Here is a 57671-nt window from a genome sequence, read left to right on the forward strand (position 1 = left end):
GGTAGGCAAGGGGACCTTCACGGCATCGAGTCGATCACGCCACGTTTGCCTTACCTCTCAATAGAAATCCCATAGCTCCGCTGCACAGCCAAGCTCAGCGAGTAGCCGGACATCATGAGCGTCCCCGAAGTCCCTGTCGAGCCTCGATCGACCGAGCCGAGGTCGTCGCCCTACGGGACGCGACGACCGGCAGCACCAAGGCGTCGAGTTCCACCCCGCGAGAGTGAGCCGCCGCGAAGACCGACCATCGCCCCGGGATCTCGGCGTGCTCCGGGCCCAGGACCAAGACCTGCGCGCCCGCGGCGCCACCCCAGTGGACCGTGGCCACACGGGCGATCGATGCCATCCGCGGCTCATCGACGCACCACGCTTCGTGGTCGATCGCCACCGGCTATCCGCTTTCAGTCGATGTCGGAGCAATAAAACGCTTCAGCCGGAAAATCTCCAACAATCACCCTTCGTGTTGCCGGTCGACGTGCACAGTGAACACACAGCCCCCTCACAGGAACCAGCATTTCACCCTTTAGAGTGACTCATCCTTGCCGGTTAGACAGCCGGTGACATTTCTGGGGGTCCAGTGATGATGACTCACGAGCAGTATCTTGCGACGAAGAGATTTCCGGCCCTCGACGGGTTGCGCGCGATCGCCGCGCTCCTCGTGGTGGTGTTCCACTACGGAGGACCGTCGTGGGCCATGGCCAACGGGTGGATCGGTGTCCACCTGTTCTTCGTCCTCTCCGGCTTTTTGATCACCACCCTGGCCCTCCGCGAAGAGGACCGAAACGGCAGGATCTCGCTCGCCGACTTCTATATCCGTCGCGCTTTCCGCATTCTGCCTGTGTATTTCGCAGTTCTGGGCATCATCGTGGTGTTCACGTATCTGCGCGGCCAGTACACCTCCAGCGGGCTCTCCGGAGCGATGCCGTACTTCCTGACCTTCACGAACGAGTTCGCCCACAACGCGCCCTTCGGTCAGTCGTGGACCTTGGGGGTCGAGCAGAAGTTCTACCTCGTCTGGCCGTTCCTGGCCTTCGGCATCGCCGCGTTGAGCTTCCCGAAACGCCTGGGCCTGGCGATCGGCCTGATCGCGCTGATGATCGCGCTGATCCCGGTGATGCCGTACGCCGGTGCCTACTCACCCATCATCATCGGCTGCGCGCTGGCCATCGGCCTGCACTACCGGAAGGGCTTCGCCGTCCTTCGCGTCTTCACTCACCCCTTCGCCAGCTTCGTCCTGCTCGCTGCCCTCGTCGTGCTCCAGACCCACGTGACCGATATCGAAGCCTTCTTCCAGGACGGCGGCACGGTCGGCGGCACGACGTACGCGGTGCTGGTGGCGCTGTTCATCACCTCGCTGATCCCGCGAGGCCCGATCGCCTGGCTCTTCTCGACGCCTCCGATGCGCTTCATCGGCGAACGCTCGTACTCGGTGTACCTCCTGCAAGGGGTGGCCGCGACGGTGGTCGGGTTGTCGATCCCGCAGCTGGGCGCGCACCGGACGCTGACCGCGGTCGCCGTGACCGTCGTCGCCCTCATCGTTTCCGACGTCCTCTACCGCTGGGTGGAGGTACCGATGATCGACCTCGGCCGCAAGGTGGTCGGCCGGCGCAAAGCCCGATCGGACGCACGAAGCAATCCCACCCCGCCCGATCCCACGATTCGGGAAGCCGAACCCGCTCTGGCCAGGGGCTGAGTAATTCCGGCGAAGCGCCCTTGTGTGGGTCCGGTAAGCTCGTCCGCAAGGTCGAGAGGCGCTGCAACGGACCACGGGTCCGCCACGCTCGGCCCCGGACTTCATCGCAAGGGCGCCTCCCACCACATGGGAGGAGCGCTGGATGGAAACGACCGCCCTGCGAAAGCTGCTGGATGAGCGCATCGTCGTGCTCGACGGCGCGTGGGGGTCGATGCTCCAGAACGCCGGTCTCAAACCCGAGGATTACCGCACCGAGCGGTTCCAGGATCACCCCCGCGACATCACCGGCGACCCCGACCTGCTGAACATCACCCGGCCGGACGTCGTCCTCGACATCCACCGCCAGTATCTCGAGGCCGGCGCGGACATCACGACCACGAACACGTTCACCGCCACCACGATCGGCCAGGCGGATTACGGGCTCGAGGATCTCGCGTACGAGATGAACCTCCGCGGCGCCCAGATCGCGCGCCAGGCGGCGGACGCGGCGGGCGGGAAGTTCGTCGCCGGGTCGGTCGGGCCGCTGAACGTCACGTTGTCGCTGTCGCCCAAGGTCGAGGACCCGGCGTTCCGCGCGGTGACCTTCGACGAGGTGTACGCCGCGTATGCCGACCAGATCAAGGCGCTCGCCGAGGGCGGCGTCGATCTGCTGCTGATCGAGACGATCTTCGACACCCTCAACTGCAAGGCCGCGATCTCCGCCGCGCGCGACGTCGCGCCGCATCTGCCGCTGTGGATCTCGGTCACGATCGTTGACCTGAGCGGCCGGACGCTGTCCGGGCAGACGGTCGAGGCGTTCTGGAGTTCCATCGAGCACGCGGATCCGTTGCTGGTCGGCGTCAACTGTTCGCTGGGCGCCGAGGAGATGCGCCCGCACATCGCCGAACTCTCGCGCCTCGCGGGCACCTACACCGCTTGCCACCCCAACGCGGGCCTGCCGAACGCCTTCGGTGGCTACGACCAGACGCCCGAGGAGACCGGCGGACTGCTGGGAGACTTCGCCACGGCCGGGATGGTCAACGTCGTCGGCGGCTGCTGCGGCACGACTCCCGCGCACATCAAGGAGATCGCCGACGCGGTGCGCGGGATGGCGCCGCGGGTGGTCCCCGAGCCGCGGGCGAACACCCGGTTCAGCGGGCTCGAACCGTTCGAGATCGGCAAGGACACCGGGTTCGTCATGATCGGCGAGCGGACCAACGTCACCGGGTCCGCCAAGTTCCGCAAGCTGATCGAGGCCGACGACCATCAGGCCGCCGTCGACGTCGCGCTGGAGCAGGTCCGCGGCGGGGCGAACCTGCTGGACGTCAACATGGACGCCGACCTGCTCGACAGCGAACAGGCGATGACCACGTTCCTCAACCTCATCGCCACCGAACCCGAGGTCGCCCGGCTGCCGATCATGATCGACAGCTCGCGCTGGACGGTGCTCGAGGCCGGGCTGAAATGCGTGCAGGGCAAGGGCGTCGTCAACTCCATCAGCCTCAAGGAAGGCGAGGAGCAGTTCCTCCAGCAGGCCCGGCGTATCCGCGACTACGGCGCGGGCGTGGTCGTGATGGCCTTCGATGAGCAGGGCCAGGCCGACACGGCCGACCGCAAGGTCGAGATCTGCGGGCGTGCCTACGACCTTCTGACACAGAAGGCCGGTTTCGCCGCCGAGGACATCATCTTCGACCCGAACGTGCTCGCGGTCGCGACCGGGATCTCCGAGCACAACGGGTACGCCAAGGCGTTCATCGACGCGCTGCCCCGGATCAAGGAACGCTGCCCCGGGGTGCACATCAGCGGCGGTATCTCGAACCTGTCGTTCTCCTTCCGCGGCAACAACGTCGTGCGCGAGGCGATGCACTCGGCCTTCCTCCTGCACGCGGTGCGGGCCGGGCTGGACATGGGCATCGTCAACGCCGGGCAGCTCGCGGTCTACGAAGACATCCCCAAGGATCTGCTGGAGCTGGTCGAGGACGTGCTCTTCGACCGCCGCGAGGACGCCACCGACAGGCTGGTCACGTTCGCGGAAACGGTCAACGGCAAGGGAACCCAGCGCGTCGTCGACCTGTCCTGGCGCGACAAACCGGTCGCGGAACGGCTCAGCCACGCGCTGGTGCACGGCATCGTCGACTTCATCGAGGAGGACACCGAGGAGGCGCGGCAACTGCTGCCGAAGCCGCTCGAGGTCATCGAAGGTCCCTTGATGGACGGCATGAAGATCGTCGGTGACCTGTTCGGCTCCGGCAAGATGTTCCTGCCGCAGGTGGTCAAGAGCGCGCGCGTGATGAAGCGGTCGGTGGCCTACCTCGAACCGTTCATGGAGGCCGAGAAGGAGAAGGCGCGTCTCGAAGGCCGGGTCGAAACCCGCCAGGGCAACGGAAAGGTCGTCCTGGCGACGGTCAAGGGCGACGTGCACGACATCGGCAAGAACATCGTCGGCGTGGTGCTGGGCTGCAACAACTACGAGGTGATCGACCTCGGCGTGATGGTCCAGGCTTCGGTCATCCTCGACACCGCCGTCTCCGAGGGCGCCGACGCCATCGGTCTTTCCGGCCTGATCACGCCCTCGCTCGACGAGATGGTCAACGTCGCCACCGAAATGCAGCGGCGCGGCCTGAAACTGCCGCTGCTGATCGGCGGCGCGACCACGTCACGCCAGCACACCGCGGTCCGTATCGCGCCCGCGTACGAAAGCACGACGGTGCACGTCCTGGACGCCTCGCGCGTCGTGGGCGTGGTCGGTGACCTGCTCGACGCGGATCGCGCCGAGATCCTCGACAAGGCGAACCGCGAGGACCAGGAGAAGCTGCGTGAGCAGCACGCGAACAAGCAGCGGACGCCGCTGCTGACGGTCGAGCAGGCGAGGGCAAACCCGGAGAAGGTCTCGTTCGACGAGATCCCGACACCCGCGTTCACCGGTGTCCGGTACGTCTCGCCGACCCTCACCGAACTGCGCGAGATGGTCGACTGGACCTTCCTGTTCCTGGCGTGGGAGCTGAAGGGCAAGTACCCGGCGATCCTCGAGAACCCGGTGGCGCGGGAACTGTTCGACGACGCGAACACCCTGATGGACCAGATCATCGCCGAGGAGCGGTTCCAGGCCAAGGGCGCGTACGCGTTCTGGCCGGCGCATTCCGAGGGCGACGACATCATCCTGGAGTCGGGCGTCAAGTTCCCGATGCTGCGCCAGCAGACGAAGAAGCCGCTGTCCCGGCCGAACCGGTGTCTGGCGGACTACATCGCCCCGGCGGGCGCGGGCGACCACCTCGGTGGCTTCGCGGTCACCATCCTCGGCGCCGAGGACTTCGCCGCCGAGTTCGAGGCGAAGCAGGACGACTACCGCGCGATCATGGTGAAGGCGCTCGCGGACAGGCTCGCCGAAGCGTTCGCCGAGCACATCCACCTCCAGGCGCGGCGGGACTGGTTCGAGCCGGACGCCCAGCCGAAGCTGGAGGACCTGCACGCCGAGAAGTTCCGCGGCATCCGTCCCGCGCTCGGCTATCCGGCGAGCCCGGACCACAGCGAGAAGCAGGAGCTGTTCGACCTGCTCGACTCCGACCGTCTCGGGATGTCGCTGACCGAGTCCTTCGCGATGACGCCGGCGGCGAGCGTCAGCGGCTTGATCTTCGCCCACCCCGATTCGCGGTACTTCACCGTCGGACGGCTGGGCAAGGACCAGGTCGAGGACTACGCCGCCCGACGAGGTCTCGAACTGTCCACTATGGAGCAATGGCTGCGGCCGAACCTCGCCTACGACCCCGAGTGACACAATGATCAGGTGACTGCCGAGGGCTCGGACTTCCTGCAGCTGGACATCGGGGACGCACCACCGGGGCGCCGGTCGGACTGGCTGGCGTCGCGGTTGCGGCACGCCATCTCCGACGGCCGCCTGCCGGTCGGCAGCAGGCTGCCCGCGACCAGGGCGCTGGCCGCCGACCTGCGGGTCTCGCGCGGCGTGGTCACCGAGGCCTACCAGCGGCTGGTCGAAGACGGCCACGTCGCCGGACGCGGCCGGGCGGGCACGGTGGTCGTCGCCGCGCCGGCGAGGACGAAGGAACAGACGGCACCGGGGCCACCGTCCGCGGGCACGATCTTCCAGCCCGCCCCCGGGATCGGCGTCTTCGACTCGCTGCGGTCGACCCCGGCGAGGATCGACCTGTCCCCCGGCGTGCCGGATCTGACGGCGTTCCCGAGGACGGCTTGGCTGCGCGCGGAACGCACCGTGCTCAACGACCTGTCAGCGGCGGCGTTCGGTTACGGCGATCCGCGCGGCGCGCCCGCGTTGCGGCTGGCCATCGCGCACTGGATCGCGCGCACCCGGGGCATCACGGCGGACGCCGACGACGTCCTCATCGTCGCCGGGGTCGCGCAGGGCCTCGGGTTGCTGGCCCAGGTGCTGTGCGACAACGGGATCTCCGAGATCGCCGTCGAGGATCCGAGTTCGCTGGGCGCGCGGCAGCATCTGCACGACCGGCGGCTGGCGACGCCGCCGATCCGCGTCGACGAGGAAGGCATCGACGTCGCCGAACTCGTCCGCAGCGGCGCGCCCGCCGTGCTGCTGACGCCCGCGCACCAGTTCCCGACCGGCGTCGTGCTCGGTGGGGAACGCCGCCGGGAACTCATGCGCTGGGCCGCGGACGGCGGGCTGATCATCGAGGACGACTACGACGCCGAGCACCGCTACGACCGCCCGCCGGTTCCCGCGCTCCGCTCGATGCTCGCCGAGCAGGTCTGTTACGCGGGGAGCGTGTCGAAGTGGCTCGCGCCCGCGCTCCGGGTGGGCTGGATGCTGGTGCCGCCGCGGTACCGGGACGAGGTGGTCGCGGCCAAACGGTTCGCCGACCTGGGCAACGCCGTCCTCCCCCAGCTGGTGCTCGCGCATCTGATGGAGTCCGGCGAGATGGAGCGGCAGCTGCGGTTCGTGCGCAAGCGGCATCGGCGGCGGCGGGACGCCATGATCGACGCGCTCCGGACGCATCTCCCGGACGCCGTCGTGCACGGCGCGGCGGCCGGGCTGCATCTGACGATCACCTTCGAGGCCGAGTTCTCCGACCTCGACTTCGCCGCCGCCGCGCTGGAGGAGGGCGTGAAGGTGCAGCCGCTGTCGTGGCACTGCCAGCGGCCGATGAATCCGGGACTCGTCCTCGGCTACGGGGCGAGCCCGGCGAGTGACATCGCCGAAGGCATCGCCGTCCTCGGCCGGATCCGGCGCTAGTCACCTCGCGTTTCGTCCTCTGGATGCGGTCGTTCGTGTCGCCAACTACCGCGTTTCGTCCTCTGGATGCGGTGGTTCGACGGCGAACTACCGCATTCAGAGGACGAAATGCCGGGGGAAGGGCAGGAGCGCGGACGGGTCTTCGACGTGCGCGTTGTGGCCGAGTCCCCGGAGTACGACGGAGTCCGGGCTCAGGGCGCGAAGCTGGTCAGGGCGGCTCATCGGGTCGTGCTCCCCGGCGGCGAGGACGACCGGGCAGCGCGCCGCGCCGAGCAGTCCGCGCATGTCGGGGGCGCCGACGGCGAACGCGCGCGGGTCGAGCGCCAGCCGCCAGCCGCCGTCGGTTTCGGTCACGCCGTCGGGATCCGCGTCCGCGAGGCCGACCAGTCCGGCGATCTTGAGGAAGGCACGTTCGGCGTCCTCGCGGGCCGGGAACACCCGCGGCGGTTTGGCCGCCATGGCGGCGGCCCTCGCGAGGTCGTCTTCGCTCCATTCGACCTTGACGCCGACCGCGAGCAGTCCGGCGACCTTGACGCCGAACCAGCCACTGGCCAGCGCGAGCCCGACCACCCCGCCCAGGGAATGGCCGACCACCAGCACCGGACCGCGTTCCGGGAGCGCGTCGGCGACCGCCGCCGCCAAACCGCCGAACGAGTAGTGCGGCAACCGCGCCGATCCTCCGTGACCGGGCAGATCGGGCGCCAGCCAGCGATAGCCCGGCTGGGCCATGAGGCCGTCCCAGACCGCGCCCGTCGCGCCGAGGCCGTGCAACAGCAGCACGGCGGGTCCGTCGGTTCCGGCGGTGCGCATCTTCAGCGTTTCCACCGGACGGATCTTTCCGCAGTCCCCGGCTCGCGGGCTAGCCCGTCTCCTGCGCGGCTGTTCGACGGGCTAGTGTCGGAGCCGTGATCACCGATCCGGACGTATACACCCGGGGCGTGCCGTACGAGCACCTCGCGGCGCTGCGCCGGGAGTCGCCGGTCGTGCGGGTGGACGATTTCTGGGCCGTACTGCGGCATGCGGACGTCAAGTACGTGCTGCGGAACCCGCGACTGTTCTCCTCGTATCTCGGCGGAACGCAGATCCGGGATCCGGCGACCGAACAGGACCTCGGGTATGTCCGCCGGATGATGCTCAACATGGATCCGCCCGAGCACGCCCGGCTGCGGGGCCTGCTCACCAAGGCGTTCACGCCGCGCGCGGTCGGCAGGCTGACGGAACGGATCCACGGCTGGGCGAGGGAGCTGATCGGGAGCGTCGCCGCGGACGGTCACTGCGATTTCGCCGCCGTGGCGGCCGATCTCCCGCTCCTGACGCTCGCCGAGGTCTTCGGGATCCCCGAACAGGACCGGCGGCTGATGTACGACTGGAGCAATCGCGTGATCGGCTACCAGGACGCCGACTACGCGGTGAGCGCGACCGTCGACGCGGCCGAGGTCACCGATCTCGCGCGGGCGGCGCTGGCCGTGCGGCCGGTTCCGGGGCCGGACGGCGCGATGCCCGATCCCCGCACCCGCGCCGGGATGCCGGATCTCTACGCGTACGCCACCGCGCTCGGCGAGTACAAACGGCGCAATCCCGGCGACGACGCGATGAGCAACCTGATGGGTCACGTCGGTGAAGACCGGGTTTCGCTCGCCGAGTTCGAGAATCTGTTCTGGCTGTTCTCCGTGGCGGGCAACGAAACCCTGCGCAACGGCATCCCCGGCGGGATGCTGGCCCTGCTGTCGCATCCGGAGCAGTACCGGCGGCTGCTGGCCGACCGTTCACTGCTTCCCGGTGCGGTGGAAGAGATGTTGCGCTGGTGGACACCGGTCATGCACTTCCGCCGGACCGCGACCGAAGACGTCCGGCTGTCCGATGTGGACATCAGCGCGGGCGACAAGGTCGTCGTCTGGTTCTCCGCCGCGAACCGTGACGAGTCCGTCTTCGAGGACCCGGACCGCTTCGACGTCGGCCGCACGCCCAACGACCACCTGACGTTCGGGCACGGCCCGCATTTCTGCCTCGGCGCCCAGCTCGCCAGGGTGCAGCTGCGCGCGATGTTCGAAGCGGTACTGGACCTGCTCGGCGAGGTCGAACTCGCCGGTGATCCGGTGCGGTTGCGGTCGAACTTCCAGAACGGGCTCAAATCCCTGCCGATCCGCTGGTGAACGCGCGTGAAGGCCCCCTTCCCTCGGCTGGTCACTCAAAACCATGGCCGAGAGAAGGGGGCCTTCACGCAGGCGTCGGCGCGGGGATCACTCGGCCGCGGCGAACTCCGGTTCGGCGACGGCGGAGCGGGCTTCGGCCTTGCGCAGGCCGATGACCCCGGACAGCGCCACCAGGACACTGATCACGGCGATGCCGGTGACGACCGTCAGCGCGGGCGCCAGACCGTTGAGGAGCGCGGCCGGACCGGTGGCGCCTCCCGCGTTCCCGGTGAGGACCGCGGTCACCACGGCGAGGCCGATCGCGCCGCCGACCTGGATCGAGGTGTTCAGCAGACCGCCGGCGAGACCCTGCTCGTCGTCGGAGATCCCGTTGGTCGCCTGGATGTTCAGCGAGGAGAACGCCAGCATGAAGCCGACGCCCAGCAGGATCATGCTCGGCAGCACCGAACCGGCGTAGCTGGAACTCTCGTCGATCCGCAGGAACAGCGCGTAGCCGATGACGTGGGCGACGACGCCGGCGAGGATCGTGCGCGGGGTGCCGAGGCGGTCGATCAGCGGCTCGATCCTGGGTGAACCGAAGGCCACGATCAGCGCGGCAGGCAGGAATCCGAGCGCGGTCTGCAGCGCGGACCAGCCCAGCACGGTCTGCAGGTACAGCATGACCACGAACTGGAAACCGATGTAGGCGCCGAAGAACGTCGCGCCGCCGAGGTTGGCGCGGGCCAGCGGGCCCGAGCGCAGGATGCCGAGGCGGAGCAGCGGGTGCTTGCTGCGCTTCTCGATGAACACGAAGGTGACCAGCAGCGCGAGCGCGAGGGCGAACGAGATCAGCGTCCGCGGCGCGGCCCAGCCGATCTCCGGTGCCTCGACCACGGCGAAGACCAGCAGGAGCGAACCGGCCGCTCCGGTGATCGCGCCGGGGAAGTCGTAGCCACCGGCGGTCTCCGGCCGGTAGGACGGGATCAGCTTGACCGCGGCGGCGAACGCGGCGAGCGCGATCGGCACCGGCAGCAAGAACGTCCAGCGCCAGCCGACTTCGGTCAGCAGGCCGGAGAAGACGAGGCCCGCGGAGTACCCGCTGGCACCGAACACGGCGAAGATGCTGATCGCCCGGTTGCGGGCGGGGCCTTCCTGGAAGGTCGTGGTGATGATGGACAACGCGGCAGGCGCGGTGAACGCGGCGGCGAGACCCTTGATGAACCGGGTGGCGATCAGCAGCGCGCCGTCGTCGACGATGCCGCCGAGCAGCGAAGCGAGCGCGAAGACCGCGACGGCGACGAGGAAGACCCGGCGCCTGCCGAGCAGATCGGCGGTGCGACCGCCGAGGAGCAGAAGACCGCCGTAGCCGAGGACATAGCCGCTGACGATCCATTGCAGGGCGCTGGTGGAGAGGCCGAGTTCGGCCTGGATGGACGGGAGGGCGACGCCGACCATCGACACGTCGAGCGCGTCGAGTCCGACGACGGTGGACACGGTGAGCAGGACACCCCAGAGGCGCGCGTCCCACCTTGTCGAGCTGGTGGACAGCTGCACGGAAGAACTCATGATCCGTACACTACATGCACACGCATCTAATGCAAGTGCATTTAATGTCTTTGCATAAAATTCACGCGCATGCTATATTGGGCCGCGTGAGCGACGTCGCCGAGCAAGACCTGCTGCAGGAGTGGCACACCCTGTCCGCACGGCATGCGGCGGTCTTCGGCCTGCTCGAGTGCCGCCTCCAAGAGCGCCATGGCCTCGGCGTCACCGAGTTCGAAGCGCTGGAACGACTGGTGAACTGCGTCGTCGGCAAGTGCCGGGCGGCCGATCTGACCGAAGTCGTCCACCTGAGCCAGAGCGCCACGTCGCGCCTGGTCGCCCGCCTCGAACGGGAAGGGCTCGTCCAGCGCGCGCTGTGCGAGTCGGACCGGCGCGGCATCTTCGTCGTCGTGACCGATGAAGGCCGCCGTCGCTATGAAGAGGCGAAGCCGACCCATCGATCGACCCTCGAAGAGACCCTCGCCGGAGCCTGACGAAGCGCGTGAAGGCCCCCTTCCCTCGGCTGAGCCGAGGGAAGGGGGCCTTCACGCGCCACTGATCGCCGATACCGAACCCCGCACGCGCCAGCAATGATGCGACTTCGCCGGAGCACCGATGTAAAGCATGTTTGACATGGTGTTCAAAATTCTTTACTTTGGTTCTCGTGGCACTGGAAGAGAAACGCGCTTGGATCGTGGCGGTGGTCACGCTCTGCGCCTACGCGGTCTACCTGTTCGTCGTCCTCGGCCGGGCGGGCTCCGGCCCCCTCGTCGATGTCCCTTACGTGGCACCGTTGCTGTGGACGGTCGGGGCGGCCATCGTGGCCTCGATCGTGCTGCACATCGCCGCGGCGCCCGCCTCGCCGCGGGACGCGGGCCGCAAGGACCAGCGAGACCGCGAGATCGGCCGGTTCGGCGAACATGCCGGGCAGTCGTTCGTCGTGATCGGCGGCATCGCGGCGCTCGTCATGGCGATGGCCGAACTGGACCACTTCTGGATCGCCAACACCGTGTACTTCGCCTTCGTCCTGTCGTCCCTGCTCGGCTCGCTCGCGAAGATCTCCGCGTACCGCCAGGGTTTCCAGGCATGGTGAAACCGACCAAGGTCACGAACTCCATCCGCACCCTTCGGTTCGCCAGTGGCGAGATGACGCAGGCCGAACTCGCGGACCGGATCGGCGTCACGCGCCAGACGGTCATCGCCATCGAACAGGGGCGCTATTCGCCGTCCCTGGAGATGGCCTTCCAGATCGCCAGGGTGTTCGGCGTCGGGCTCGACGACGTTTTCCAGTACCCAGACTAGGAAAGAGGCCGCCATGAAGGCGATCGTCCAGAATGAGTACGGCACCACGGACATCCTCCGGCTGACCGATCTGCCGGAACCCGAAGCGGGGCCGGACGGCGTGGTCGTCCGGATCCGCGCGGCAGGCGTCGATCCCGGTACCTGGCACCTCATGGAAGGGACGCCCTATCTCGTACGGTTGATGGGATTCGGCTTCCGCAGACCGAAGGCCCGCGTCCGCGGGCTGGACTTCGCCGGCGTCGTGCACGCGGTCGGCGGGAACGTGACGGAGTTCCGGGCCGGTGACGAGGTTTTCGGTACCTGCCAAGGATCCTTCGCCGAGTACGCACTGACCACAGTGGACAAGATCGCGCGGAAACCCGAACGGCTCGGTTTCGCGGAGGCCGCGGCGGTCCCGATTTCCGCGTTCACCGCCCTGCACGCGGTTCGGGACCGGGGCGGGGTCGCGCCCCGGCAGAAGGTCCTCGTCATCGGGGCGGGCGGCGGCGTGGGCACCTACGCGGTGCAGATCGCCAAGGCGTTCGGCGCGAAGGTCGACGGCGTGTGCGGCACCGGCAAGGTGGAGTTCGTCCGGTCGCTCGGCGCGGAAACGGTGTTCGACTACACACGTGAGGAGTTCGGCGGCGGTTACGACCTCATCATCGACACCGCGGGGAACCGGCCGCTGAACCTGTTGCGTAAATCCCTTACCCCGCAAGGCACTCTGGTGATCGTCGGGGGCGAAAGCGGGGGAAAATGGCTCGGGCCGGTCGGCCGTAACCTGCGGGCGCTGCTCCTCGGCCCGTTCGTGAAACACCGGCTCCGCGGCCTGTTCTCCACGGAGAACCGGGACGATCTCGAGACGCTGCGCGCGCTCATCGAGGCGGGGAAGCTGAACCCGGTCGTCGACCGGACCTACTCCCTGGCCGAGGTGCCGGACGCGATCCGTCACGTGAGCGAGGGACACACCCGCGGCAAGGTCGTCATCACGGTCTGACAAGAGTTCTCCCGGGCGTTCACCTCCGGCCATCTTGGCCGTGTTCGGTGTCGGAGAGCGATCCGCCGACCCCGAGGAGACCACCGATGTCCGTCAACCGCCGGGATCTGTTGCGAGGCGCCGCCACCGCCGGCGCGCTGGGACTGGCCTGGCCGTTGAGTTCACGGATGACCGTCGCGCAGGCGGAGGAGGCCGCGGCACAGCTGGGCGCGACCTGGGACGAGGCGCCGTTCACCCTCGGGGTCGCGTCCGGTGACCCGGTCCCGCACGGGGTCGCGCTCTGGACGCGGCTCGCGCCGAAACCGATGGAGTTCGAGCAGCCGCTGGCCGACACCGTCGAGGTCGGCTGGGAGGTCGCCACCGACCGCGCCTTCCGCCGCCGCGTGGCGCGCGGGACCGTGGCGGCCACCGCCGGGCTCGGGCACAGCGTGCACGTCCCGGTGTCCGGGCTGGAACCGGGCGCGCAGTATTACTACCGCTTCCAGGCGCTCGGCAAGGTCAGCCGGATCGGCCGCACCCGCACCGCCCCGGTCGGCCCGGTCCGGCGGGTGCGGTTCGCTTCGGCGAACTGCCAGGCGTTCCACGACGGGTTCTACGCGGCGCACGCCGGGATCGCGCGGGAGGAGCTGGATTTCGTCGTCCACCTCGGCGACTACGTCTACGAACACGGTCAGGTCGGCGGGAACCCGCTGCGCGACCACGAGGGACCCGAGGTGCTGACCCTGCCGTCGTACCGGCGGCGGCACGCGCTCTACAAGTCCGACCCCTCGCTGCGCGACGCCCACGCGGCCCATCCGTGGTTCATCACCTGGGACGATCACGAGGTCGTCAACGACTACAGCGGTACCACTCCCGCGCTGCGGGCGCGGCGGTCGGCGGCGTACCAGGCGTGGTTCGAGCATATGCCGGTGCGGCCGGACCACCCCACGTCGCCGAGGATCCACCGGCGGCGGAGCTGGGGCGACCTGCTTGATCTGTCCATTTTGGACCTTCGGCAGTACCGGTCGGCGCAGAACCTGCCCGACGGCACGATCCTCGGCGCGGATCAGAAGACATGGCTCAAGGATCAGGTGACCGGGGCCGGCGAGGCGTGGCACTGCTGGGTGAACTCGATCATGCTGAGCCAGCTGGCGAAACCGGGCGGCGACGGGTACATGTTCACCGATCAGTGGGACGGCTTCCTCGCCGAACGGAAGGAGGTGCTGACCCACGTCGCCCAGAGCGGCCTCGAAGACTTCGTGGTGATCACCGGCGACTGGCATTCCGCGTTCGTCGACGACATCCGCCCGGACTTCGACGATCCGGCGACCCCGGTGATCGGGACCGAGTTCACCGCGCACTCGGTCTCCTCCGGCGCCTACTCCCCCGAATGGAACGCCACGAACGGGCCGAAGCTGGGCGCGGCGAACCCGCACCTCAAGTACTTCGAGGGCAACCGGTACGGCTACGACGTCTACGAGGTCACCCCGCGCCGCTGGAGCACGCAGATGCGGGTGATCGGCGACCGGCGCGACCCGCGTTCGCCGGTGAGCACCCTGACCACGTTCCACGTCGACCGCGGCAGGCCGGGGTCCTATGAGGACCGGGGCACGATCACCTCCCCGGCGCAATACCGGCGGCACTAGGCCAAAAGGGGAACGGGCGAACTCAGAAGGGGGGCGGGGGACGCTCTTATGGAGCAGTGTGGTTCACCGCACGCGTTCTCTTTTCACCTGCCCGATGAATTCACGACAATTCTTCCGTGCGGCTAATCTGAGCTTTCCATTGGGAACGATCCCCGGGAGAAAGCAATGAAGAAGAAAATCGCCGCTTTAGTCATGGCCGCCTTTTCGGCGGCCGGTATCCTGGCCGGCTCACCGGCCTCCGCGGCGACGGACAGCCAGTTCCCGCCCTACGGCTGCGACAGCGGCCGCTATGGGCTCCTCTTCGGCGAGGGCATCTCCTTGACCTGCTTTTCCCTGCCCCATCCGTCACAGACCTACCGGGTGGTCGCCCACTGCTCGTCGGGATCGTCCTATTGGTACACCGTCGGCCATTGGGTCCCGCTCGGATTCGGGCCGTCGAGCGCGGAATGTCACGGTGCACTGCTTTCGAACGCCTACGTCGCCGGATATCACGTAGACGATTTCTAATATTTCAAGGAAACGATGTCGATCTTCAACCGGCGTTTCGGCGTCCGCTCCCGCCGGGTCCCCACCGGCCCACTTCCACGGTGAGCCAGCGATGGAGGGAGAAAGCCAGTTCGACCGGCGCGTCGTACTGGATCAGGTGCCCGGCGCCCGGGATGACGTCCAGCAGGGCGCCCGGAATCGCGTTCGCGAGCCGTTCCGCCCGGTCCACCGGGATCCACGTGTCGTCCGCACCCCAGATCACTTTCACCGGCAGCGCGAGTTCGGGATAGCGGTCCTGGATCTCGTCGGTGTACCGCACGTCCGCTTCGGCGATCTGCCGGTAGAAGGCCTGTTGCCCGGCGCTGTCCAGCCAAGGACCGGTCAGCGTGGCCAGTTGCGCGCCGGTGAGACCACGATGGGAGGCCGTCCCGATATAGGACTCCAGCGCCCCGCGGTGCACCGCCGGCGGCTGCGCCTGGAACACCTCGGCGTTCTCCGCGACGAGCCGGAAGAACTCCGAGCCCCACGGCCGCAGCGCGACGACGTCCACCAGCGCGAGTGAGGCGTATTCGGCGCCGTGCAACAGCTTCGCGCGCAGGGAAACGGCCCCGCCGTAATCGTGGGAGATCACGTGCGGGGCCGTCAGTCCCCAATGTCCGAGCAGATCGGCGAAAAGCTCGCCCTGCGTCCCGAGATCGACGGCGTGACCGGGTTCTTTCGACGACCGGCCGTACCCCGGCATGTCCCAGACGTGGACGGCGAACTCCTTGCTGAGCGCCCGCGCGAAGGGCCCCCACAGTTGCGCCGACCACGGTGTCCCGTGGCACAGCACCACCGGGGCGCCCTCGCCGAGGCGTTCCCACGCCACCGAACGGCCCCGCCACCGGTACGTCCGCGACAACTCCAGCTCGTCGGATCCCATGATCACGATCGTAGTGGCGCCTGATCGCTCAGTCGGGCAGGTGCAGTTCCGTATGCCGCTTGGACAGCATCTCCGCCAGCTCCCGGAGTTTGACGTTCATGTTCTGCGACGTGTGCCGCAGCACTTCGAACGCCTCCGCGGCGTCGATCCCGCGCCGCGCCATCAGGATGCCCTTGGCCTGCCCGATCGCGTCCCTGCTGTCCAGCGCCTGCTGGAGCTGCTCCTCCTGGAGCTGGCCGCGGGTGACCGCGTGGGTGGTCGCCAGGGCCAGCGACGCGTGCGTCGCCAGCAGCAACAGCACGTCCCGGTCCTCCCGCGCGATGCCGTGCGGGCTTCGCGAGTAGACGTTCAGCGCCCCCGAAAGCTGCGAACTCGACGCGTCCGGCAGCAAAGCCGTCGACACCAGGGAGTGGAAACCGAGCGTCGCGGCGGCCGGTCCGAACCGCGGCCAGCGGGCGTCTTCGGCGAGGTTGTCGCTGAAGGCCGCCGCCGGTCCCGAAACGCGTGCGGCTTCGACGCAGGCACCCTCTCCGTACTGATACTGCAATTGGTCTAATTCACCGGCGATCTCGTCGGTCCCCACCGGCGTGTGGAACGCGCCGTCGGGATCGAGGAGGGTGACACTCACCAGATCGGCGCCCGGTACCAGGTCACGGGTCGCGAAGACCACTCGCTCGAGGACCGCCGCGACCGAGCCGGAATCCAGCAACGCCCTGGTCAGCGCCACGAACTGGTTCACGAGTGGCCCGGCGGTGGGCCGGGCACCGTTTTCGGAGGTCACTGGCAGTTCGCCGTCGCCGACATCCTCGACGAATCGGTTCTTGTCCTGCTGCCAGTCGATTTCATCGGCCAAAGCCCGCCTCTCCCACTTCTGCACATCGGCGTGATGCACCACGGGAGTCACCGGCGGGAACCGGCGCCGAGCGCGCACCATCAACCGCCGCAACCAACCCGGTTACCGGCGGATCGGCGCTAACTTCTCAACGCTCAGAACCGCTTTCGGGAGCCGACTTTAGCCGAATGCGATCGCCGCGCCTACCGCGACCCACGTTCCGGGCGTCGCGGCTTCGCCTGCCTGGCACGGAGCGGGCTCGGACCGTCCCGAAGCGCATACCCATTCGAGGCACCCGTTCATGTTTCGCTCCCGCCGCAGGTTGGTACCCGGAGCCATGTCGTCGATACCCCGGGGGTGATCATCGTGACCTCACTTCCGGCGGATGAGCAGCGCCGGATCGTCGCGGCGTGTTTCGCCCGGACCGGGCTCACCGTGGAAGAGCTGTGGCTGCGGTATTTCGCACTGGGCGGCGACGTCAGCGAACTCGAACTGGACGCGTTCCTGCGGGGACTGGCGGACCTGCCGAGGATCCAGCGGGACATGGTCGCCCACGCGGTCAACGAACGGCTCGACGAGGTCACCGAGGGACGCCGGGCGCCCTACAGCGGCGGTACCGATGGGGACACCCGGCCACGCGGTCCCCTGGCCGCGCTGGTGGGGCTCCTCCACGGGGCTCACCGGGCGTCGCCGGAGCGGCTGCCCGCGATCATCGCCGCGGCGGGCCAGGCGCTGGACCTCGAGATCGCCGTCTACCTCGCCGACCACGGCCAGCGGCAGCTCATCCCCGTTTCGGGCGGCTCGGGGGCGGGCCGGGTCCCGCTCGCCATCGAGACCAGTACGGCGGGCCACGTCTATCAGCACGCCGACTCGATGGTGACCGACGAGCCGGCGGGACCGCGGCTGTGGGCCACGCTGCTGGACGGCGACGAGCGCATGGGCGTCCTCGAAGTCGCGGCAAGCGGGGACGCCGACCTCCATGACCCTGCGCTGCGGACCCAGTGTCGGTGGCTCGCGTCGCTGTCGGGCCACCTCATCGCCGCCGCGATGAGGTACGGCGACGGTCTCGACGTGCTGAGGCGGCAGCGACGGCGCGGTCCCGCCGCGGAGTTGCTCTGGCACAACCTGCCCCCGCTGACCGCGGCGACGGACACCGTCGTGGTGGCCGGCGGTGTCGAGCCCGCCTACGACGTCCGCGGCGTCACCTTCGACTACGCCCTCTCCGAAACGACGGCGTCGCTGGCGATCTTCGACGCCGGGCGCGACACCGCGTCCGGCGGTCTGGTGGTCTCCGCGGCGCTGGCGGCCTACCGATCCGCTCGCCGCGAGGGGCTGGATCTGCGCGGCCAGGAATCCGCTGTCGACAAAGCGCTTTCGGCGCAGTTCGGTGACGTGGCGGTCCGCGGCACGCTGGCGGAACTGGACCTCGCCGACGGCGGTCTCCGCTACCTCGGCGCGGGACGGGAAGCGCCGCTCGTGCTCGGCGGGCAGGGACAGACCACTTTGGACGGTGGCCGCCGTCCGCCGTTCGGCACCGGGCCGCCCGGTGAGATCGCGACCGCCCGGCTGCGGCCCGGCGATCTCCTGGTCCTGCACACCGACGGCCTTTCCGCCGCACGGACCGGCGACGGCGAACGATTCGCGTTCGCCGACTGCCTGGACGACAACGCCGGAAACGTCCCGGCCGAAATCACCCGGCGCGTGCTTCAGGCGGCGAAATCCCACCGCGGCGCCGAATTCACCGAGGACGCGGGGCTGCTGGTCGCGCGCTGGTCCGGCCCCTCGTGAGTGGTAATGACGGTTCTAACCGTCATTACCACTCACGAGGCCGCCCTCACACGAACGCCGACAGCCCGTCCAGCAACCTGTCGACGTCCTCGGCGCTGGTGTAGGGCGCGAGCCCGACCCGGAGCGCCGGATCCTCCAGGTTCAGGGCCGCGAAGACCTCGTAGGCGTAGAAGGATCCCGCCGGGGCGACGACCTTCCGTTCGGCGAGATGCCGTTGTGCCTCGCGTTCGCGGCCACCGAGGCTCATCAGCAGGGTCGGGGTCCGGTCGTCCGCCTTGCAGTGGACGGTGATCGCGCCGTCCAGTTCCTTCTCCAGCCTGGTCCGCAGCGAGGTTTCGTGGTCGTGCAGGGAGCCGAGCGAATTCGTCAGCCGTTCCCGCCGTGTCCCGCCCGCGCCGGGATCCATCCCGGCGAGGAAGTCCACCGCGGCCGTCGCGCCGGCGAGGATCTCGTAAGGGAGGGTGCCGAATTCGAACCGTTCGGGCACGGTGTCGGGCGACGGCGTGAGCTTGTCCGGTTCGACGGCCTCCAGCAGGGCGGGCGAGGCGCCGAGCACTCCGCAGTGCGGGCCGAGGAACTTGTACGGCGAGCAGACGAAGAAGTCCGCCCCGAGCGCGGGGACGTCCACCAGCTCGTGCGCGGCGTAGTGGACGCCGTCGACGAACACCAGCGCCCCGGCGTCGTGGGCGAGATCGGCGATCCGGCGGATCGGCGGTTTGGTACCGAGGACGTTGGACGCCGCCGTGACCGCGACCAGCCGCGTCCGTTCGGTGAGCACCAGGGAATCGAGGTCGAGTTCGGTGGTTCCGGGGTCGATGTCGAGCCAGCGGACGGTCGTCCCGGCTCGCGCGGCGGCCTGGACCCAGGGCCGGACGTTGGCGTCGTGGTCGAGGCGGCTGACGACGATCTCATCGCCCTCGCGCCAGCCTTTGGCCAGGTGGCGGGAAAAGTCGTAGGTCAGCTGGGTGGCGCTGCGGCCGTGGACGACGCCTTCGGCCGGAACGCCGAGGAAATCGGCGTACGCGGCCCGGAAGCCCGCGACGGCGTTCTCGGCGTTGAGTTCGGACGGGCTGACCTTGCCCCGGTTCGACAGCGGGCCGGTCAGCGTCCCGGCGATGGCGTCGCCGACCTGCCGGGGTGTCTGGGTACCCGCGGGTCCGTCGAAGAAGGCGGTTCCGTGGGCGAGGGACGGGAAGTGGGCCCGGAGGGCCGCGACGTCGATGGCCATGACCTCGACTCTGACATCCGGCGGTGGACCGAGTAAACGCTTCGTGGCCGGAACTTTCCCCGGCCACGAAGCGCCTCGGCTCAGTACAGCGTCAGGCGGTAGGCGCCGGACTGCGCGGTGCCGGCGAACAGGTACCGGCCGTCCGAACTGGTCGTCAGGGAGAGCACCCTGGCGTCGGGAAGGGCGCCGGGTATCGGCGACCAGGTGCGGCCGAAGTCCGTGCTGCGCAGCACTCCTCCCCCGGTCGAGCTGCCCGCGAACCAGACCCTGAAATCGAACGGATGCGGCAGGATCCGGCTGATCTCGCGCGGATCCTCCCCGTCACGGACCCGGCGGAACGTCCGGCCGTTGTCCTCGCTGAGCAGCAGACCCGCCCCACCGACGAGAACTCGGCCGCCGCCCCAGCGGCTCACCGAGATCGAACTGACCGGTTCGTCCGACACGTGGGTCCAGGTCTTGCCGCCGTCGTCGGACCGGGACAGGCCGTCGAAATCCCCGCCCCAGACGCGGTTCGGGTTCCACGGATCCCCGGCGAACGCGATGAAGCCGTTGTCGGTGGGGAGCTTTTCCCACGTCTTTCCGGCGTCGACGCTGCGGTAGAGCACGTAACCGCTGGGGGCGAAGGCCGACACGAGGAGCCGGTCCGGGTCGGCCGGATGGGCCAGGATCGTCCTCGGGAGACCTTGCAGTGTCTTGGCCGCGAACTGCCAGCTACGGCCGCCGTCGCCGCTGCGCAGCACGTCGAGCGCGAACCCGTTCCGGGTGACCTGCCAGACGACGTCCGGGCGGGCGGGCGAGACGGACAGGCGCGCGTCCTCGTGCAGCCGGTCGGTGGGATGCGACTGCCACACCCTGGTCGCCGCGGTGATCTTGCCGCGCGGCAACGGGGTGTTGTAGATCTCCTGCACACCGGCCGCGACGACGCTCTCGCGCAGCAGGTTCCCGCTGGTCACGAGGTCGCGAATGGATTCGCCGGGTACGCCGATCTGCCGGTAGCCGCTCTTGCCGCCGTCGGCGTACACGCCCCGGTACACCGAGGAGATCAGCGTGGTGGCGGGTTTGCCCGCCACGGCCGGGAGTTCCGCCATGTCGCTGACGCCCTCGCCAGGGGCGGGCACCGGCGTGCGGGTCCAGGTACGTCCGCCGTCCGCGCTGACGTCTATGTCGTTATACGTCGCGACGTATAGCCGGCCGCCGACGAAATGCGGTTCACGCAGGGGTTGTCCGCCGGGATCGCGGCGCAGCACCGTCCAGGTCCTGCCGCCGTCGCTGGAGCCGTGCAGTTCGGGGCCGACCGTGACCACGAACCGCTTGCCGTCCGAAGCGACCTGTCCGACCTCGCCGTTGGTCCGGTAGACGAGTTCGGCCCTCGGTTCCTTGCCGCTGACCCCGCGGACCCCCCACAGGGCGTACTCCGGGTAGACCGTCGTGAAGTAGGCGTCGTCGCCGACCAGGATGAGCTTGAGCCCGCCGACCGGCGCGGCGTTCCCCTCCCGCGGCCAGGTCCTCGGCACGTCGTTCCAGTGCACACCGCCGTCGGTGCTGACGCTCAGCGAATCGAGGTTCTGCACCACGACGACGCGGCCCGACGGGTCCGTGGCCATGCCGAACGCGCCGTCGGGGTACCACTCGCGCAGGGTCTCCCAGCTCTGGCCGCGATCGCTGGTGCCCAGCAGCAGGCCGCGCCACTCGCCCTGCACACCGGCGGGTTTGTTGCCCACCGCGAGCATCCGGTCCGGGTTCACCGGATCGGCGAAGAATCCCTGGATGGCGGTCTCCGGCGGCAGTCCACGGCGCGCGGTCCACGAGGCACCGCGATCGCCGGAGAGCCACAACGCCGGCGGGCTCGGCTGCATCATCGCGAGCCCGGCGGGCGATACGGCCAGCAGTCCGCCGATGCTGTTCGGGCCGACCGGTTCCCAGCCGCCGCGCGGCAGCCCGGTCGCGTTCACGTCCGAGGGCTCGGGGAGGGGGTCGGCGGTGGCCGCTGACGTGGTCCCGGTGGTCCCGAGAACCGTCAGCAGCCCGAGAACGAACATGCGTTTGGTGATCGATCTCAGCTTCATGCGGAAGATCTTGGCGCAAGATCCGGCAAAGGTACAGAGTATTCATCGGATCTATTTGCCGCAGAACCAGCCTTGGCCTTGCCATCCGCCGGTTCGTCCGCTGACTCATCCGATCACTGGCGGACGACGATCGCGATCAACGCGGCGGCGAGCAGACCGAGATACGCGATAGCGTGCGCCCGGTCCGGGACGCGGCCGACCACACGACGGGCCACGGCGATCGTCGGCAGCGAACCGCACAACAGCGCGCCCGCGGCCACCAGATCGACGTAACCGAGGTGGGTGGCACCGAAGGTCGTTCCCGTCGCCGCGAAGGCGTAGACGGCGGTACCGATCACCGCCACCGGCAGGCTCAGGGGGTTCGCCAGCGCGGCCGCGTCGGCCATGGGCAGACCTTTGCGCCGCAGCAGTGGCACGGTGAGCACGCTGCCCCCGACGCCGAGAAAGCTCGCCACGGCACCGATCCCGGTCCCGCCGGCGGTGGTGGTCAGCCCGCCGAGCGGCCGGGGTCGCGTGTCCTCCCGCCTGCTGACGAACCCTTTCCGGACCACGCTGTCGGCGATGGTCAGCGCGAGGTAGGCGACGAAGAGCCAGCGCAGGACGCTTTCGTCGGCCGCGGTGGCGGCGAAAGAGCCGAGCACGGCGCCCAGGCCGATGAAGGCGATGAGCGGCCACAGGTAGTCGCGGCGAAGCCGTCCGGATCGCAGTTGCCCCAGGGTGGCGCTCCCGGCGTTGACCACCATCACCGCGGTCGAGGTGGCGACCGCGACGTGCATCGCGCCCAGCGCCTGACCCGGTTCGGCGAGCGCGAAGGCGTAGACGACCGGGACGGTGATGAAGCCGCCGCCGAATCCGAAAAGGACAGTGGTGACGCCGCTCAGGCAACCGAACCCGAGGAGCACCGAAATCTCGATCAGCACTCCTTCGACCGTAGGCGACTTCGACGCGGCGGGCATTCGAAAGGAGGTCACTTTCTTTCGCGTAACGGACAGCCGGGGTAGCCTCGGTGACGTGCGCGACATTCCCATCGACCACGTCGACCACCTCGACCGCGCGGTGGTCGCGATCCGCACCGATTACCCGCCGGAGCACCGGATTCCCCGGCACCGGCACCGGCGGGCGCAGTTCCTCTACAGCGCGACGGGGTCGATGCGGGTGGAGACGGCCGACGGCACGTGGACCATCCCGACCCGCCGTGCGGTGCTCGTCCCGCCGGAGACCGCCCACCAGGTCGTCACGACGACCGTGAGCACCAGGAGCCTGTACATCGAGCCGAAGGCGGTGCCGTGGTTCCCGCGGCGCTGCCAGGTCGTCGAAGTCTCCGCGCTGTTGCGGGAACTGCTGCACGAAGCCGTCGAGGTACCGGCGTTGTACGCCCCGCGCGGGCGGGACGCCGCGATCATCGGCCTGGTCCTGCACGAGATCCGGCGTTCCGCCCCGGTCCAGCTCGACCTCCCGTTGCCGGGCCACGAAGCCCTGCGCGCCCTCTGTGAGTCCTTTTTGGACGATCCGGACATCCACGATCCGATGGGCGACTGGGCAGCCCGGCTGCACGTGAGCGAGCGGACGGTGAACCGGCTCTTCACCGCCGAGACGGGGCTGAGTTTCGCCCGCTGGCGCCAACGGGCCTGCGTCCTGCATTCCCTTTCGCTGCTGTCGGAAGGCCGTCCCATCGCCGGGATCGCCGCCTCGCTCGGTTACGAGAGCCCGGCGGCGTTCTCCACGATGTTCACCCGGCTTCTCGGCACCTCGCCGAGGGACTATCGCGCGGCGACCGCGCGCTGAACGCCGGGCCGGTGCGGCCCCGGGGACGGCTAGCGCTCGTCGGCCGCGGGCGGTCGTCCGCCTTCGAGATGTCCCTCGCCGTGCAGGAATTCTTCACGGACTCGGATTTCACCCACGTCACTCGAGACGAGTCGTGGATGCAACCGCCGGGCGCGACACCATTCCCGTTCGGCGGCCGCTCGCTCGCCGAGGGCGGCGTGGACATTGCCGAGTCCGGTCACCGCCCGGCTCGCCTCGTAGCTGCTGCCACACCGCTCAGCACGAGAGAACGCCTCCGAATAGTGGTGAGCCGCGGCTTGATGCCGCCCGGCTCGATAATCGGCCCAGGCGAGGGTGTTCACCGCCATGGCCGCGTCGAGATCGAGACTCAATTCGTCGAAGAGCTCAATGGCCGCGAGGGCGTGGTCACTCGCGTCGGCATAACGCTGGAGCGCCGTTTCGACCAGCGAGATCCCCCGAAGTGTGATGGCCTCGTTCCGACGGCAACCGTGGCCGCGATAGAAGGTCAGCGCCGCCGAGAAGTCATTGAGCGCGGTGTGGTGGTGGCCTCGGTGGTGGCTGACCCAGGCGAGATGTGCACGCGTCGTGGCAGTGCCGTGGCCGTCATCGAGTTCACGGAAGATGTCGAGTGCGGTGCGGAAGTGGGTGGCTGCCTGGTCGCGGTCTCCGCGATCGATGAGCGCGACGCCGAGATTGTTGTGAGTGACCGCTTCGGCCCAGGCGTTACGGCCGTCGCGTGCCGCGCTGACGGCGAGCCGGTGGGTCGAGATCCAGCTGTCCCACCTCTTGTCGAGGAAGTAGAAGCTGCGCAGCAGATACGCCAGCTGCCAGCATTGTTCGTGGAATCCGTGGTCGAGGGCGAGCCCCACCAGCGCGGCGAGGGTCTCCGCCTCCTGGATGATCCAGTGCAGCGCCTCGGCCTCGTCGCCGAACCGTTCACCGGCGGGCGATGCGGCGGAAAGGGCCAGCGCCGGCCGGTAACGGTGGGGTGCGAGAAAGAGGTCGACAGCCGCGACGGCGCTCAATTCGGCTTCGAGCAGCCGCCCGAGCGCGGCCCGCTGCTCGTCCTCGGAGACCGCCACCAGCGCGGTCTCCCGGGCGAACGCCTTGAGCAGATCGTGAATCCGGTAACGGCCGCGAACGCGTTCCTCCAGCAGGTTCGCCTCGCACAGACCGTCCAGTTCCCGTTCGGTGTCGTGCGGCGCGGCTCCCGCGAGAGCCGCTACCGCCGTCAGCTCGAACTCCGTCGCGGGATGCAACACCACCAGCCCGAAGAGGCGCCGCTGCGCCGCGGACAGCTGCCGGTAGGAAAGGTTGAAGGCGACGCCGACACAGCGTTCATCGTCGTCGAGTCCGCGCAACCGGCCGGCCTCGTCCGCCAGCCGATCCTCGAGACCGGCGAGACCCCATGCGGCGTTGTCACGCAGGCGTGCGGCGGCGATCCGCAGTGCCAGCGGCAATCCACCACAGTGATCGGCGATCCGGTAGGCCGCTTCGCCTCCTTCGCGACGCGGCTCGATCAGCGAACAGAGGAGTTCGGCGGCCTCCTGCCTCGGCAGGGCCCGCAGTGGGACGTGCCGGGCGTCGTCGAGCGCGCCGAGGCGATCCCGGCTGGTCACGAGGACGCGGCAGTTCGGCTCGGCGGGAATGAGCGGACTGACCTGCGCGGCGGTGGCGGCGTTGTCGAGGACGATGAGCACACTGCGCCCGCGGAGCCGGTACCGGAAAACACCCGCGCGATCATCGAGGTCGTCGGGGATCTCGTCGGGCGAGACACCCAGGAGTCTCAGGAACCGGTCAAGGGCCGCGGCGGGCTCGATCGCGTGCGTGCCGGGAGTATGACTGCGCAGGTCGAGAAAGAGGCATCCATCGGTGAAGCGGGACCGCAGGCGGTGCGCGCAACGCAGGACAAGCGCGGTCTTGCCCACTCCCGGCAGACCACTGATCGCGCATACCGCCGCGCTCCCCGCGTCGTCGCGCATGAGCGCGGCATGAACGTCTTCGACCTCACGGACGCGATCCCGGAACCACGGCGCCGCGGGTGGCAGATCCATCCGCAGCCTCGGCAGCACGGGGGCGAGCGCCCGCGGACGCGAGACGTCCGATGGCAGGAGCGCGGCCAAGGAGACTTCGGCGGACAGCGCCGCGTCGCACAGCTCGGCGAACGCGACGTTCGGCGAAGCGGCACCGGTTTCGACCTTGACCAGATAGCCCTCGCTGTAGTGGATCCGAGCGGCCAGCTCGGTCAACGACAGACCGGCGGCGAGCCGTTGCCGACGCAGTTCGGATCCGAACGCCACCCATGCCGCCCTTCGCCTCGACTCCGGCTCAGTATCGCCGGAATCCGTCCGGCCGCACATCCCCCGGCTTGGTCATAGCCGGGCACGGCACGTCCATGACAGCCCGAAAGGCCGAGCCGGCCGTCATCGATCCGCGAGCAGGCGAGCACCACCACGGCCACGGAATCACTTTTTAGGGTGAATCGAATTCGCGCCATTACTCCACCAGAGTTAGTCCACCAAGAGACCCGGGACTATGCGTAGCGGGAAATTCTTGGGCAAATCACAGAAAACATCGCCCGCCGGATCGTCGACCACCTTCGGCCCGGCGAGCGCCACCAGGTCGCCAACAAGGATTTCAGGTTTACCGAGGACCAGGAAACACGAAACCACCAGGTCAGCCGATCATGACGAGACACTCCGACACCAGCGGACTTCGCCCGGCCTGTCGACAAGTTGCCAATGCCTGACCCATTTGCATGTGCAGCTGCATTCTACTTTTCGCGGGAAATTCACGAGAGTGTGCACTTTTCGACGACGAAGCCGAACGCGGGACACGCGCTGCTACATTGCTGGCACATCCGGGGCCTTCCCGCAATAAACCGTCGTTGAAAGGGGGCATCATCGGCACCGTCGCCGTTGTCCCCGACCGCCGCCCTGCCCCACGGTCGATCCGCGTGTTCGTCTCCTACGCCCACGAAACGCCCCACCACAAGGACCAAGTACACAAGCTTTGCCGGTTCCTGCACCAAAGTGGACTCGCCGTCGAACTGGACGAATGGGCGACCGACAGGCGCCGCGACTGGTACGCGTGGATGACCGACCAGGTGATGAAATCGGACTTCGTCCTCGTGATCGCTTCCGAGGCATATCGCCGGGCGGGTGACGGGTGCGCCGAACCCGGATTTCACCGTGGCGTGCAGACCGAGGCCGCACTGCTCCGCGACCTGCTGCACGCCGACCGGAACTTCTGGCTGCCGAAAATGCTGCCGGTGATCCTTCCCGAACAAACCGTGGACCACGTCCCCCTGTTCCTTCAGCCCTTCTGCGCGGACTTCTACCAGGTCACCGAGTTCAGCGAAGTCGGCTGTGAAGAACTCCTGCGCGCGTTGACCGGCCGTCCCTCACAAGCCCCGCCTCCGGTCGGCGGTTTACCGGCACTGCCGCCCTACACCCCGACTCCCCATGCCGAAACCGCCCGTATGCCAGGGGCGGCGACGCTGCCGCGGGACATTCGAGGCTTCACCGGACGCGAAACGGAATTCGAAACGCTTCTCGCCGCGGTGGCCGGAGAGACCGGCCCCGCCGCGACCATCCACACGATCGACGGCATGCCAGGTATCGGCAAGACCGCGTTCGCGATCCATGTGGCCCATCGCCTGGCACCGTTTTTCCCCCACGGCCAGTTGTATCTCGAACTGCACGGCCACGCCCACGGCCAGAACCCGGTCACCTCCGCCGACGCCCTCGCCTCCCTGCTGCTGGACACCGGCGTCGCCGGCGACCAGATCCCCAGTCGTCTCGAAGACCGGATCCGGCTCTGGCGCGAACGGGTGCGGGACAAGAACATGCTCCTCGTGCTGGACGACGCCCGCGACCACGGGCAGGTCGCGGACCTCATCCCGGACGGGTCCCGCTGTCTCGTGCTGATCACGAGCCGCCGCCGGCTGGCCAGCCTCGGTGAAGCGCACGCCATCTCGCTGAACGTGCTCGAGCCACCGCAGGCCGCCGAGATGTTCATCCGGCTGTCCCGCACCTCGAACACGAACGAGAAGCGGGCGCTCGCCAGGCTCATGCGACTGTGCGGCCATCTGCCGCTGGCCATCTCGGTTCTGGCGGGCAGGCTCCGCAGCCATCCGAACTGGACCTTGACCCATCTCGAGGAACAGTTCGATCAGGCCCAGCTCCGGGTCGCCGAGCTGAGCACGGGCAATCCGGCGATCGCCGCCGCGTTCAGCCTCTCCTACCGGGACCTCTCGGCCGACCAGCAAAGGCTGTTCCGCAGGCTCGGCCTGCACCCCGGCCCCGATTTCGACGCGCGTGCCGCCGCCGCGCTCGACAACGGTGACGTCGTACTCACCCGACGACGGCTGGAGGAGCTGTACCTCGACAATCTCATCGACGAGCCGGTCCCCGGGCGCTACCGCCTCCATGACCTGATCCACGAGTACGCCCGGATCCTGCTCGAAAACGACCCCGTCGACGAGCGGAACCGCGCCACGGACGCCCTGCTGGACGACTATCTGCGCGCGTCGATCGCCGCCGGTGATCAGGTTCCCGGTGACGCCATCGCCCCCGCCACCCTGTCCCGTATCAAATCCCGGCACGCCACGGCCACCGCGTTGAGGTGGCTGGAAACCGAACGCGCCAACCTCCTCGCCTGCGCCGAGTACGCCGATGTCTCCGGGCGGCCGCGGTTCGTTGTCGGACTCTCCGCCGCGCTGCATTCCTACTTACGCCTGACCGGCCGATGGGACCAGGCGCGCACGCTGCACCGGGCCGCGCTCGCCGCGGCCCGCCGTTCCCACGAGCGACGCGAGGTCGCCCTGGCTCACCGGAACCTCGGTGTCATCGACTGGCTCTTGGACTTCTATCCCTCCGCACTCAAGAACCTGCAAGCGGCACAAAGCATCTACCGCCGTCTTCGCGACCAGCGGGGCCAGGCCGCCACGCTCATCGACCTCGGCGCGGTCCACGGCACGATCGACGATTACGGAACCGCCATCCAGCACCTCTCGAACGCGTACACGGCCTACTGCAAGCTGAACGAACCTCTCGGGCAGGCCATCGCCCTCAGCGAACTCGGCGCCACCCTGGCCCGGAATCACGACTACGACTCGGCGACCGAAACCATCGACCTGGCCTTCGCCTTGTTCTCGCGTCTGCACGATCGACGAGGCCAGGCCAATGTCCTGAACGTCAGGGCCACCCTCCACCACGCACTCGGCCGATTCACCGAGGCCAAGCTCGCCGCGACTCGGGCTTACGATCATTACGCCGCGCTCGGCGACCTCCGCGGCCAAGCGATCGCCCTCAACATCCTCGGCGCCTTGAGACACTCGACCGGTGAATACCACGAGGCGATCGCGAATCACCAAGAAGCCTTCGCGCTCTACTCGGAGATCGGGAGCAGCCTCGGCCGGGCGTTCACCCTCAACCATCTCGGTTGCGCGCTCCACGGTGCCGAAGACCACGTCCACGCCTTCAGGGCACTCACCGCCGCGCACGAACTCTTCAACGGTCTCAACAAAAGAACCGGCCAGGCCGACGCTCTCAACAACCTGGGCGAACTCGCCAGGAGCTGGCACGAAGGGGGTTCGCCACTCGATTTCCATCGCCACGCCCTCGTTCTGGCGGAGCAAACGCGGGGCACCCTCGAAATGGCACGCGCCTACGAAGGTATCGGCCGGTCCGAACTCCTCGTCGACGACGAGTCGGCCATCGTCAATCTGAACAAGGCCCTCCGGCTGTACAAGCTGATCAAAGCACCGCAGGCCGACAAAGTCGCGGAACTGATCATCTCGGCCGAAACCACCATGCGGTTCACCATCACCGCCGCACCCTCCGGCCCCAGGCGCATACCGTGGCCCCGGCGTGGACGCCACCGATTCCGGCGACGTCACAGCCGAGACTAGGCCTGTTTCAGCTCCCCAGCCATCGGTCGAACCAGCCGAGGTTCTGGTTCATCGCCGCCGCGCGATGCCGCGGCTGATGGAAGACATGCGTCTCGTCGCCGAAGACCACGAACTCCGCGGGCACGTTCTTCCCCTTCACGAACTGGTGGATGCTCAACGTGAGCGAACCGGCGGCGGGTCCGGCCTGCTGCAGCACCGGGCCGTTGACGCGGTCCGCGGTCTGGCCGGAGCCGGGGATCAGCGACGGGCTGCCGCCCTCACCGGCGGACGCGGCCTTGAACACCGTCGAGCGCGCGATCGCCTCCTCGCTCACGAACGCGCCCCGGCTGTAGCCCATGATCCCGACCTTGCCCTGGTCGGCGAACCCACCGTCCACTTCGGACTTTACCGCCGCCTCCACGACCGCAACGGCGTCCCGCGGATCCTGGGACGACCGCGACTCGTTGACCAGCAGGACGACGTATCCCTTGGCGGCGAAGACCTGCGACGGATACTGCCATTCGTTCTCCTCCGCCATGAACCGTTCGGTGGCGTCGTAGCCATGGGTGATCACGACGGCCGGGCACCGGTTCCCACCGCCGCAGCGTTCGGGGACGAGGCGGTAGCCCGTGGCCCGATGCCCGGACGGCAGGGTCCACTCCGCGGCGCGCGGCCGGGTCAATCGGACACCGGCGGCCCAGCCGTTCGGGTCGTGACCCTCGCGCACCGTCCCGTTCGCCGCGTCCACGACGACGAGCCGGGGCGGCGTGGTGGCGTCCTCCCGGACGCAGAGCCCCTGACGCCGGGCCGCGTCGAACGAGCAGCCCGACAATGTACCGGCGGCCTGGGTAGCAGGCGCCAGGGTTCCGGACCGGGGCGCCGTGTAGAGGGATTCGCGCCGCTCGTCGCTCGCCATGGCGAAAACCCGGTCACCCGCCGTCGACCACCACGCGCTGCCCGACGACGACATCCGCGTCCCGGCGGGAAGTTCCGCGACCGGCTCCGGTGCCCCGCCGCCGACGGGAAAGGCCAGTAGCTTGTCGCCCTTCGACGCGAGGATCGAACGGCCGTCCGGCGACCACGCTGACGGCAGCGGACGTGCTCCTGGGGTGTCCACAATGGTCACTCGGCCCGTGGCCGCGTCCAGGATCCTTGCCGTGTCGAGGTTGTCGGCGGGCTGCTGGCTCTGCCGGGTCACGAACGCGAGCCGGGACCCGTCGGGCGACCACGCCATACCCGGTTTGCCGGGGACGGCGAGTGGGCCCATCACGAAGTCGTCGATGTGCCGTTGTCGCCCCGTCGCCGTGTCCAGGAGCCACAGCCCGTTCCGGGTCAGGTCGTACTCCCCCGCCTCCAGAGTCCGGAGATCCATCGTCCGCTCGTCGAAGACGACGCCGTCGGCCGTCGGCCTGCCGCCGGGCCGCGGCGTGGTGAACGCCAGGCGCCGCCCGTCCGGTGACCATTCGAACGCGAGGATCTTCGCCGGATGCGGTGGGACGTTGGCCAGCCGGAAGGCTTCGTGCTTGCCGCCGATCAGCACCGCCGGCCCGGCGAAGTCGAGCGGCTTCACCGGTTTCCCGCCGCGAACCGGCACCTGCCAGATCTCGTCGGCACCGTCCCGCGGCGCGAGATAGGCCAGGGAGGTCCCCTCCGGCGACCAGCGCAGGTTCGTGATCCGGCCGGTCGTCCCGGTCACCGTCGCGACCGTCCTGACCTCCGCCGGTTTCGCCAGTGCCAGCACGAGAATCCGGCTCGTGACGGTGTTGTCCGCGACCGAGGGCTCGGTGACGACGGCCGCGCCGAACCGCCCGTCCGGCGACGTCCGCACTTCACTGATCCGGCGGGTCTGCACCACGTCGGTCACCCCGATATCGGGTGCCGCCGCCATGCCGGGCGCGGAGCCCGCCGCCACGAACGTCGTCGCCACGGCCACGGCCATCACGGCCCCGCCCAGTTCTTTCCTCATCGCCGTTCCCCTTCGACCGGTGGAAGATCACTGGGGCGTCAGGCTAGGAACGGCGTCACCGCACGCACATCGTCCGGCGGGACGGGAGCGAGTCGACTTCAGGTGGAGGACGGTTCGTCCCCCAGGGCGGACTGGCCGTCAGCCACGCTGTGCGCGTGCGGCCCCGCCGCAATAGGCACCGAAAGCGGCGACCCCGACGGCCACTACGAGGAGCAGCACGGTGCCGAACGGCTGGGCGGCGAGAGTGCGCAGGGCGGCGTCAAGACCGCCGGAGCGGGACGGGTCATGGGTCAGCGCCGCGTAGCCGAGGAGCACCGCGACCACGCCGAACACGACACCCCTTGCCACATAACCGATCCGCCCGAGCCGTTCGACCCAGCGCTGGGTGCCCGAAGGCAACGACGAGAGGTCGAGGTCCCGCAGGAAGCTTCGCCGCACCCCTTTCACCACGGAAGCCACGGCGACGCCGAACACGATGACGGCCACCGCGATCACCAGGAACTGACCGGCGGGCAGGGCGAGGAGCCGCGCGGTGAACTCCTGCTGTTTCTGGTCGCCGCCCTGCTCCGCCGACCCCGCGGCCAGCCGGGCCGCGTACAGACCGAGCGTGATCCCCACTACACACCGCGCCCCCGAGGTCACGCGCTTGACGATGCGGGTCTTTCGTTTGTCGATCCAGGTGTACCCGACGGCGGCCATGAGCGCCTGCCACAGGCCGTACGCCACCAACCCGGCCGCGAGCACCCACAACAGCGCGCCGCCCAGCGGCGTCGAGCCGACTTCGGCGATCGCTCCGCGCCCGTCGGCCTCCTGACCGCCGCCGTCGAGGGCGATCCGCACGGCCAGGTACCCGATGAGCAGGTACACCAGCCCATAACAACCCATCCCGATCCGCCCGAGCACCTGGACAGCGGTGCTGTGGCGAACCTGTCTCGCCTTCGTCCCGGACATCCGGCCCACCTCCACCATCGGCATCCTCCGAGTGTCGCGGGCTACGACCGGGTCCGCCGTGCGACTGCGCCATCCGGCCCAGCGCCCCTCCTGTCATGGAGGGGCTGAAGGACGCTTTCCCCGCATCTCATGCGAGGAAAGCGCCCTTCACCGCGTCTGACGCGAGGAAAGGCCCCTTCAGCCACGAGGCGGCGGCGATGTCGAATCGTGCCGAGTCCGTTCGTAGTCAGGGTGAGAGACCACGACGAGGCTTCGCGGCGACGGGAAGCCCCGAGACGACAAGGAGCGTGCACGCCATGGCCGAAGACAACGTCACCGCCACCCTGACCATCGCCGCCCCCGTCACCAACGTGTTCGCGGTACTGGCGGATCCGACGACCCACTCCGCGATCGACGGCACCGGCTGGGTCCAGGAAGCCGCCGACCCGGCACCCCTCACGGCGGTGGGGCAGCTCTTCCGGATGGACATGTACCACCCCGCCCACCCGAACGGCGACTATCGCGTGGTCAACCAGGTCGTGGCGCTCGACGCGCCGCGCGCCATCGGCTGGCGCACGGGGACGGAGAAGGCCGACGGCCGCCTGGAGCTGGGCGACTGGATCTGGCGTTACGATCTGGCGCCGTCCGGCCCGGCCGGAACCGAGGTCACGCTCACCTACGACTGGTCGGCCGTGCCGCCGTCGGTCCGCGAACGCATCCAGTTCCCGCCGTTCGGCCCCGACCACCTCGTCGACTCGCTGCACCACCTGGCCGGACTCGCCGAGGCGGCGACCACGGATCAGGGTTCGAGGTCGGTCACGCCCTTGCCGGTGGCGATGTCCAACGGCACCGACACCTGATCGTGCGCGATCAGCCAGTTCCCGTCGACCTTCCGGAAACAGAACGTGGCCCGGACCCACATCCCGTCCACCGCCACGCCGTTCTTCGTCGTACCGCTGAGCCGCCCGAAGCAGTGTCCGAACGCGACACTTTCGTCCACCGTCAGCGTCAGGTCACGGACCTCGTATGCCACGTCCTGGAAGAAGGTGAAGGCGTTCGCCCAGTTCTTCAGCTTCGCGTCGATGCCGACGTGCTGCAGCGGCGGATCGATGTCGAACGACACGACGTCGTCCGCATAGAGCCGCCGGAGCGCGTCCAGATCCTTCGCCTTGATCCCTTCGACGATTTTCCCGATGTGCCGCTTGAGGTCGGCTTCGTCTGCTTCCCGCATCATCAGTTCCTTCCCTGTTCAAGCAACGGCGACCGGCGAACCGGCTCGCAACGGCGCGAAGGCGGTGCTCCAGGCGACGACCTGGTCCAGCATTTTGTCGAGAGAGGTGACGTTGTACTCGCCCGGCCGAAACGCCGTGAAGTCTTCGAACTCGGTCACCAGCGACAAGGTCACCTGCGGCGCCACATCCGCCAGCCCCAGCGCCCCGCACATCAACCGCAGCTGCTCGACGGCGCGGGCACCACCCACACCGCCGTACGACACGAACCCGATCGCCTTGTCGCGCCACTCCGCGTGCAGGAAGTCGATCGCGTTCTTCAACGCGCCCGGCGCCGCATGGTTGTACTCGGGCGTGACCACCACGAACCCGTCGAACGACGCGATCGCCGCCGCCCACTCCCGGGTGTGCGCGTTCTTGTACTCACCCGGCAGTTCGTCCAGATGCGGCAACGGATGGTCGAGCAGGTCGATCACCTCGAACTCCGCGTCCTCGCGCAGTCCCGCCCGCTCCCCGACCCACCGGGCCACCTGCTCTCCCCGGCGCCCCGGACGGGTGCTGCCGAGGATGATTCCGATCCTGATCATCGGTCTCCTTCGTTCGTGACGTTCGCTTCCTGGCACTACGACGACAAGGCCCCGGAAAACGTCAGGCTCCGGCCCGCCCTGACAATTCGACGCGGTGTTCCGTCGGACAGGGCGGAGACACCGAATCGACGGGAGCACCATGACCGACGCCATCCTGGGCGAGCGCCGCCACCTGATCAATCTCGCGTACCGGCTGCTGGGTTCCCTGGCCGAAGCCGAGGACGCCGTCCAGGAGGCCTACGCCCGCTGGTACGCGCTGCCGCGACCGGACGAGATCGCCTCCCCCGGAGCCTGGCTCACCACCGTCACCAGCCGCATCTGCCTGGACCAGCTCGGCTCGGCACGCGCCCGCCGCGAACGCTACGTCGGCGAGTGGATCCCCGAGCCGCTGCCCGACCACGGCGCCGCCGACCCGGCCGACCGCGTCACCCTGGACGAGTCGGTCAGCATGGCGTTCCTCGTCACGCTCGAAGCGATGACCCCGGCCCAGCGCGTCGCGCTCATCCTGCACGACGTCTTCCACTACTCGTTCGCCGAAATCGCGGGGATCACCGGCCGCACGCCGGCCGCGTGCCGCGAGCTGGCCTCCTCCGCCCGCCGCCGTATCCGTGACGGCAAGCCGTCCACGACCCCGGCCGTCCGCCAGGCCGATCTGGTCCGCGACTTCAAACAGGCCTGGGAGGCCCAGGACATCACCGCCCTCGTCGGGCTCCTCGACCCCACCGCGATCTTCACCGCGGACGGCGGCGGCCGGGTCATCACCGCACTCGATCCCATCGAGGGCGGCGAACGGATCGCCCAGTTCATCATCGCCGTCGCCACCAAGACCCCCGGCGACTTCACGCTTTTGGAGCGGACGGTGAACGGCCAGCCGGGTCTGCAGATCCAGCTCGACGGCGTCACCACGTCGGTCTACGCGTTCGAGATCGTGGACGACCGGATCAGCCGTATCTGGGCGGTCCGCAATCCCGAGAAGCTCCGGTCTTGGACCGGCGTGTGATCAGTCTTCTTCGGCCGCGAGCTGGCCGCAGGCGGCGGTGATCTCCTGCCACCCGCGACCATCTACCCGCTACGAACTACGCGGAAGCCTGCTCTGTATTCGGCCGGCGAGGGCTCGAAGGGCGTCAGGTTCCAGAACTGTCACGCCCGAGATGGCACCAGGCCAGTAACCGCCGCTGACCAGATCGATGAGGATTCGTCGTAGGGAAATCCCGTGCTTGGCGAGGTATCGCACAGTTCTCGGGTCGGCATCGACTACTCGCCGCACAAGATTGCCCAGTACTCGCGAAGCGCCGATGAACTCTCTGATGCTGCTGGCGGCGTCGATCGCCGCGGTGACCGCGATAGCGCAGTGTTCCTCTTCGCCGAGGCGCGCCCATGCCGCCGCAATGGCCGCGAGGGCGCGGACTCGTTTGCTGTGCGAGAGTGCGCCAAGCTCGGAACCGGCTGAGTCGGCCAGCTGCCGGGATTGAACCGTGTGGCCGAGCGCAGCCGCGGCGACTGCCAGCTCGGCTACCGCGAATGCCCGATCGCGGGCGCCGCTGCGGTCAAGGCTGTCGATCGCTTCGCGGAAGAGGACATTCGCGGAGGCAGGATCGACCCTGGCCAGCGCGGTCACCACCTGGCCGATCGCGGCCAACCTGTGGGGACCGAACTGGAATGTCCGGCAGAGACGCAAAGCGAACTCGGAATCTCCTGTTTCGGCTGCCTTGGCCGCGGCGAGAGCGATGATGTGCTTGCCGCCGCTGCCCGGCGGCAAGCTCTCAAATATTTCCTCCGCCAGATGAAGCCTGTCCGCCGCGGCGTATACGGCAATGGCATGAGTCAATGCCAGCTTGCGCGCTTCCTGGTTTATTCCGGCATTCCGTTTATTGAACTCGTCGATAGTCCGCCGAACGGACTCGGTCAGCATGAGGGCTTCATCGTAATCGCCCAACGCGGCAAGACCGTCCGCGACTTCACCCACGACACGAAGCCACTGTGGAGTGGCTGTGCTGAATCGTGCCGACTCTTCGGCCCGGTCCGCCAACTCGGCGGCACCCGCGTGGTCACCGAGCTTCGCGGTCAACCCGGCAAGTCTGCTCAGCGCGCGAGCTCGTACCTCCCGCTTGGCGATATTCCCGATCTTCGCGCCGATTTCGCGGGTCAGCTCGAATGCGACCGTACGGTCCCCGACATCGATGAGGACATCTGTGGCGTCACACAAAGCGCGTACATGCGCAGTCAGTTCGTTGACTGCGGCAGCTGCCGCAACGGCCTCTCGACAAAGGGCGCGAGCTTGCTCCGGATCACCGTATGCGGCGATTGACGCGGCGACCTCGCAGCAGGCGCGGGCGCGGGCGACGTTCGGCTTGATGCTTCTCGCGAGGTTCGCCGCGTAACTCAGGTCTCCGTTAACCGCGGCGACCGAAGCAATCGAACTGACGGCACGCGCAGCCGAATCGGAATCCTCGAGATGAGCGATAAGTGACATCGCTTCGCCGTATTCACCTGCGGCCGCAAGACCGGTCGCCTTGTTAACGAACACTTTAGCGGAAAGCCGGGCCGCCGGAACCGGGGTTGTCCGCAGTGCGGCAGCCAACGACTGTGCGGTTTCACGGTCGCCATTGAAGGCGGCAGCCTCCGAGAGACCGCTCAAAAGGGCTACCAGCCCTGCCCCGCGATCGGCTCGTCGAGCCATCCGTATCGCCGTCGACAAATAGTCCGCCGCCCGGCGTCGGTCTCCCACAAGAAAGACACTGACCGACAGGTGTCCCAACTGCTCTGCCAGCGTACGCGGATTGACGATCTCACTCAGCGCACGCTCGACAAGAGGGAGCAGAATACGCCATTCCGAGGTCCGGGTAGCCGCCGAAGACTCGATGATGGCGCGCATCGCCGCGATGCGCTGTACGGGACTCGCGGCGCCACCGGCAAGCGCGACCGCACGTTCGGGCTGTCCAAGAATCGTCCAGACAGCGGGCAGATCGACCGGGAGCTTCGCGTTCCGGCGGGAGAGGTCGTCCGCGGTCGACGCGAGGATGAGCAGTGCTTCCAGGCTTGGTTCCGGTTTGCTGAGCTGCAAGGCCATCGCACGCTCGATGTCCGCCCGGGCCAGCATGTCACCGCCGGTCGCACGGAACATGAGGTCGAGCCGACGTGCATCGGTCGCCAAGCTCAGGAGCCGGGGCGCGTCAGCAGGAGAATCGAGGATTTTGGGGTAGCCACGGAGGAGGTAGCCGGGCGTGTCGGCAGGCCAACCCTGGCCGGCGAAAAGATCCGCCCAAGTGTCGATCACCTTCTTATGGTCAGCCAGAGTCGCACCGAACTGTTCCACGGCTTCCGCCCGGAGAGTGGCATGGGCGAGCAAGTGCCCTCGCTCTGGGGCCCCTGAACCGTCAGTCGCGTGACGAGTCATGAGGACGCGTCCGAAGCGGCCATTGAGCATAGTCTGGACCTCGTAAAGCGGCCGGTCGGTGAGCTCGGCGAGGTTGGCCGCGGTGAGACCACCACCGGACGCGGCGATCAGTCCCAGCAGTGTTCGCTCAAGGCCGGTTTTCCGGAGAACACCGCTCAGTTCCGCCTGAGCAGCGATCTCGATGTTCCGCGCGTGTGGTGACGTGGTCACCTGGCTGGGAACGACCGTTCGCAGTGGATGGGTGCCGACCACATCGTCGGGCAGGCCAGGATGCGGCCGGCTCGCGACAAGAAGCTTCACGCCGTCCGGGAGCCTGCTCGGCAGGACGGCGGCGATGCTCGACATTTCCCGGTTCCCGGTAAAGCTCGTGTCCTCGTCCAGCCCGTCGATGAGCATGAGGAGACGACGGCCTCGTTCTGCCGAGCGCTTCGCCGCGTTATCGAGCAGCCGGCGAAAGACACGCCGGGCGTTGCGCGGAGCCAGACTGCCGGCGGGTTCGCCGCACAGCGCTGACAACTGATCGATCATCGACGCGAGAAACCCCTCGCTGTCTGCCTCAGCCGCGTAACGACCGTTGATCAGGAACGCGACGACGTCCACGCCAGCAGGCGGATTCAGCGCAAACCAAGCCAGCAGTGCGGTCTTACCCGCCCACGGGCCCGCCTGCAGCCAACGGACCTGCTCGTTGCCGGCGCAGAACCGCGTTAATTCCGTCAGCTCCCGTCCCCGCTCGAACAGCTGATCAGGAGCTGCGTCGACAAGGTCGGATCGGTGTTCGGCAACGGTCACTTGGGCAAGCGGCAGCGGAACCACGTCGGACAGAAGTGCCGCGTCCGTCGGCAACGACGGGAGCAGACGCGCCAGCTTCTCGCGCGGGAATTCAGCGAGCGCGTGGTCGAACCGACCTGCCGCGAGGGTGGACGGCCCGTCGCTGCGGTGGTGTTCGGCGATCACACCGATGATCCGGCCGGACACCCACACAGCTGCCCCGGACATCCCCGCCCAAGGCGAATTCTCACCAGCCTCAGGAATCGTTCGCGCGGTGATCTCCAGCGTGCCCTCTCGCCAGTTCGAAAGCACGGCCAGACTTCCCGACAGCTGATACGAATCCCGATACCGGCCGGAGACGTGGTCGGTTTCCTGTCCGGATGTTCCGTAGTCCCGCAGTTTCCACAAGGGGAACCCAACGGCGGTGACTTCGAGCACGGCCGGTTCGTCACGGAGCCGGCCGAACTCCACAGGCTCGACGTCCGAGTTGGCGGAAGGAAGCTCGAGAAGCGCCAAGTCGGCCCGAGGAGCGACCAGAAACGACGCGGCCACAACCGAGCGTTCACCCGGTAGGTCCACCTCAAACCGCACCTCGATGTTCGTCGCGTCGACGACTACGTGAGCCGCCGTGAGAACCGCGTGCGCGGCAACTTGATAGCCCGAGCCCCGGCGTCGACCGCCGGGATAGGTCACGATGATCTCGGCGACTCGGTTCCTGGACGGTCCATCGTCGATCACCGCTCGCCGGGCTCCTCGGTGCCAGACACGAACGGCTTGCGATCCAGTTGCCCGGCCCGGCGTGGATCGAGAGTGAGCTTGATCTTCTGGGTGGCGGCCGAGCTGAACTTTCCGTCAACGCCTGCCTCGACCAGCCAAAACTTCACCTTCGCCGTAGGCGAGGCCTCTTTGGTGACGGCCACCGTCAGCTCCAGCTCTATCGAACCCAGCTCGAACCGGAGCTCGGCGCCGTCACCGCTGTTCATCGCGACCGTGAGCTCGTCACGCAATCGGCCAATCATCTCGGACAGTTCGACCGCCATCTGCAAGCCACCCTCCCATTGCCCCTGCCAGGACCGTCAAGGGTCCCACGACAGTCGGGAAAGGGCGTCGGGCGCCGCGCCGTTCGCTGCTCAGGCTTGTGAACAGCTCAGCGTTCTTCAGCAGCCAGCTGACCGCAGGCCGCCGCGATCTCCTGACCGCGGGTGTCCCGCACCGTGCACGCCACCCCACCGGCGTTGACCAGGCGCACGAACTCCCGCTCCACCGGCTTCGGCGACGCGTCCCACTTCGAACCCGGAGTCGGGTTCAACGGGATCACGTTCACGTGCACCAACTGCCCCAGATGCTTACGCAGCCGCTTCGCCAACAGCTCGGCCCGCCACGGCTGGTCGTTGATGTCCCGGATCAGCGCGTACTCGATCGACACCCGCCGACCCGACGTGTCCGCGTAATACCGGGCCGCCGAAAGGACCTCGTCCACCGACCAGCGCTCGTTCACCGGCACCAGCGTGTCGCGCAGCTCGTCATCCGGCGTATGCAGCGAAACCGCCAGGCGGACCTGCATCTTCTCGTCCGCCAGCTTCCGGATCGCGGGCGCGAGACCCACCGTCGACACGGTCACCGAACGCTGGCCGATCCCCAGGCCGTCCGGCGAGGGATCCGTGATCCGCCGGACCGCCGCCACCACACGCTTGTAGTTCGCCAGCGGCTCGCCCATGCCCATGAAGACGATGTTCGACAGCCGCCCCGGACCGCCGGTCATCTCGCCGTCACGCATCACCGCGGCGGCCGAGCGGACCTGGTCGACGATCTCCGCGGTCGAGAGGTTCCGGTCGAGGCCGCCCTGCCCGGTGGCGCAGAACGGGCACGCCATGCCGCAGCCCGCCTGGCTCGAGATGCACAGGGTCGCGCGGTCGGGGTAGCGCATCAGCACGCTCTCCAGCAGCGTCCCGTCGTGCGCGCGCCACAGGGTCTTGCGGGTGGTGCCGTCGTCACAGGCGAGCGCCTTGATCTCGGTGAGCAGCGTCGGCATCAGACCGCCGACGAGCTTCTCCCGCGACGCCGCCGGGATGTCGGTCATCTCGTCGGGGTTCACCGAAAGCCGCGAGAAGTAGTGGTTCGACAGCTGCTTGGCGCGGAACGGCTTCTCACCCAGCTCGGCGACGGCCTCGGCCCGCTCGGCGGCGGTGAGATCGGCGAGGTGGCGCGGCGGGAGGCCGCGCTTGGGCGCGTCGAAGACGAGAGGGAGGGCAGTCATAGCCCAATCAGTGTCCCATGTCCACTTCCGACGCGCCCGGGCCGCCCTCCGGCGCTGTTCCCCAGGTCACGTGACCTGTGCACGTCCCAGGCCGTGCGGATCGCATACGAGAAGACGTCAGGCCGTCAGGTCCGGTCGGAGACTGGGTCAGGTCGCGCCACGGAGCGTGACGGCGAGACGGGAGTCCTGGAGACGACGGGGTTGCCATGGGATCCGAAGCTGCCAGGTCGCGGCCAGAAACCTCCGTGCTCCTGACCGGTTCACCGGCGCTGACCGCACCGCTGGCGGAGGCCCTCGGCGTCGGCGGATACGCGAGTGTCGAGATCGTCCCCTTCTTCCGCGATCTGTCCGAAGTGGACGCCGGCACCACCGTCGTGGTCGCGGCTTTCGACCACCCCGCCTACGCCGAACTGACCGCGTTGGACGCCTTGTGCGCCGGGAGCGGGGTGCGCTGGCTGCCGTTGCGCCGGGAACGCGGCCTGATGATCGCCGGACCCGCGATCACGCCGGGCCGCGGGATCGACTTCGCCGACGTCGTCGCCCGCCGTCGCTCCGCGGCCCCGGATCCCGGCGTGGTCGACGCGTTCCTCTCCGCGCCCGCGAACGCGACAGCGCTCAACCCCGGCGACGTCCACTGGGTGCTGGCGAATCTCGCCGTCCACCTCGAACGCTGGCTCACCGGTGGGCGCACCGCGATCGCTGGCGGCGAGATCGAACTGAACCTGGCCGACCTCACCGAGATCCGCCGTCCGATCCTCCCCGTGCCGGATCGCGTGCGGTCCGTCCCCACCGTGGCCGACGCCGAACTGCTGGTCGACGACCGGACCGGGATCGTGACCGGCGTCAGCGAGATCGCGCCGTCGCCGGGGATGCCCGCCCGGCTGCGCGTCTGCGCCGTCGCTGTCGCGGACATGCGGCGCGTCACGAACTGGCCCAACGACCGCCAGGCCATCGGCACCTCCTGGCACGACTTCGACCTCGCCCGGCAGTCGGCCATCGGCGAAGCGGTGGAGCGCTACTGCGGCAGCTGGCTCGCCCCGGAACGCGAAGTGCGCTTCGGCAGCTACGAGCAGCTCACTCGCTACGGAGTCCCAGCACTCGATCCTCGGCGGCTGAGCCTCTACTCGGCCGGGCAATACCGGTCTCCCGGCTTCCCGTTCACGCCGCTGACGCCGGACACCGACTGCTCGTGGGTCGAGGGCTTTTCCCACACCACCAAGGAATCCGTCTGGGTGCCGGCGTTCCTGATCTCGAACGAACGGCAAGCGGGCGAGGCCCGGTTCGCCGATCCGCTGCTCGCGGGCCTCGCCGCCGGAGCCTCCGAAGAACACGCCGTCACCTCCGGCCTCGAAGAGGTCCTCGAACGCGACACCTCCATGCTCTGGTGGGCGAACGCACCCCGTCTCGCGCGGCTTCCGATCCCGGACGAGATCCGGGCGCTCATCGCCGACACCGTGGACGGCTACGAGATCACACTCATCCACCTGGACAACGAATTCGACGTCCCGGTGGTCGCGGCGGCGGTCCTCGATCGGGTCACGCGCCGGCTGTCCCTCGGTTTCGCCACCCGGCCGGACGCCCTCGAAGCCGCGAAGAGGGCGCTCGCCGAAGGGTTCACACTGCAGCACACCTGCCGCACTCTCGACAACGAAGCCGCACTGTCCGCCCTGCGCCGGGATCTCGGCGAACTCAAGCCCTATCGGGCCGATCGGCGTTACCTCGACTCCTATCGCGACGACTTCGGCGACGTCACGGATCTCCTTTGCCAGCACCAGATCTACCTCGATCCCCGGGCCGCGAAGCGGGTGGCGCCGTGGGTCCGCGACCTGCCGGACGGCCGCTGGGACGATCTCCCCTCCCTCTGCGAGCGGCGGCAGAAGGCTTATCAGGACCGGGTCGAGGCGCGCGGGTTCGAGGTGATCAGCGTCGACCTGACCACCTGCGACGTCGCGGCCGCCGGTTTCCACGTGGTGCACACCCTGGTGCCGGGGCTCGTGTCGAACTTCCCGGCCGGTTTCCCGTTGTGGGGCAACGGAAGGATCACCGACGCGGCCGTGGCGCTCGGCTGGCGCGACGCTCCGCTCGCCGAAGGGGACCTCAACGTCTTCCCGCTACCCCACGCCTGACGGCCGTCACCGAACTGCTCGGCCTGGGCATCGATCCGCTCGCGCTCGACCCGAGCTGAGACCCACGTCACGAGATCAGGGTTGTCGTACGACCGTTTACGATATATCGTGAACGTGTCGGAACATTACGTAGAGAGGATCCACATCATGCGAGGACGACGACCTTTTCCTCCAGAACACGCCCGACCCGCCTTCGGCCCCTGGGCTCGCGGCGGCTTCGGCGAATTCCCCCCGCCTCCGGGCTGGGGACCGGGCGGACCCGGCCACCGGCATCGGCACGGCCGTCGCGGTGGGCCCGGTGGCCGTCGCGGCAAGCGCGGTGACGTCCGCGCGGCGATCCTCGCGCTGCTTTCCGAGCAGCCGAGGCACGGTTACGAGATCATCCGCGAGATCGGCGAGCGCAGCGGCGGCTTCTGGAAGCCGAGCCCCGGCTCGGTCTACCCGACCCTGCAGCTGCTGGCCGACGAAGGCCTCGTGATCAGCAAGGACGAGAGCGGCAAGAAGCTGTTCGAACTCACCGAATCCGGCCGCGCCGCGGCCGAGCAGCAGGACGCCGTTCCGCCGTGGGAGCAGATCGCCCACGACGTCGACCCGGTCGAGGTGAACCTGCGCAAGGCGGGGGCGACGCTGGCCGCTGCGGTCATGCAGGTCATGCACGCCGGCAGCGAGGCACAGCAGTCCCGCGCCGTCGAGGTGCTCAACGAGGCACGCCGGACGATCTACGGCATCCTCGGCGAGGCCGACGACGACACCGCTCCGGGTGGGCCGTCCGCCGAGGACGCGGAGTGACCTGGCACGACGAGGCCGGTGGGCTTGGTGCGCGTATGCACGCGATAGCCCACCGGCAGCGTCACCCGCTGTTCCCCGGCTCCTGACGAAACCTCGTTGAGACGCCGGACCTCCGCGATCGCCTTCGCCGCGACCGGGGCGCTGAACTCGATCTTCAGCACCGCTTCCATCGCGGCGGCGTCCTCGAACAGCCACCGCGTCATCACCTTGCGGCAGCCGAATCCCTGACGGGCGAAGAACTTCTCGACGCCGGGCGGGTCGTAGTGCGGCAGATCCTGACGCATCCAGTTCCCGTAAGGCTCACTCGCCACATCGAGATCGACGATCATCAAGGTCCCGCCGGGCCGCAGCACCCGCTCCGCCTCACGAAGGCCGGGTTCGCAGCCGGGGCCGAAGAAGTACGCGGTCCGCGCGTGGACGACGTCGAAAGCCGCGTCCGGAACCGGAAGCCGCTGCGCACGGCCTTGCCGCACCTCGACGTTCGGCAGTTCCCCGACGCGATGCCGCGCGTCACGGACGAGCGGTTCGTGGGGCTCGACACCGAGGACCGACCGTGCCGTCGCGGCGAACCGCGGCAGATGGAAACCGTCGCCACAGCCGATGTCGAGCACGTCCGCACCGGTCCAGTCACGATGCTCGGCGAGTACCCGCCAGATCTCGTCGTCGACGTCCTGCGCGCGGTTCTCGACCTCATAGGCCTTTTGGTAGTACCAGATGTTCGGGCTCGGCAGCACTTCGTCGCCGCCGCGGCGGAAGGAGGAGACGGATCGGGGAAACCAGCGCACGGAAACTCCAACGAGGGGACGCCGGGCCGGGTTCCAGGTCATCCGGGTCTAAATCTTTAACGGAAACAATGCGGATAGCGACTAGACTTTACTCCCACCGGTAAGGGAGAACCGCATGTCGCTTGGCTCGGCCGCTCACACTTCCGTCATCCCTTCAGGAATCCCGTGCTGGATCGAGCTGGCCTGCAGAGACGAAGTGGCCGCACAAGCCTTCTACAGCGGGCTTTTCGAGTGGGAGTACACCGTCCAGCGTGATCCGGCGACGCCGACCGGACGATACTCGATCGCCACGCTGAACGGCGTGCCGGTCAGTGGTCTGTACCGTTCGGGCACCGGCGGGCCGTCCGGCTGGAGCGTCCACATCTCGGTACCACAGGCGGCCGCGGCCGCCGAATGGGTCGACAGTCTCGGCGGCCGGGTCACCCTCGGACCGGTGGCGATTCCCCAGCGCGGCAACATCGTCCACGCCATCGACGCCTGCGGCGCGCACGTCGTGTTCTGGGAACCGCCTGCCACGTGGGAGTTCGCGACCGGGGTGCCCAACTCCTTCAGTGGCGCGGATCTCAACACCCACGACGGCGCGGCGGCGGACCACTTCTACTGCCGTCTCTTCAACTACACCAGCCACCAGATCGGCGACGGCGCCTCGCTCGACTACGCCGAATGGCTCATCGAGCACGAACCGGTGCTGTACCGGTACGTGATGGGCACGGAATACCGCCCGGACACTCCGCCGCACTGGATGGTCTATTTCGCCCTGGATCCGGCTCGCGGCGCCGACGCCGCGGCGGGACAGGCCCTGATGCTCGGCGGCGCCGTCGTCGTCCAGCCCTACGACACCCCGTACGGCCGCATGGCGATCCTCGCCGATCCGGACGGTTCGGTGTTCGCCGTGATCGACCACTCCCGGGCCATCGAAGGCTGGGGCCGGGCCGAAGTCGACGACCCTTACGACGATTGAGCCGGGGCGACCGTCCGTCGCCCCGGCCCTTTCGTCAGAGACCCGCCCAGAATCCGCAGTTGTGCACGGCCGCGAGGTCGACCGGGCCGATCTCGCCCGGCGCGAGCGACTGCGACTTCGGCGTGGGATGCCACTTCGGCAGTTCCGCGCCGTTCGGGTTCCCGGTTCGCGCGAACCGGGTCCAGTACTGGATCATCTGCGCCGCAAGGACTTTCTGCGCGGGCGACAATTCCGCCGGCACCCCGCCCAATTCAGACAAATACGCTAATTCAGACCCATGGGAAGCGCCGAGACGCATCCCCGGTGGCGCCGGAATGAGAGCGGGCGCGTTCCGATCGGCGAATTCGTAACCGAAGGTCCGCGTGCGCGCACCGAGGAGACGTTCGGTCCCCACCTGGGGACAGCCCCAGATCCGATCGGTCATGGCGTCCGCGAACGCCATCGCCGGACTGCCGTGCTTCGCCGACGGGTACTGCGCGGCGACGAGGGGTGCCTTGTCCCCGAAGGCGGTGCGCAGCAGTTCCTGATAGTGCTCCTCGCTGAACGGATGCCCGGGATACAGGGCGACGAACAGCCTCGCCTCGTCCCTGGTGACCCCGGTCAGCACGGGAACGCGGGCGAACCGTCCTTTCTCCAGTGCGGTGGCCGGATGCTCCGGCAGCAGGCCGGTGCCGAACGCGGGGCTCGCGAGCGGCAGGTCCACCAGATCCTTGACCTGAAGCCGCCGCAGGCAGGCGACGTCGGGGCAGCCGAGCTTCGCCGCGGCGCCGGCCCCCATCGCCTCGACCTCCGCACGCGGCGTGTAGGGCGATCCCGCGGGAACACCGGGGAAGAAACCGCCGTCGGGCCAGGTCAAGGTGCACGGACCGCTCTGGATGATCGCGCGCTGGAACAGCCCCGCCGCCGACGGGGAGGTCAGCTGGGCACAGGTGCTCATCGCACCCGCGGACTCGCCGAACAGCGTCACGTTCCGGGGATCCCCGCCGAACGCGCGGGCGTTGCGCTGCACCCAGCGAAGAGCGGCCTGCTGGTCCTGGAGGCCGAAGGAACCGGAGTCCCGCCCGAGTTCGGGATGACCGAAGAAACCGAACACGCCCAGCCGGTAGTTCACGGTCACCACGATGACGTCCCCGCCGAGGGCGAGGCGCTTGAAGTCGTAGTCGCTGCCGGCGCCGGAGGTGAACCCGCCACCGTGCACCCAGACCATCACCGGACGCGGTCTGTGCGCCGGCTTGGCCGGGCCGATCACGTTGAGATACAGGCAATCCTCGTTGTCGCTCGGGGCGGAGCCGAGGCCAGGGCCCTGCGCGCACCGCGGGCCGGGTTTGCTCGCGTCCCGCACGTCCGTCCACGGTTCGGGTCTCCGTGGTGGCGTCCAGCGCAGCTCGCCGACCGGTGGCGCGGCGAACGGAATGCCTTGGAAACTCCGGTATCCGCCGGTACTCACCCCGCGAACAGGACCGGAATCGGTGCGGACGACCAGGCTTTCGCCCGCCTCCGCCACCGATGTCGTCAGGGCGCCGAACGTCACCGCGCTCAGCACCAGGGTCAGAAGTCGCTTACTCATCCGTTGAGTTCGCATACTCCGACCTTGGCCCGGTGCCCCGGACTTGTCACATGAGTTTCGCCTGGGTCTAAACAGGGACGAAGGCGGAGAGCAGCAACCAGGAGACGACGGCCGACGGGAGCAACGAGTCGAGCCGGTCCATCAGGCCACCGTGCCCCGGCAGCATGTTACCCATGTCCTTGACGCCGAGGTCGCGTTTGATCAGCGACTCGACGAGGTCGCCCAGCGTCGCGGTCAAGACGATCGCCGCGCCGAACAGCACACCCTGCCAGGCGTGTCCGTCGAGCAGCAGGCTCAAGGTCAGCGCACCCGCGACCACACCGGCCACCAGCGAACCGGCGAAACCTTCCCAGGTCTTCTTCGGGCTGATGCTGGGCGCCATCGGATGCTTACCGCCCAGCACACCGGCGATGTAGCCGCCGGTGTCCGAAGCGACGACGCCGATCATGAACGCCAGCACGCGGCCGACACCGTCCGCGGGCGGGACGAGCATGGCGGCGAAGGCACCGAAGAGCGGCAGGTACGCGGCGGCGAAGACCGATGCGCTGATGTCACGCAGATAGCCTTCCGCGCCACCGGGCAGCCGCCACAGCAGGCAGACCAGCACCGTCAGCACGAACGCCGTCAGCGCGCCCTCGCGGCCGAACGGCCACGCCAGCCAGATCATCGCCTGACCACCGACGAGCACCGGGACCAGTGCGATCCGGATGTCCGCCGCGCGCTTCAGCGCCCCGGCCAGCTCGATCGTGCCGACCGCGATGGCGATCGCGATGATGCCGATGAACAGAAACCGGACGGTGAGCAGGGACGTGACGATCGCCGCCCCCAGCAGCAGCCCGACCCCGATCGCGGCGGGCAGGTTGCGGCCGGCGCGGGAAACCTTCTTCGCCGGTTCCGGCTTCTCGGCCGGAACCGGTTCCGGGGCGTCCACCCGGTCCTCGCGTTCCTCGCTCACCTGGCTCATCAGACCTCGAGTAGCTCGGCTTCCTTGTGTTTCACCAGCTCGTCCACCTTGTGGGTGTAGGTGTCGGTGAGGTTCTGGAGTTCCTTCTCGGCGTGGACGACCTCGTCCTCGCCCGCCTCGCCGTCCTTCTTGATCCGGTCGAGTTCTTCCTTGGCCTTGCGGCGGACGCTGCGGATGGAGACGCGGGCGTCCTCGCCCTTGGCCTTGGCGACCTTCACCATCTCCTTGCGGCGCTCTTCGGTGAGCTGCGGGATGACGATCCGGATCACGTTGCCGTCGTTGCTCGGGTTGACGCCGAGGTCCGACTCGCGGATCGCCTTCTCGATGGCGTTGAGCGAGGTCTGGTCGTAGGGCTTGATCAACGCCATCCGGGCCTCGGGCACGTTGACGCTCGCCATCTGGTTCAGCGGGGTCGGCGCGCCGTAGTACTCGACGACAATGCGCGAGAACATCCCAGGGTGGGCCCGGCCGGTGCGCACCGACGACAGGTCCTCCTTGGCGACGGACACCGCTTTTTCCATCTTCTCCTCGGCGTCGAGGAGGGTCTCGTCGATCACGGCAACTCCCGTTGTTGTGTATTCGTACCGGTTGCGAAGATCAGAGCAGGACTACGCGGGAACCCCGTCGGCGGGGGTGTCGACCAGGGTGCCGATCCTCTCACCACTGACCGCACGAGCGATGTTCCCCTCGGTGAGCAGATTGAACACGATGATCGGCATGTTGTTGTCCATGCAGAGGCTGAACGCGGTGGCGTCGGCGACCTTGAGGTCCCGTTCCAGCACCTCGCGGTGGCTGATCTCGTGGAACATCTCGGCGGTCGGATCGCTCTTCGGGTCCGCGGTGTAGACGCCGTCGACGGCCTTCGCCATCAAGACGGCCTCGCAGCCGAGTTCGAGCGCGCGCTGCGCGGCGGCGGTGTCGGTGGAGAAGTACGGCATGCCGACCCCGGCGCCGAAGATGACGACGCGGCCCTTCTCCAGGTGACGCTCGGCGCGGCGCGGGATGTACGGCTCGGCGACCTGGCCCATGGTGATGGCGGTCTGCACGCGGGTGGGCAGGCCCTCCTTCTCCAGGAAGTCCTGCAGTGCCAAGCAGTTCATGACGGTGCCGAGCATCGCCATGTAGTCGGCGCGGTCGCGGTCCATGCCGCGCTGCGACAGTTCCGCGCCGCGGAAGTAGTTCCCGCCGCCGATCACGACGGCGATCTGCACGCCCGTCCGCGCGACGTCGGCGATCTGCTGAGCGACCGAGTGCACCACATCCGGATCAACCCCGATGGAACCGCCGCCGAACATCTCGCCGCCCAGCTTCAGCAGCACCCGCCGGTATCCGCCTTCGACCCGGACACCCATGTCGCCCTCCCTAATGCTCTGAACCCGACTGTGCCCCGTCCCCGATGGACGGAGACGGGGCACAGTGGTGACTCTTGTGTTCCGCGGCCTGGGATCAGGCCTGGCCGACCTCGAACCGGGCGAACCGGCTCACGGTCACGCCGGCCTCGTCGAGCAGGGCCTTGACGGTCTTCTTGTTGTCCTTGACCGACGGCTGCTCGAGCAGGACGTTGTCCTTGTAGTAGGCGTTGACCTTGCCCTCGATGATCTTCGGCATGGCCTGCTCCGGCTTGCCCTCTTCGCGGGCGGTGGCCTCGGCGACGCGGCGCTCGTTCTCGACGACGTCGGCCGGGACCTCTTCACGCGTGAGGAACTTGGCCTTCAGCGCGGCGACCTGCATGGCGGCGCCACGGGCGGCCTCGGCGGCGGCCTCGCCCTCACCGGTGTACTCGATGAGTACGCCGACGGCGGGCGGGAGGTCCGCACCGCGACGGTGCAGGTAGGTGGTGGTGTTGCCCTCGAAGACGGCGACACGGCGCAGCTCGAGCTTCTCGCCGATGCGGGCGGCCAGCTCCTGGACCTGCTCGTCGACGGTCTTGCCGTCGAGCGAGGCGGCCTTCAGCTTCTCGACGTCGCTGGTCTTCTCGGCCTTCGCGACCTCGACGATCTTCGCGGCGAGGGCCTGGAAGTCCTCGTTCTTCGCGACGAAGTCGGTCTCGGAGTCGAGCTCGATCAGCACGCCGCCGTCACCGGCGACGAGGCCCTCGGCGGTGGCGCGCTCGGCGCGCTTGCCGACGTCCTTGGCGCCCTTGATGCGCAGGAACTCGACGGCCTTGTCGAAGTCGCCGTCGTTCTCCTCCAGCGCCTTCTTGCAGTTCATCATGCCGGAGCCGGTGAGCTCCCGGAGACGCTTCACGTCTGCGGCGGTGTAGTTCGCCATCGTGGGTGTGTCCGTCCTTTTTCAGGTACGAGAAAGTCTTGTGGGAAGTCACCCGTGGGGCCACCCGGAGGCGGCCCCACGGGCGTGGTGCATCAGGAGGAGGCGGTGGCCTGCTCGGCCGGAGCCTCGGTGGGGGCCTCGGTCGCGGCGGCGGCTTCCTTGGCGTCCGCGGCGGCGGTCTCGGAGCCGGCGAGCAGCTCCTTCTCCCACTCGGCCAGCGGCTCGTCCGTGGCGACGCCCGCCTCGGGCTTGGCGTCGGCGGAGGAACCGTTGCGGCTGGAGCGGGCCATCAGACCGGCGGCGGCGGCCTCGGCCACGACCTTGGTCAGCAGCGCGGCCGAACGGATCGCGTCGTCGTTACCCGGAATCGGGTAGTCGACCTCGTCCGGGTCGCAGTTGGTGTCCAGGATCGCGACGACCGGGATGTTCAGCTTGCGAGCCTCGCCGACGGCGATGTGCTCCTTCTTCGTGTCGACGATCCACACGATGCTCGGCACCTTGGCCATGTCGCGGATACCGCCGAGGGTCTTCTCGAGCTTGTCCTTCTCACGGGTGAGCGTGAGGATTTCGCGCTTGGTCAGGCCGGCGAAGCCGCCGGTCTGCTCCTGCGACTCGAGCTCCTTCAGGCGGAGAAGACGCTTGTGCACCGTCTGGAAGTTGGTCAGCATGCCGCCGAGCCAGCGCTGGTTCACGTAGGGCATGCCCACGCGCGAGGCTTCGGCCGCGATGGCCTCCTGGGCCTGCTTCTTCGTGCCGACGAACATGATGGTGCCGCCGTGCGCGACGGTTTCCTTGATGAACTCGAACGCACGGTCGATGTAGGTCAGCGTCTGCTGCAGGTCGATGATGTAGATGCCATTGCGCTCGGTGAAGATGTAGCGCTTCATCTTCGGGTTCCACCGACGGGTCTGGTGCCCGAAGTGCACGCCGCTGTCGAGCAGCTGCTTCATGGTGACGACGGCCATTGCCGGAATCAACCTCTTCTGTGTCGTGCGCGCCCGGCCCGGCCGGGATCGCGCTTGCTCGGTTCGTCGCTCTCGGCCGGGTGGCCGATCGCCCTGGTGCAGATGCTCCGGCCCGGACCCGGGAGCGAAGTGATTCCAGGGACCGCCGGACCGTGTGCCCCCGGTTGTCCTGACCCTCCGTGAGGAGATCGGCCATCGGGAGCGCGCACGTGCACGCGAAGTCAGTCCGCTGCCGCGGACCGCGCAAAAGAGTCTACTCCCTGTCGCCACCGCCTACCGCACCGGCAGCCCCTGATGAGAGCGGTTGTCCACAACCGGCTCGGTTATCCACAGATTCCCCCGGCGCGCCCCACGCGCCACGCCGGGCCCGCAGGCTGGAACACATGACCATGACGACCTGTTCCCGCCCTGTCACCAGGCATTCCGTCGCGATCGACCGCAACGGCGGCAGGCACCGCCGTCCCGGACGGCCGAGGGCACTGCCCCGCGTCGCGATCCTCGCGACCGTGCTCGCGCTCTTGGCCGCGTTCGCCACGCCGGGGACGGCCAGGGGCGCCCCTTCGCCGCAAGGACGCCTCTCTTGGCCGCTCTCTTCGGCACCCAGCGTCACCAGGTATTTCGAACCGCCGGCGACCCCGTACGGCCCCGGTCATCGCGGCGTCGACCTGGCCTCCGCGCCGGGCGCGAACGTGCTCGCGGCCGCCGAAGGGGTGGTGATGTTCGCCGGGCAGGTGGCCGGTGTCGGGGTGGTCTCGCTCGATCACGACGGCGGCCTCCACACCACCTATCAGCCGCTCACCCCGTCCGTCACCGCGGGTGATCAGGTGTACCGGGGCCAGGTGCTCGGGACGCTCGCGGCCGGGCATCCGGGCTGTCCGGAGCCGGCGTGCCTCCACTTCGGCGTCCAGCGAGGCGGGGAGTACGTCGACCCGCTCGCACTGATCGGCGAACCGGCGGAGATCCGCCTGAAACCGTGGGAAGGAGGCTAGCTTTTCAAGCCTGCTCGACCAGCTTCGCGCGCAGCCGCATGACGGCCCGCGTGTGCAGCTGACTGACCCGCGACTCGGTGACGCCGAGGACCTTGCCGATCTCGGCCAGCGTCAGGCTCTCGAAGTAGTAGAGACCGACCACGATCCGGTCGCGTTCGGTGAGCTGGGCGATCGCCTGCGCCAGCTGGCGGCGGTTGTCCTGGTCGACCAGGACGGCCACCGGGTCGACGGCGCCGTCGTCGGGCAGGGTGTCGACCAGCGAGCCGCTGTCCTTGCCGGCGGCGACGAGGTCTTCCAGGGCGATGACGCTGGTCAGCTGCATCTGGCCGTAGAACTCGCGCAGGTCGTCGACACTGATTTCGAGTTCGGCCGCCAGTTCGGCGTCGGTCGGCGTGCGGTTCAGCCGGGCGCCGAGGCGTTCCAGCGCGCGTTCGGCCTCGCGGGCCTTGCTGCGCACCGCCCTCGGGACCCAGTCCTGGGAGCGGAGGTCGTCGAGGATCGCGCCGCGGATGCGCTGCATCGCGTAGGTCTCGAAGCGCAGGCCCCTGGCGGGCTCGAACTTCTCGATCGCGTCGACCAGGCCGAAGATCCCGGACTGGATGAGGTCGCCGACGTCGACATGGGTCGGCAGGCCGGTGCCGACCCGGCCCGCGACGTACTTGACCAGCGGGGCGTAGTGCAGCACGAGCCTGTCGCGCACGACCTGGTCCGGCGACTCGGTGAACTCGCGCCACAGCGCCTGGATCCCGGCGTCCACCTCGTAACTCGTCCGCGCTTCGGGCGCGACGGCAGGACCGTCCCCGCCGGGACGGTGTTTCCCGGCGGCTTCGGTGACATGTGGGTCGGCGGTCATCGGACCGCCGTTCTCAGCATGCGACTCAGGATGGTCTCCGTGCTCGTGCGGATGCGCGTGCGCCGCCGGTTCGGTCCGCCGGGTCACCTGCCGAGTCCTCCCCGGCATCATCGGGCCCGGGGGTGTGCGCGGTCGTGGATCGCCTTCAGCCGATCGACGGTCACATGAGTGTAGAGCTGCGTGGTAGCCAGCGTAGCGTGACCAAGCAGTTCCTGAACGCTCCGAAGATCGGCACCGCCTTCGAGCAGATGAGTGGCCGCCGAATGCCTCAGGCCGTGCGGCCCCATGTCGTTCGCGCCCGGCACCGAGCCGACGGCGTCGTGGACCACCCGGCGGGCCGCCCGCGGATCGAGCCTGCCGCCCCGTGCCCCCAGGAAGAGCGCGGCCTCCGCCTTGCCCTTCGCCGCGGCGGCGAGCTTTCCCCTGCCCTCGTCCAGCCACGCCCGCACCGCCGTTTCGGCGGGGACACCGAACGGCACCACGCGTTCCTTGCCGCCCTTGCCCAGCACGAGCACGACCCGGCGGGAGAAATCGACGTCGCCCACGTCCAGCCCGCACAGTTCGGAGACCCGCACACCGGTCGCATAAAGCAGTTCCACGATGGCACTGTCCCTCAAGGCCACCGGGTCCCGCTGTTCGGCACCGGCGGCTGAGAATCGCATGACCTCGCTCGCCTGCTCGGCCCGGAGGACCCCGGGGAGCTTGCGATGCGCGCGCGGTGCCACCAGCCGGCCGCCCGGATCGGTCGCGAGCGCCCCGGCCCGGTGAGCCCACGCGGTGAAGGTGCGGGCCGCCGCCGCCCGCCTGGCCAGCGTCGTCCGGCTGGCCCCTTCCTCGCGTTGCCGGGCGAGCCAGCCGCGCAGCGTCTGAATGTCGAGGTCGGAGAACCGGCCGCCGTTCGCGTCCACGAAGCCCGTCAGCGACACCACATCGCCGAGATAGGCCCGGACCGTATGCGCGGACAGCCCGCGTTCCAGGGAAAGGTGCCGCTCGTAGTCGTCGATCAGCTTCCGGACAGGCTCCGGAAGCGCGGCACGGGCGGCGCGCGAATCGTGCTTGCGGACGCGTTTTCCCGTGCCGTGGGGACCTTCGGTCGACGGCATGCCGATCACGCTGCGCGATGTACGGCGGATGGTCAAGTATCGCCGCACCTTGTTGCGGTGTCCGTGGTCGGATCGTGCCGGGATGGCGTCTCAGGTGTAGGCCAGTCAGGTCCTGCCCGCCCGTCTTCGCCACCCTGCGTCACCCCTTTCCGCGAAACCGTCGAGTTCCAGCTCGGGCAGCAGCGAACGGATGCGCTCCACCGGGATGCCGGATTCGGCCGCGATCCGCTCCTCCGGCTTGGCCGATCGTTCGGACAGCGCGTCGTGCACGCGCGAGGCCTCCGGACCGAGCCGGTCGGTGCGGCGGCGCGGTCTCGCCGGATCCGCGGCCTGGTGCCCGAGCCGTCCGGCGGTCTCGAGGATCTCGTCCACCGAGGTCACCAGCGTGGCCTCGCCCTCGCGGATCAGCGCGTGGCAGCCGGCGGACATCCCCGACGACACCGGTCCCGGCAGCGCCATCACGACCTTGCCCAGGGCCGCGGCCGTCCCCGCGGTGTTCCGCGCACCACTGCGCCTGCCCGCCTCCACCACGACGGTCCCTTCGGTGAGCGCAGCGATCAGCCGGTTCCGGACGAGGAAGCGATGTCTCGCGGGCGGGGTGCCCGGCGGGTACTCGCTGACCACCGCGCCCGTCTTCCCGATGGTGCGCAACAAGGTCGCGTGCTGGGCCGGGTAACCGGCGTCGATCCCGCAGCCGAGCAGGGCGACCGTCGTGCCGGACGCGCTCAGCGCGCCGCGGTGGGCCGCGCCGTCGATGCCGTACGCCGCCCCCGAGAACACCGGTATCCCGCGGCTCGCCAGGTGATAGCCCACCTCGGCCGCGTGGTGCTCGCCGTACTCGGTCGCCGCGCGGGCACCGACGATCGCGATCGCCTGGTCCACCGCCTCGTCGAGCCTGGCCGGGCCGCGGACCCACAGCGCCAGCGGAGAGGCCACACCGGAGACACCCCTGCCCCGGGCGACGGCCAGCGAGAGCAGCGGCCAAGCAGGCCACTCGTCGTCTTCCGGGATGACGAGCCGGGTCTCCCCCGCCGCCGCCCGCACCAGATCCCGCTCGGCGTAGTCATGTGCGCGCCGTGCGGCCGTCTCGTCGCGCACCTTCGCCGGGCAATCGGCCAGCCGCACCCGTTCCGCGGCCACGACCGGACCGTGCTCGCCGACGAAATCGGCCAGCGCGGGAGCCGGCGGTTCGGCCACGCGCAGGAGGTACGACCGGGCGATCCGTTCGGCCTCGAATTCACTCATCAGGATGACCTCTCCCGAAAGTTCAAGGCCGCCGCGACCTCGTCGGCTTCCGGCCTGTCGGCACCCTTCAGATCGGCGAGCGTCCACGCGATGCGAAGACAACGGTCCGCACCACGTGCGGTGATCGCTCCCCGCTCCAGTGCGCGGTCCAGTAGCGCCGTGACCTGCGGAGGAAGAGCGAATTCGCGGCGCAATGCCGGGCCGGGCACCTCCGCGTTCGATGGCCAGCCGTGCTCCGCCCAGCGTTTCCCGGCTCGTTCGCGAGCCTCCAGCACCCGTTCCCGGACGGCCGACGACGGTTCGGGCAGGTCACTCAGGTGCGCGCTGAGCGCGGAGAGCGGCCGCAGCCGGACCCTCAGATCCACCCGATCGAGTAAGGGGCCGGACAGTCGTCCCCAGTACCGCCTTCGCGCGGCCGCCGAACACGTGCAGTCGGCGTCCTTCGTGGGGGCACAGGGACAGGGGTTGGTCGCCAGCACCAATTGGAAGCGTGCCGGGTACCGGACGGAACCCTTCACCCTCGCGATCCGCACTTCGCCCTCTTCGAGCACCGTGCGCAGCGACTCCAGCCGTTCCGGTCCGAACTCGCAAACCTCGTCGAGGAACAAGATGCCCCGGTGCGCCCGGCTGATGGCGCCGGGCACGGCGAGACCGCTGCCGCCGCCGATGAGCGCGGGCACGCTGATCGAATGATGCGGCGCGACGAACGGCGGCACGGTGACCATCGGGGCGGACCGCGACAGGGAACCGTCGATCGAGTGGACCGCGGTGACCTGCAACGACTCCTCGGCTGTCAGGGGAGGGAGGAGTCCGGGGAGGCGTTTCGCGAGCATCGTCTTGCCCACCCCGGGAGGACCGGTCATGAGCAGGTGATGCCCACCCGCCGCGGCCACCTCCAGCGCCCACCGGGCTTCCGGCTGTCCGACGACGTCGGCGAGATCGGGCACCCGCACCGGCTCCTGGGCGACGGACGGCTCCGGCCGCACGAGTTCGCCCTCTCCCTTGAGCCAGTCCACGAAATCGCTCAGCCTGGCCACCCCGCCGACCTCCAGACCGTCCACGAGGGCGGCTTCGAACAAGGACTCGGCGGGCACGACCGCCCGCCGGTACCCGGCGTTGCGTGCCGCCAGCAGTCCCGGCAGGACCCCGCGGACCGCCCGTACCCGGCCGTCGAGGGCGAGTTCGCCCAGCAGCACGGTGTGGAGCAGCTTCGTGGCCGGAACCGAACCCGTCGCGGCCAGGACCGCCGCCGCGATGCCCAGGTCGTAGCCGGACCCCACCTTCGGCAGGTTCGCCGGGGAGAGGCCGAGGATCACCCTTTCGTCCGGCCACTTCTCGCGCGAATTGCGGACGGCGGAGCGGACCCTGTCTTTGGCCTCCTTAAGCCCGGTGTCGGGCAGGCCGACCATCGTCACCTTCGGCGACCCGCCGCCGATATCGGCCTCGATCTCGATCATCCTGCCGTCGACGCCGAGCAGCGCGACGGACCATGCCTTCGCCAGTGCCACTCAGAACGCCGCCTTGATGTGCCGCACCTGCGGCCGGGAACCGGGTCGGGCGACGATCGCGATGATGTCGTAGCGGACCGGGCACCAGCGGAGCATGAACGCGCGCTGCCACTGATGCGCGAGACGGCGGATGCGGTCCGCCTTGGCCGGGGTCACGGCCTCGGCGGGGCTGCCGAAGCCCAGCCCCGTCCTCGTCTTCACCTCGCAGAACACGAGGCGTTTCTTGTCGGTCGCGACGAGGTCCAGTTCACCGTCGCGGCAGCGCCAGTTCCGGCTCAGGACGACGTAGCCCGTCTTCTCCAGATGCCGGGCCGCCAGGTCTTCACCCCACCGCCCCAGCTCGATATGCGGTGCCCCGGCGGACGGCTGTTCGGCCGTGCTCATCATCTCGATCCCCCTCAGCGATCGTCACGGTGCGTGTGCGATCAACGCTGCCAGGGTGAGCCGGTGCCGAACAGACTCGATTCGCCAGCCTGTGGATAACCGGGGTGTTGTGGATAACTCGAGCCCGCCGAGGCTCCGCCGACCTCCACCTGTCGGCACCCTGTGCTACGGGCGCCGCTACTTCTCGACCGTGGGCTGGGACGGGGTGAAGGGCCCTTTCCCCTCATCTCACGCGGTGAAGGGCGCTTTCGTCGCATCGCATGCGGGGAAAGGGCCCTTCACCGCGCTTGCGACCTCTTGGTCCGGGCTCCGGTGTCAGACATCGGCGCTAGAAGCGGCGAGGGGTCTTCGGGGGGCGGTCACCCGGCGTTCTTCGTCGTCCACAAGGGACACAAGTTGGGCAGAAATGTCCGATTGACTACCGTTTGACCGTAAAGCGTGATCCGGCGCTACTTAGAGGCCCCCTTCACCACGCTGGACGTGGCGAAGGGGGCCTTCAGGTGGTCGCGAGAAAGACTCAGCCGGAGAACGGACCGTCTTCCGGCAGCCGGAGATCC

48 protein-coding genes (1 of these 48 running past the window's edge) are annotated in these 57671 nt (G+C 68.7%); 19 read left to right on the forward strand and 29 right to left on the reverse strand.

Annotation, left to right across the window (positions count from 1 at the left end):
* Positions 1-112 precede the first annotated feature (112 nt).
* A complete protein-coding gene (locus L324_RS01300) occupies positions 113-346 on the reverse strand; it encodes a hypothetical protein (RefSeq protein WP_152546664.1) in 234 nt (77 codons plus the stop codon).
* Positions 347-580: 234 nt separating this feature from the next.
* Between L324_RS01300 and L324_RS01305 the strand changes: the two genes are divergently transcribed.
* The 3 genes from L324_RS01305 (at position 581) to pdxR (ending at position 6893) form a co-directional block, all read left to right on the forward strand.
* Complete coding sequence (locus L324_RS01305) at positions 581-1693, forward strand: acyltransferase family protein (RefSeq protein ID WP_037303459.1); 1113 nt, start codon at positions 581-583, stop codon at positions 1691-1693.
* Positions 1694-1835: 142 nt separating this feature from the next.
* Positions 1836-5444 carry a methionine synthase gene (metH, locus tag L324_RS01310; RefSeq protein WP_037303461.1) on the forward strand — a complete coding sequence of 1203 codons (3609 nt, stop codon included), beginning with the start codon at positions 1836-1838 and terminating at the stop codon, positions 5442-5444.
* A gap of 12 nt (positions 5445-5456) precedes the next feature.
* A complete protein-coding gene (pdxR, locus tag L324_RS01315; RefSeq protein WP_037303462.1) occupies positions 5457-6893 on the forward strand; it encodes a MocR-like pyridoxine biosynthesis transcription factor PdxR in 1437 nt (478 codons plus the stop codon).
* 96 nt (positions 6894-6989) lie between these two features.
* Here pdxR and L324_RS01320 read toward each other — a convergent pair whose 3' ends face one another.
* Positions 6990-7718: an alpha/beta fold hydrolase gene (locus L324_RS01320; RefSeq protein ID WP_037303463.1), complete on the reverse strand. Its 729-nt coding sequence runs from the start codon at positions 7716-7718 to the stop codon at positions 6990-6992.
* A gap of 80 nt (positions 7719-7798) precedes the next feature.
* On the opposite strand from L324_RS01320, the gene L324_RS01325 reads away from it, so the two are divergent.
* A complete protein-coding gene (locus L324_RS01325) occupies positions 7799-9046 on the forward strand; it encodes a cytochrome P450 (protein WP_037303464.1) in 1248 nt (415 codons plus the stop codon).
* Positions 9047-9133: 87 nt separating this feature from the next.
* Here the strand turns inward: L324_RS01325 and L324_RS01330 are convergent, their stop codons facing one another.
* Complete coding sequence (locus L324_RS01330; RefSeq protein WP_037303465.1) at positions 9134-10591, reverse strand: MFS transporter; 1458 nt, start codon at positions 10589-10591, stop codon at positions 9134-9136.
* An 86-nt stretch (positions 10592-10677) separates the two neighbouring features.
* Between L324_RS01330 and L324_RS01335 the strand changes: the two genes are divergently transcribed.
* The 6 genes from L324_RS01335 (at position 10678) to L324_RS01360 (ending at position 14977) form a co-directional block, all read left to right on the forward strand.
* The gene (locus L324_RS01335) at positions 10678-11061 is read left to right on the forward strand and encodes a MarR family winged helix-turn-helix transcriptional regulator (RefSeq protein ID WP_037303466.1); all 384 of its coding nucleotides are present in this window, start codon (positions 10678-10680) and stop codon (positions 11059-11061) included.
* A 170-nt stretch (positions 11062-11231) separates the two neighbouring features.
* The gene (locus L324_RS01340) at positions 11232-11660 is read left to right on the forward strand and encodes a hypothetical protein (RefSeq protein WP_037303467.1); all 429 of its coding nucleotides are present in this window, start codon (positions 11232-11234) and stop codon (positions 11658-11660) included.
* Positions 11654-11869: a helix-turn-helix transcriptional regulator gene (locus L324_RS01345; RefSeq protein ID WP_037303468.1), complete on the forward strand. Its 216-nt coding sequence runs from the start codon at positions 11654-11656 to the stop codon at positions 11867-11869. The genes L324_RS01340 and L324_RS01345 overlap by 7 nt, the downstream gene beginning before the upstream one ends.
* A 13-nt stretch (positions 11870-11882) precedes the next feature.
* Complete coding sequence (locus L324_RS01350) at positions 11883-12845, forward strand: NAD(P)-dependent alcohol dehydrogenase (RefSeq protein ID WP_037303469.1); 963 nt, start codon at positions 11883-11885, stop codon at positions 12843-12845.
* An 86-nt stretch (positions 12846-12931) separates the two neighbouring features.
* The gene (locus tag L324_RS01355; protein ID WP_037303470.1) at positions 12932-14470 is read left to right on the forward strand and encodes an alkaline phosphatase D family protein; all 1539 of its coding nucleotides are present in this window, start codon (positions 12932-12934) and stop codon (positions 14468-14470) included.
* A gap of 165 nt (positions 14471-14635) precedes the next feature.
* A complete protein-coding gene (locus tag L324_RS01360; RefSeq protein ID WP_037303471.1) occupies positions 14636-14977 on the forward strand; it encodes a hypothetical protein in 342 nt (113 codons plus the stop codon).
* A gap of 25 nt (positions 14978-15002) precedes the next feature.
* Here L324_RS01360 and L324_RS01365 read toward each other — a convergent pair whose 3' ends face one another.
* Positions 15003-15878, reverse strand: a complete 876-nt coding sequence (locus tag L324_RS01365; protein WP_037303472.1) for an alpha/beta fold hydrolase — start codon at positions 15876-15878, stop codon at positions 15003-15005.
* Between the two features lie 28 nt (positions 15879-15906).
* The gene (locus tag L324_RS01370; protein WP_438938436.1) at positions 15907-16731 is read right to left on the reverse strand and encodes a GAF and ANTAR domain-containing protein; all 825 of its coding nucleotides are present in this window, start codon (positions 16729-16731) and stop codon (positions 15907-15909) included.
* Between the two features lie 345 nt (positions 16732-17076).
* Here L324_RS01370 and L324_RS01375 point away from each other — a divergent pair, with 345 nt between their 5' ends.
* Positions 17077-18498, forward strand: coding sequence for a PP2C family protein-serine/threonine phosphatase (locus L324_RS01375; RefSeq protein ID WP_235783376.1), 1422 nt, complete (start codon positions 17077-17079; stop codon positions 18496-18498).
* A 46-nt stretch (positions 18499-18544) separates the two neighbouring features.
* Here L324_RS01375 and L324_RS01380 read toward each other — a convergent pair whose 3' ends face one another.
* The 3 genes from L324_RS01380 to L324_RS01390 all read right to left on the reverse strand — a co-directional run bounded on the left by L324_RS01380 (position 18545) and on the right by L324_RS01390 (position 22712).
* Positions 18545-19726, reverse strand: a complete 1182-nt coding sequence (locus tag L324_RS01380) for a cysteine desulfurase-like protein (protein WP_037303474.1) — start codon at positions 19724-19726, stop codon at positions 18545-18547.
* An 80-nt stretch (positions 19727-19806) separates the two neighbouring features.
* Entirely contained in the window at positions 19807-21792 is a 1986-nt protein-coding gene (locus L324_RS01385; RefSeq protein WP_037303476.1) for a beta propeller repeat protein, read from the reverse strand.
* A 113-nt stretch (positions 21793-21905) separates the two neighbouring features.
* Positions 21906-22712, reverse strand: a complete 807-nt coding sequence (locus L324_RS01390; protein ID WP_037303665.1) for a sulfite exporter TauE/SafE family protein — start codon at positions 22710-22712, stop codon at positions 21906-21908.
* Between the two features lie 91 nt (positions 22713-22803).
* Here L324_RS01390 and L324_RS01395 point away from each other — a divergent pair, with 91 nt between their 5' ends.
* Positions 22804-23577, forward strand: a complete 774-nt coding sequence (locus L324_RS01395; RefSeq protein WP_037303477.1) for an AraC family transcriptional regulator — start codon at positions 22804-22806, stop codon at positions 23575-23577.
* A 29-nt stretch (positions 23578-23606) separates the two neighbouring features.
* Here the strand turns inward: L324_RS01395 and L324_RS01400 are convergent, their stop codons facing one another.
* Positions 23607-25877: an ATP-binding protein gene (locus L324_RS01400; RefSeq protein ID WP_161780812.1), complete on the reverse strand. Its 2271-nt coding sequence runs from the start codon at positions 25875-25877 to the stop codon at positions 23607-23609.
* A 548-nt stretch (positions 25878-26425) separates the two neighbouring features.
* On the opposite strand from L324_RS01400, the gene L324_RS01405 reads away from it, so the two are divergent.
* Positions 26426-29491: a tetratricopeptide repeat protein gene (locus L324_RS01405; protein WP_161780813.1), complete on the forward strand. Its 3066-nt coding sequence runs from the start codon at positions 26426-26428 to the stop codon at positions 29489-29491.
* A 7-nt stretch (positions 29492-29498) separates the two neighbouring features.
* On the opposite strand, the gene L324_RS01410 is transcribed toward L324_RS01405, so the two are convergent.
* Both L324_RS01410 and L324_RS01415 read right to left on the reverse strand, forming a co-directional pair.
* Positions 29499-31436: a dienelactone hydrolase family protein gene (locus L324_RS01410; RefSeq protein ID WP_037303478.1), complete on the reverse strand. Its 1938-nt coding sequence runs from the start codon at positions 31434-31436 to the stop codon at positions 29499-29501.
* A gap of 138 nt (positions 31437-31574) precedes the next feature.
* On the reverse strand, positions 31575-32387 hold the full coding sequence (locus tag L324_RS01415) for a DUF1206 domain-containing protein (RefSeq protein WP_037303668.1): 813 nt from the start codon (positions 32385-32387) through the stop codon (positions 31575-31577).
* Positions 32388-32683: 296 nt separating this feature from the next.
* Here L324_RS01415 and L324_RS01420 point away from each other — a divergent pair, with 296 nt between their 5' ends.
* Entirely contained in the window at positions 32684-33226 is a 543-nt protein-coding gene (locus tag L324_RS01420; protein WP_173426335.1) for an SRPBCC family protein, read from the forward strand.
* Here the strand turns inward: L324_RS01420 and L324_RS43385 are convergent.
* Positions 33166-33600: a YybH family protein gene (locus L324_RS43385; RefSeq protein WP_037303480.1), complete on the reverse strand. Its 435-nt coding sequence runs from the start codon at positions 33598-33600 to the stop codon at positions 33166-33168. The genes L324_RS01420 and L324_RS43385 overlap by 61 nt on opposite strands.
* Positions 33601-33615: 15 nt before the next feature.
* Entirely contained in the window at positions 33616-34182 is a 567-nt protein-coding gene (locus tag L324_RS43390; protein WP_037303481.1) for an NADPH-dependent FMN reductase, read from the reverse strand.
* 139 nt (positions 34183-34321) lie between these two features.
* On the opposite strand from L324_RS43390, the gene sigJ reads away from it, so the two are divergent.
* On the forward strand, positions 34322-35182 hold the full coding sequence (sigJ, locus tag L324_RS01435; RefSeq protein ID WP_037303482.1) for an RNA polymerase sigma factor SigJ: 861 nt from the start codon (positions 34322-34324) through the stop codon (positions 35180-35182).
* Positions 35183-35251: 69 nt separating this feature from the next.
* Here sigJ and L324_RS01440 read toward each other — a convergent pair whose 3' ends face one another.
* The 3 genes from L324_RS01440 to rlmN form a co-directional block, all read right to left on the reverse strand.
* Positions 35252-39085: a trypsin-like peptidase domain-containing protein gene (locus L324_RS01440; RefSeq protein WP_037303483.1), complete on the reverse strand. Its 3834-nt coding sequence runs from the start codon at positions 39083-39085 to the stop codon at positions 35252-35254.
* Entirely contained in the window at positions 39082-39387 is a 306-nt protein-coding gene (locus tag L324_RS01445; protein ID WP_037303484.1) for a trypco2 family protein, read from the reverse strand. Before L324_RS01445 ends, L324_RS01440 begins: the two co-directional genes overlap by 4 nt.
* Before the next feature lie 107 nt (positions 39388-39494).
* Positions 39495-40604, reverse strand: coding sequence for a dual-specificity RNA methyltransferase RlmN (rlmN, locus tag L324_RS01450; protein WP_037303485.1), 1110 nt, complete (start codon positions 40602-40604; stop codon positions 39495-39497).
* A gap of 206 nt (positions 40605-40810) precedes the next feature.
* Between rlmN and L324_RS01455 the strand changes: the two genes are divergently transcribed.
* On the forward strand, positions 40811-42730 hold the full coding sequence (locus L324_RS01455; RefSeq protein WP_081736161.1) for a YcaO-like family protein: 1920 nt from the start codon (positions 40811-40813) through the stop codon (positions 42728-42730).
* Positions 42731-42877: 147 nt separating this feature from the next.
* Complete coding sequence (locus L324_RS01460; protein WP_145926764.1) at positions 42878-43519, forward strand: PadR family transcriptional regulator; 642 nt, start codon at positions 42878-42880, stop codon at positions 43517-43519.
* Here the strand turns inward: L324_RS01460 and L324_RS01465 are convergent.
* The gene (locus L324_RS01465) at positions 43450-44304 is read right to left on the reverse strand and encodes a class I SAM-dependent methyltransferase (RefSeq protein ID WP_037303486.1); all 855 of its coding nucleotides are present in this window, start codon (positions 44302-44304) and stop codon (positions 43450-43452) included. The genes L324_RS01460 and L324_RS01465 overlap by 70 nt on opposite strands.
* Before the next feature lie 115 nt (positions 44305-44419).
* Here L324_RS01465 and L324_RS01470 point away from each other — a divergent pair, with 115 nt between their 5' ends.
* Complete coding sequence (locus tag L324_RS01470; RefSeq protein WP_037303487.1) at positions 44420-45265, forward strand: VOC family protein; 846 nt, start codon at positions 44420-44422, stop codon at positions 45263-45265.
* A 34-nt stretch (positions 45266-45299) separates the two neighbouring features.
* Here the strand turns inward: L324_RS01470 and L324_RS01475 are convergent, their stop codons facing one another.
* From L324_RS01475 to rpsB, 6 genes are all read right to left on the reverse strand, one after another.
* Positions 45300-46832, reverse strand: a complete 1533-nt coding sequence (locus L324_RS01475) for a carboxylesterase/lipase family protein (protein ID WP_235783377.1) — start codon at positions 46830-46832, stop codon at positions 45300-45302.
* 67 nt (positions 46833-46899) lie between these two features.
* Complete coding sequence (locus L324_RS01480; protein WP_037303488.1) at positions 46900-47796, reverse strand: phosphatidate cytidylyltransferase; 897 nt, start codon at positions 47794-47796, stop codon at positions 46900-46902.
* Positions 47796-48353: a ribosome recycling factor gene (frr, locus tag L324_RS01485; RefSeq protein ID WP_037303489.1), complete on the reverse strand. Its 558-nt coding sequence runs from the start codon at positions 48351-48353 to the stop codon at positions 47796-47798. Before frr ends, L324_RS01480 begins: the two co-directional genes overlap by 1 nt.
* 51 nt (positions 48354-48404) lie before the next feature.
* Positions 48405-49148: a UMP kinase gene (gene pyrH, locus L324_RS01490; protein ID WP_005154669.1), complete on the reverse strand. Its 744-nt coding sequence runs from the start codon at positions 49146-49148 to the stop codon at positions 48405-48407.
* Positions 49149-49242: 94 nt separating this feature from the next.
* Complete coding sequence (gene tsf / locus L324_RS01495; RefSeq protein WP_037303492.1) at positions 49243-50067, reverse strand: translation elongation factor Ts; 825 nt, start codon at positions 50065-50067, stop codon at positions 49243-49245.
* 92 nt (positions 50068-50159) lie between these two features.
* Positions 50160-51032 carry a 30S ribosomal protein S2 gene (gene rpsB, locus L324_RS01500; protein WP_037303494.1) on the reverse strand — a complete coding sequence of 291 codons (873 nt, stop codon included), beginning with the start codon at positions 51030-51032 and terminating at the stop codon, positions 50160-50162.
* A gap of 383 nt (positions 51033-51415) precedes the next feature.
* Between rpsB and L324_RS01505 the strand changes: the two genes are divergently transcribed.
* Positions 51416-52021, forward strand: coding sequence for a murein hydrolase activator EnvC family protein (locus tag L324_RS01505; protein ID WP_037303495.1), 606 nt, complete (start codon positions 51416-51418; stop codon positions 52019-52021).
* 4 nt (positions 52022-52025) lie between these two features.
* On the opposite strand, the gene L324_RS01510 is transcribed toward L324_RS01505, so the two are convergent.
* The 6 genes from L324_RS01510 to L324_RS01535 form a co-directional block, all read right to left on the reverse strand.
* Positions 52026-52961 carry a FliA/WhiG family RNA polymerase sigma factor gene (locus L324_RS01510; RefSeq protein WP_037303496.1) on the reverse strand — a complete coding sequence of 312 codons (936 nt, stop codon included), beginning with the start codon at positions 52959-52961 and terminating at the stop codon, positions 52026-52028.
* 20 nt (positions 52962-52981) lie between these two features.
* The gene (locus L324_RS01515) at positions 52982-53977 is read right to left on the reverse strand and encodes a tyrosine recombinase XerC (RefSeq protein WP_051173573.1); all 996 of its coding nucleotides are present in this window, start codon (positions 53975-53977) and stop codon (positions 52982-52984) included.
* Between the two features lie 105 nt (positions 53978-54082).
* Positions 54083-55222 carry a DNA-processing protein DprA gene (gene dprA, locus L324_RS01520; RefSeq protein WP_037303498.1) on the reverse strand — a complete coding sequence of 380 codons (1140 nt, stop codon included), beginning with the start codon at positions 55220-55222 and terminating at the stop codon, positions 54083-54085.
* Positions 55222-56730, reverse strand: a complete 1509-nt coding sequence (locus L324_RS01525; RefSeq protein ID WP_037303499.1) for a YifB family Mg chelatase-like AAA ATPase — start codon at positions 56728-56730, stop codon at positions 55222-55224. The genes dprA and L324_RS01525 overlap by 1 nt, the downstream gene beginning before the upstream one ends.
* The gene (locus tag L324_RS01530; RefSeq protein WP_081736162.1) at positions 56731-57117 is read right to left on the reverse strand and encodes a YraN family protein; all 387 of its coding nucleotides are present in this window, start codon (positions 57115-57117) and stop codon (positions 56731-56733) included. It lies immediately after the preceding gene.
* 514 nt (positions 57118-57631) lie between these two features.
* A protein-coding gene (locus tag L324_RS01535) for a DUF2469 domain-containing protein (protein WP_037303500.1) crosses the window boundary here: on the reverse strand, positions 57632-57671 show its final stretch. 284 nt of this gene lie beyond the right edge of the window; the window shows 40 of its 324 coding nt (coding positions 285-324); its start codon lies beyond the right edge, outside the window; it ends in the stop codon at positions 57632-57634.

It is taken from the genome of Amycolatopsis orientalis DSM 40040 = KCTC 9412 (assembly GCF_000478275.1).
GTDB lineage: Bacteria > Actinomycetota > Actinomycetes > Mycobacteriales > Pseudonocardiaceae > Amycolatopsis > Amycolatopsis orientalis.

Coding starts and splice junctions, on each gene's coding strand:
- L324_RS43390 (WP_037303481.1), bottom strand. CDS start 34,182: ATGATCAGGATCGGAATCATCCTCGGCAGCACCCGTCCGGGGCGCCGG.
- L324_RS01380 (WP_037303474.1), bottom strand. CDS start 19,726: ATGGCCATCGACGTCGCGGCCCTCCGGGCCCACTTCCCGTCCCTCGCC.
- L324_RS01360 (WP_037303471.1), top strand. CDS start 14,636: ATGAAGAAGAAAATCGCCGCTTTAGTCATGGCCGCCTTTTCGGCGGCC.
- rpsB (WP_037303494.1), bottom strand. CDS start 51,032: ATGGCCGTCGTCACCATGAAGCAGCTGCTCGACAGCGGCGTGCACTTC.
- L324_RS01410 (WP_037303478.1), bottom strand. CDS start 31,436: ATGAGGAAAGAACTGGGCGGGGCCGTGATGGCCGTGGCCGTGGCGACG.
- L324_RS01385 (WP_037303476.1), bottom strand. CDS start 21,792: ATGAAGCTGAGATCGATCACCAAACGCATGTTCGTTCTCGGGCTGCTG.
- L324_RS01305 (WP_037303459.1), top strand. CDS start 581: ATGATGACTCACGAGCAGTATCTTGCGACGAAGAGATTTCCGGCCCTC.
- L324_RS01445 (WP_037303484.1), bottom strand. CDS start 39,387: ATGGCGGTCGAACTGTCCGAGATGATTGGCCGATTGCGTGACGAGCTC.
- L324_RS01350 (WP_037303469.1), top strand. CDS start 11,883: ATGAAGGCGATCGTCCAGAATGAGTACGGCACCACGGACATCCTCCGG.
- L324_RS01330 (WP_037303465.1), bottom strand. CDS start 10,591: ATGAGTTCTTCCGTGCAGCTGTCCACCAGCTCGACAAGGTGGGACGCG.
- pyrH (WP_005154669.1), bottom strand. CDS start 49,148: ATGGGTGTCCGGGTCGAAGGCGGATACCGGCGGGTGCTGCTGAAGCTG.
- L324_RS01530 (WP_081736162.1), bottom strand. CDS start 57,117: ATGATGAGCACGGCCGAACAGCCGTCCGCCGGGGCACCGCATATCGAG.
- rlmN (WP_037303485.1), bottom strand. CDS start 40,604: ATGACTGCCCTCCCTCTCGTCTTCGACGCGCCCAAGCGCGGCCTCCCG.
- L324_RS01345 (WP_037303468.1), top strand. CDS start 11,654: ATGGTGAAACCGACCAAGGTCACGAACTCCATCCGCACCCTTCGGTTC.
- L324_RS01415 (WP_037303668.1), bottom strand. CDS start 32,387: ATGTCCGGGACGAAGGCGAGACAGGTTCGCCACAGCACCGCTGTCCAG.
- L324_RS01480 (WP_037303488.1), bottom strand. CDS start 47,796: ATGAGCCAGGTGAGCGAGGAACGCGAGGACCGGGTGGACGCCCCGGAA.
- L324_RS01455 (WP_081736161.1), top strand. CDS start 40,811: ATGGGATCCGAAGCTGCCAGGTCGCGGCCAGAAACCTCCGTGCTCCTG.
- L324_RS01475 (WP_235783377.1), bottom strand. CDS start 46,832: ATGAGTAAGCGACTTCTGACCCTGGTGCTGAGCGCGGTGACGTTCGGC.
- L324_RS01300 (WP_152546664.1), bottom strand. CDS start 346: ATGGCATCGATCGCCCGTGTGGCCACGGTCCACTGGGGTGGCGCCGCG.
- L324_RS01420 (WP_173426335.1), top strand. CDS start 32,684: ATGGCCGAAGACAACGTCACCGCCACCCTGACCATCGCCGCCCCCGTC.
- L324_RS01515 (WP_051173573.1), bottom strand. CDS start 53,977: ATGCCGTCGACCGAAGGTCCCCACGGCACGGGAAAACGCGTCCGCAAG.
- L324_RS01470 (WP_037303487.1), top strand. CDS start 44,420: ATGTCGCTTGGCTCGGCCGCTCACACTTCCGTCATCCCTTCAGGAATC.
- L324_RS43385 (WP_037303480.1), bottom strand. CDS start 33,600: ATGATGCGGGAAGCAGACGAAGCCGACCTCAAGCGGCACATCGGGAAA.
- sigJ (WP_037303482.1), top strand. CDS start 34,322: ATGACCGACGCCATCCTGGGCGAGCGCCGCCACCTGATCAATCTCGCG.
- L324_RS01505 (WP_037303495.1), top strand. CDS start 51,416: ATGACCATGACGACCTGTTCCCGCCCTGTCACCAGGCATTCCGTCGCG.
- L324_RS01460 (WP_145926764.1), top strand. CDS start 42,878: ATGCGAGGACGACGACCTTTTCCTCCAGAACACGCCCGACCCGCCTTC.
- L324_RS01355 (WP_037303470.1), top strand. CDS start 12,932: ATGTCCGTCAACCGCCGGGATCTGTTGCGAGGCGCCGCCACCGCCGGC.
- metH (WP_037303461.1), top strand. CDS start 1,836: ATGGAAACGACCGCCCTGCGAAAGCTGCTGGATGAGCGCATCGTCGTG.
- L324_RS01365 (WP_037303472.1), bottom strand. CDS start 15,878: ATGGGATCCGACGAGCTGGAGTTGTCGCGGACGTACCGGTGGCGGGGC.
- dprA (WP_037303498.1), bottom strand. CDS start 55,222: ATGAGTGAATTCGAGGCCGAACGGATCGCCCGGTCGTACCTCCTGCGC.
- tsf (WP_037303492.1), bottom strand. CDS start 50,067: ATGGCGAACTACACCGCCGCAGACGTGAAGCGTCTCCGGGAGCTCACC.